Raw genomic sequence first — 56,931 nt, 5'->3', positions numbered from 1 at the left:
GGCAACGGCACGATGTCCGGTGGGCGAGCGGCCGCGGTCAGGCGGGCGGTTGCTCCGGGCGCATCGGGCGGGCCCGGGCGATGAGAAGGGCGACGTCGTCCTCGCCGCCCGGCGGCCGCAGCGTTTCCAGAACGCGGTCGCTGGTGTCTTCCAGTGTCAGGTCGCGTGTCTTGCCGAGGGCGTCCAGCAGCCTCTCCAGACAGACGTCGATCGGTTCGTTCCGGGTCTCGACCAGCCCGTCGGTGTAGAGGACGAGCTGGTCACCGGGCCGGAATCCGATCGACGTGGTGGTGAACGGGACGCCGCCGACGCCCAGCGGCGCGCCGGTGGGCAGGTCGAGCAACTGCGGTGCCCGGCCCGGCTGCAGCAGCGCGGGGGGCAGATGGCCGGCGAGAGCGATACGGCACTCGTGCCGGTGGGGGTCGTAGACGCAGTAGATGCAGGTGGCGATGGTCTGCTCGACACCTTCGGTCAGGTGGTCGAGGTGGCGCAGCACCTCGGCGGGTGCCAGGTCCAGCTCCGCGAAGGCGCGGGTGGCGGTGCGTAGCTGGCCCATGGTGGCGGCGGCGTTGATGCCGCTGCCCATGACGTCCCCGACGACCAGGGCCGTCTGGTCCCCGCACAGGGGTATGGCGTCGAACCAGTCGCCGCCGATCTCGCTCGTGGCGTCGGCGGGCTGGTAGCGACAGCTGGCCTCCAGACCGGGTAGCCGGGACGCGGGCTCGGGCAGCAGGCTGCGCTGGAGAGTGAGTGCCGTGTGGCGCTGCGCCTGGAACCAGCGGGCGTTGTCGATGGACACAGCGGCACGGGCGGCCAGCTCCACGGCGAGGATGACATCGTCGTCGTCGAACGCCGCCGGGTTGCCGGTGCGCTTGAGATCGAGGGCGCCGAGGACCTCACCACGCGCCACGAGCGGCACGGCGAGGTAGGAGTGCACCCCGGCCGCCTCGAGGAGCCCGGCGGCCTCGTCGTCGCGAGCGATGCGCCCCAGGTCCTGCCGGGTGGTGTGCGCCACCAGCACCGGCCGGCGGGTGCGCACGCACTGGGTGACCAGCCGGTCGTCGTCGTACGTGGCGAGCTCCCCCGGCGGATCGGCGGCGCGAACCGCCTCGTCGCTGTCGGCGGCGGTGACGGCGAGGGCGCGGAACCGGGTCGGGCCCGACGGCGTCGTCGTACGGCCCTGGATGGCGCTGTCGAGCACGTCCACGGCGGCGATGTCGGCCAGGTCCGGGACGACGGCGTCCGCGAGCTCCTGCGCGGTCTGCTCCAGATCGAGAGTGGTTCCCACGGAGGCGGAGGCCTTGGCGATCAGCGCCAGACGCTGCCGCGCCCGTGCGGCCTCGGTGGCGGCGCGGTGGCGCTGGGTGATGTCGATGACGGAATGGGCCATGCCGAGCACCCGTCCACTGGAGTCCTCCAGCCGGAAGTACGACACGGACCAGGCATGTTCGTGGTCCGGGTCGCCCGGAGGCCGACCGACGACATACCGGTCCACGACGGGTTCGCCGCTCTCGAGGACGCGGCGCATCCGGGTCTCGATGGCTTCGGAGTCCAGGAAGCTCAGAACGTCGCGGACCGAGCGGCCCAGGTGTGCGGCGGCGGGCATGCCGTGGATGCGCTCCAGGGCGGGGTTCACGGTCAGATAGTGCAGGTCGGCGTCCAGGATGGCCAGGCCGACCGGGGCCTGGGCCACCAGACGCGTGGACAGCGCGACGTCCCGTTCGAGCCTCTCCACGGCCGTGCGGTCGGCAGCGAGCCCGAGGGCGAAGACACCGCCCAGACCGTCCTGCAGCCGCATGTTGCGGAACTCCACCATGCGGGTGCTGCCGTCCTTGTGCCGGATCGGGAAGGCCCCCGCCCAACTGGTACCGGACTCCATGACCAGGGCGAACTGCTTGATCACCCAGTCCCAGTCGTCCTCGTGCACCATCAGCTGCGCCGCGAACTGCCCCAGCGCCTCCTTGGGGGAGTAGCCGAAGAGCTCCTCGGCCTGCGGGCTCCAGAACACCACCCGCCCCTCGGCGTCCAGCACCACCGCGGCCACGCTCAGCAGGTCGACCAGGCCGCTGGGCGGCATGGCATGACCGGCGCCCGGCGTGCCGGGCCCCGCTCGGAAGGGTTCCGCGGCGCCCATCCGGCGATGTCCTTTCCCGTCCGCACACGGCTGGTGCCGTGTCATCGGGCTTCCACCCTCTTCTATGGTCGCCCCAGACCGGGGCGGCACATCCTGAAGGAGTCCCGGCATCAGGACCTAGGGGCCGTCGCCCGTCCCTGGAAGACCGGTGTCACGGACGGTGGACGCCGGTCACGGAAGGTCGGTGAACCGCCGGGGGGCAGCGGGCGGAGCGCTCGCCACTCACGAAGTGCTCAGCGTGTCATCCACGACACGGACGGTCACGCCCGGAGATACGGAGCGGGCGTGCCCTGCGCTCGGCGCCACGGAACGTGCACCGCCGCGTTCGCCCCAGGATCGGACCGGAGGGCCGGGTCAGGTCTGGGGGTCGGAGCCGCGCAGGCCGCTGGTGATGCGCTTCCACACGGAACGGGTGGCACCGAAACCGCTCTCGTGCACCCAGACGTGGGTGCACCCCGGGCACTGGAGGTGGAGCAGGCTGCCGGTATTGGAGAGCAGGTATCGCCAGTGGTCGGAGCAGTTCCGCTCCTCCTCGCACGGCGTGCATCCGCGGCTGTCGTTGCAGTTCGGGCAGGCCACCCAGGCGCGGCGCCCGATGTCGGCCTGCGGATCAAGAGGCAGCATGGCCGCCTCCGCGCCTGGGCAGCACTCCTGCCGCGACCAGGTCGTCGTACATCCGCTGCTGCTCCTCGTCGAGACCGGAGTACAGCAGGTCGTACGCCGCCTCCTCGCCGCGCAGTACCTCGATCGGGTCCCAGTCGGGGCCGAGAACGGCCATCACCTGGGCCCGTCGGCTCACCTCCAGAGAGGTGAGGTCGACCTCGAAGTCGACCAGCGCGCGGGCGTCCGGTCCTCCGGCGCCCGGCGACTGCCGGCCGGCGCCTTCGTCCGGACCAGTGGGAGGTGTGGGGGGAAGCGGAGCCATGTGTTCGAACGTAGGTAAGCCTCTCTTTCCGGGGCAAGGGAGGGTGTGGGAAGTCACAGCAGGCCGGCGGCCATCCCGGTGGGTCCGGCACCGTCCGGACGGGCGTGCCGACGCCGGGCGGTGCGGGGCGCCGCACACGACACGGTCGGGAGGGGAACCCGTTGGGGGAGGGGGTGAGGAGTGGTCCTGCGGGGGTGGGCCCATGGCCGTGCCGGGCGGGCGCCCGGTGCGGTAATCGTTCGACATCGGCCGGGAGTTCCGGAATCGTGCGCAGCGACCACTGTGTACGCAGCCCAGGGAGTCATGCGTTGAACCCCAGCATTCGCCACGTCACCATCGACTGCACCGGCGATCCCTACGAACTCGCTCTGTTCTGGAGCGGGTTGCTCGGACGCCCGATGTCCGACGACGACCAGCCGGGTGACCCGGAGGCGCTGCTCAGGGACCCGGACGGTGGTCCCGGCCTGCTGTTCGTGCAGGTGGACGAGGGCAAGAAGGCCAAGAACCGTGTCCACTTCGATCTTCAGCCCACGGGCCGCACCCGGGCCGAGGAGGTCGAGCGGGCCCTGGGGCTGGGCGCCCGGCAGCTGGCCGACCACACCCGGCCGGACGGCAAGGGCTGGGTCGTCATGGCGGACCCCGAGGGCAACGAGTTCTGTGTCGAGCGGGGGGAACTGGGCTGACGTCGGGCGTCCTGCGCCCGACAGCATGCCCGTGCCGCCGACGTGGCACGGGCATGCGCGGTCCGGAGTCCGGAACGCCTTTCTTCGCTGCTGCCGCTCAGCTCCCCGTAGCGTCGGTTCGGAGCCGTGCCCGGTCCCAGGGGGCACTGGCGCGGAAGTACGTGTCGTAGACCTCCTGGACGTCCAGCAGGGACTCCGGGGGCAGCTTGCCGTAGGCGATGCGTTCGAGGTGGCGGAAGTACTCGAAGCGCTCCACGCCGGGCGTGATCACGATGAGGATGTCGGCGTTGTGGCCCGGGGCGGCGGCGAAGGCGTGGGCCAGCCCCGGCGGAACCACGACGAGGTCACCGCGTTCCGCGGTGACGACCTGGTCGCCGGAGAGGAGCTGGGCGGTGCCGTCGATCAGGTAGAAGAGTTCGGCGGAGTTGGCGTGGTGGTGCGGTTTGGCGCCGTCGGCGCCGTCCCTGAGGGTGACGCGCTGGGTGGACAGGGCGCCGCCGGTGGCACTGCTGTCCGCCAACAGCCGGATGGTGGTGGGTGCTTGGCCGACGATCTCGGCGTCGGCGGATCGGACGATCACGGATTCGCTGAAGTCGGGCGGCACGAGTGACATCGTCGTTCCTCCTCCTGGTTCCGGTCGGTCAGTGACCTGCCTCGCGCGGTGCGGCGACGGGCGGTTGCGCAGTGGCCGAATTGTCTCCGGTCCTGGATGCGGCTGGGATGCATTTGCCGAGGGTGATGAAGAGGAGGACCAGGCCCACGGTCAGGAGAACATGACCGAGCCCGGCGATGCCGGAGATGGCCTCACTGCTGGAGCGGCCGAGCACCGTCAGGGTCCCGTGCAGGGTCATCATCCCGACCGTGACTGCCAGGCCGGCGTTGTAGGTCCAGAAGAACCACCCGAAGAGCCGCTGGGAGGTCAGCGTGAACAGCTTCTCCAGCGCCAGGACGATGAGGAAGAAGAGCATGCCGAGAGCGAGTACATGGGTGTGCACGACGGCGAGTTGGGTGTCGCCCGTGAAGCCCTTCGTCTTGGTGAGTTCGCGATAGTAGAGGCCGCTGACCAGCCCGACGATCATGTAGATGTGGGCCGTGTTGAGGATCTTCCTCATCCGCGCTCGTCTCCCCCGGTGCGGTCGGTTGTACCCCCAACCTTGCGTAGGGCCCGTTCGAACATCAACGATGAACCTGATAACGACTCATAACCTGTGGCTTATACCTCCGAAGGACCGCACGTGGAGCTTCGCGACATCGAGATCTTTCTGACCCTCGCCCAGGAACTGCACTTCAGCCGTACCGCGGATCGCCTGCACATCACCCAGGCCCGGGTCAGTCAGTCGATCAAGAAGCAGGAGCGGCAGATCGGGGGCCTCCTGTTCGAGCGCACCAGCCGCGCGGTGCGGATGACACCGCTGGGCGAGCAACTGCACCGCGAACTCGGCGCCGGATACCGTCAGATCATGGACGGCATCGCCGCCGCGACCGCCATCGCCCGCGGGACCCACACCCTGACCGTCGGCACGATGGGTCCCCACTCCTGGATGCTCGCCGACGCCGTACGGCAGTTACGGGGGCGGCATCCGACGGTCCAGGTGCAGTTCCGTGAGATCCAGCCGCCCGCCCCGCTCGATCTGCTCCGCACGGGCGATGTGGACATCGCGGTGCTGTGGCTGCCGGTCGACGAACCCGACCTCACCGTCGGGCCGGTGGTGTACGTCTCGCGGACCATGCTCATGACCAGCACCACGCACCCCTACGCCCAGCGCGACGCGATCGTGCTGGAGGACCTCGCCGACTGCGCGTTCGTGGTCGGCCGGTCGCAGCCCGCCTTCATGGAAAAGGCCCTCAACCCGTTCCGCACCCCTTCCGGACGTCCCATCGCCCGTGGACCCGAGGTCTCCACCTGGCAGGAGACGCTCGCCACGGTCGCGGCCGGTCAGGCCGTCGCGGCGGTCTCCGCCGAGGCGGCGGACTTCTACGCGTGGCCCAGTCTCGCCTTCGTCCCGATCGTCGACGCCCCGCCCTGCCGGTGGGCGCTGGTATGGCGTACCGCCGCGGAGTCGCCGCTCGTGCGGGCCTTCGCGCAGATCCTCTCGGATGCGCCTCCGGCCGTCGGTGAGCACTGCTGGTGTTCGGTTCCGGCCACGGCTCCCGATGCCCGGGCGCCCAGGCGGACCATTCCGGCCCCGGCCCGTGCCGCGGATCCTCTTCCGGCCGGACGAGGGGGCCCGCCGAAGCAGGAACGCGCCCCGTCCGACCGTCCGCACGAGGTCACTTCGGGGCGGGGGAGCGGGAGCACCCCGGGCCGTTGATGCCGTGCCCTCAGGTTTCGTCGGTCGCGGCCAGGCGCCAGTGGCCGACCTCCCGGTACTCCGAGTCGTGGACGGCCGACCCGTCGCCCGGCTTCATCGGGTAGTGGTGGAGGTTCCCGCCCCAGTACCGGAGGATGCGCCCCAGTTCACCGGCGGCGTCCTCCGCCAATCGCCCCTCGTCCATGGTGACTTCCAGAAGGAACTTCACGATCGTCGTCTCCCCTCACGGATCCGGCCGGCCCGGCCCACCCGGGGCCGGCCTGAGGGTTAAATTGTTTCATTGACGCACCCTGTGAGACTTCGGAGGCCATCAGCACTGGTGTCCCGCTTCGGGTGCCGCAGAAGTTTCAACCGGGGGGTGAGATGCCGTGGCCGGGTGCGGGCATGCGTTCCACTTCGGGGCGAGCTCCGCACGGGCCGACGGCGGCCGATCGCCGCCGGGCACTCCGGGTGATGTGGGTGATCACCGGGTCGGTGCCCCGTGCCGGATACGGACAGGGCGTGGCGGCGGGCGGCGCTTGGTGGTCGAACGTCGATCGGGGTCGCCGAACTGCGGATCGTGTCGCGTCGGCTGACGGCGGTCGGACGGGGCGGGTGTGTGCCTGCGGAGAGCGGCTACAACGTGCTGGGGATGTACTTGTATCCGACGCCGATCACCGTGGCCAGAGCCTGCCGGTGGGGGTGGCCCAGGCGGCGGCGCAAGCGGGAGATGTGGACGTCCACGGTGCGGTCGCCGGCTTCGCTGGCGGGCCACACCGCATCCATGAGCTGCTGCCGGGAGTGCACCCGCAAGGGGCGGTGGTGGAGATAGGCCAGCAGGTCGAATTCCAGCCTGGGCAACTCCAGGCGCCTTCCGTCCACCTCGACGAGACGGCTGTCCGGGTCGACGTGAATCGGGTCCTCGGGCGTGTGGGCCGAGGTGGGGCCCGGCAGGGGTGGGGCCTTGGAGTCGCCCATGGGGGTGGGCGCGAGCACGATGTGTATCTGCGAGGAGTACTGGCTCACGGACACGGGCGCGAGGCCCTGTGCCGACAGGACCCATTTGCCGTGGTCCATCGGCTCTAAGACGACGCCTGACGCGCCGTACCGGTCGGGGACGCGACGCCCGAGGGACGCGGCCGCTCTCGAACCTTCCTGAACAATCATCAACTGGTAGCTCATTCCCTGGAATCAAGGGCGTGACCTGGCGGAATGGTGGGCGTGCGAGCAGCGCTGCGCCGCTGCGCGGCAGGCGGAACCGGCGGCACTCGCACACCTGAGCGCTCAGCGGCACACACTACATGTGACGATCCGACTTCGGAAGGTAGTGCTTGCTTCTGCATACGGCCGCAACGGACGGGCCCGTTGGATCGAGCCTCCGACATGCTGCTCCACGCCCGGGATTCCGTACGCGACGGGAGCGAGGACGCTTGCGGGCGGGATCCGGCCAACGCCGGGCCGCGCCGGCCGTCCCCGTCGGCGCAGTGGCGCCTCGGCCCGCCCGAGGGAACCGCGGCGACCGCGACGATCTCCGCCACGCCGCGACGCCGCGGGGGAGGGCCTACCTCACCGCGCCTGCGGCCGCAGCACCGGCCGCAGGGTCTCCAGCACCTCCGGGTCCTCGATCGTGGAGGGCACCGGCTCCTCCCGGCCGTCTGCGATGCCCCGCATCGTCCTGCGCAGGATCTTGCCCGAACGGGTCTTGGGAAGTGCCTCCACCACGGCCACGTCCCGGAACGCCGCGACCGGCCCGATATCCCTGCGCACCGCGGCCACCAGTTCGTCCTGCAACTGCTCCGCACCGATCGTGGCGCCGGCCTTGAGCACCACCAGTCCGCGCGGCAACTGCCCCTTCAACTGGTCGTGCACACCGATGACCGCGCACTCGGCGACGGCCGGATGTGCCGCGAGGACGGCCTCCATCGAGCCCGTCGAGAGCCGGTGCCCGGCCACGTTGATCACGTCATCCGTGCGGCCCATGACGAACAGGTAGCCGTCGGAGTCCCGGTAGCCGGAGTCCCCGGTCAGATAGTGGCCCTCGTACTCGGAGAGGTACGAGTCCACATACCGCCGGTCGTCCCCCCACAGGGTGGGCAGCGCACCCGGCGGCAGCGGCAGCCGGATCGCGATCGCGCCCTCCTGTCCCGCGGCCATCGCCTCGCCGCCCGCCCCCAGGATGCGCACGTCCCAGCCGGGCATCGGCACCGTCGCCGAGCCCGGTTTCGGCGGCAGGGGCTCCAGGCCGCGCGGGTTGGCGGCGATCGGCCAGCCGGTCTCGGTCTGCCACCAGTGGTCGACCACGGGAACGTCGAGCCGGTCGTGGGCCCAGTGGTAGGTCTCCGGATCCAGTCGCTCTCCCGCCAGGAAGAGCGTACGGAACGACGACAGGTCGTAGCGGGCCATCTCCGCACCCTCGGGGTCGGTCTTCTTGATGGCCCGCAGCGCCGTCGGCGCCGTGAACAGCGCCCGTACCCCGTGTTGCGAGATCACCCGCCAGAACGCGCCCGCGTCGGGGGTGCCCACCGGCTTGCCCTCGTAGAGCACCGTGGTGGCGCCGACCAGCAACGGCGCGTAGACGATGTAGGAGTGGCCCACGACCCAGCCGACGTCGGAGGCCGTCCACCACACGTCCTCCGGGCCGATGCCGTAGATCGCGCCCATCGTCCAGGCGAGCGCCACCGCGTGGCCGCCCGTGTCGCGGACGACGCCCTTGGGTCGGCCGGTGGTGCCGGAGGTGTAGAGCACGTACAGCGGATCCGTCGCCGCCACCGGCACCGGATCCGCGGGGGAGGCGTCGGCCACGAGCTCCGCCCAGTCGACGTGGTGCGCGCCCAACTTGGCCGGGGCCACGTCACGTTGCAGCACGACGACCTTGTCGGGCCGGTGCTCGGAAAGTTCGAGCGCCGCGTCGACGATCGGCAGGTACTCCACGATCCGGGTCGGCTCGATCCCGCAGGACGCGGCCACGATCACCTTCGGTGCGGCGTCGTCGATCCGCGCGGCCAACTCGCGTGGGGCGAATCCGCCGAAGACCACCGAGTGCACGGCGCCGATGCGCGCGCAGGCCAGCATGGCGACGACGGCCTCCGGCACCATCGGCATGTAGACCACGACCCGGTCGCCCCGGCCCACGCCCAGTGAACGCAGCGCACCCGCGAACCGGGCGACGTCGTCGCGGAGTTCCTCATAACTGAAGCGGCGCACCGTGCCGCCGGTCATGGGGGAGTCGTAGATCAGCGCGGTACGCCCGCCGTGGCCGCGCTCGACATGGCGGTCCAGGGCGTTGTAAGCGGTGTTGAGCTCCCCGTCCGGGAACCAGCGGTACAGCGGTGCACCGGAGGTGTCCAGTGCCCGGGTGGGCGGCCGGGTCCAGTCGATCGCGGCCGCGGCCTCCAGCCAGAACCCCTCCGGGTCCTCCAGACTTCGGCGGTAGCTGTCCTCGTACGCACCCATCAGCTCTCCTTTTCCCGGCCGTTGACCGGCGGCGGTCCGGAGGTGGACGTTACGGGCTGACCACCGACCGGACCAAGATCGCGGCCAGGCCGCCGTGCCGTAGGGGACCCCGCCACTACGCAGCACGGGCCCCGCAGCGACATCGCACGGGCACCGCCACGGCCGGCCGGCGCCCGCCGTGGACACGCTTCGTGCAGGTGACCGCGTCGGCCTCACCCGCGTCCGCGCGGGCGTGCCCCATGCCCTCCAGCTTGGCGCGTTCCCGGACGTGGCGCATCCGCCCGGCGCGCGGCATTCGCCACCCTGGCGTACAGTCCCCCTCCCGTCCCGACCGCCGTCCCAGGCGCCTGTGCCTTCTGCCGGTCGGCGACCGGCCTGCCGGCCACCTGCGGCCCTCCGCGTCCCGGCTCGCGTTGCGTCCCACGCACCGCGCATCCGGCCGCGCCGCGAGCCCTGTGCGGGGCACCGACACGGCCCGCGGAAGCCCCCAGCCCGTACCCTCGCTCCGTCTCTTCGGGTCGCCGGCGGGAGTGGCGACGCTCCGTCAGGTCAGCAGCTCGACAACCGGCGATATGGGCTCCCACCCCGGGTCACGCCCCGTCAGCCGGCCGGCCACCCGCGCCCACCCCTCCTCGTCGGTGCCGAGGCGGGTACGGACGAGCCCGGCGAGTTCCGACAGCGCGGTGCCCGCCTCGGCCGGGGCATCGGTGCGGCGTGCGGCAGCGCCGAGGTAGGCGAGCATCAGGGCGGCCGGGGCCGCGAGGTGCAGCAGGTCCGCTCCGGTCAGATTGCCCGAGGTGAGCAGGCCGTCGAGCTGTGTGGTGAGCGGGCAGTGGTACAGCCCGCCCAGGCCGTGGCGGGCCCGTGCGCGGGTGAGCTCCACGCCGTCGGCCAGGCCGTGCGGCCCCGGCTCCCGCACCCTCACCGCGTAGCGCATGCGCAGGTGCGCCGGGGCGTCCGGGTGGTTGACCAGCCGCTCCCAGTGAGGCAGAGGCTCTTGCTCGTGCGCGGCTTCCAGCGCGCCCCAGTCCACGCCGTCGGGGACGGCCGGCATCGCGCTCGTCACCTGCCAGGGGTGCCGCGCCCTCCGCAGCCGTGCCACGAGCTTCGCCGGGGCCAGCTCACGGTCGAGCCGGGCGCGGATCACCGCGACGGGATCGCCGGACGCCAGCGCCTTCACACACAGCTTGGTGGCGGCCTGGCCGAGCAGCTCGCGTGCCGCGAGGGCGGCGAGCCGCTGCGTTCCGCCGTGTTCGACCAAGTGCAGGCAGCCGTTGACCTGTTCGGCGAAGTTCGCTTCGCCCTTCATTCGGAGGAAGACCTCCTCGATCAGGTCCGGTTCGGCCGAGCCGAGCCAGTGCAGGCCCCCGACCGGCCGGGCCGACGGATCGGCCCGCAGCTCCGCCAGCACCAGCGCTCCGACCCCGCCGGTGTCGGCACCGGCGCGGGGGCGCGACCGGGCCACGATGCGGCGGGCGAGCGGGGTCGGGCATCCACTGCGCAGCAGGGCCAGGTCGACGTCGGGTTCCTCGAGGTCGACCAACCGGTCCACCAGGCCGGCGTCGAGCCGCCGGGACTGGCGGGCCAGGATGTGCAGCGCTCGTGGATCGCGGCCTGTGAGCAGCCGCTCGAACACGGTGCGCGGAGTGCGGTCGTGCCGCAGCAGATACGCGGCGAGGAGCCAGGGTCCGTCGGGGCCGAGCCGGGGCAGGGCCGCATCGACGACGTCGCCGTCGGCCAGGCACAGCAGAGTGCCCACCGGCCAGGCCCACAGATGGTTGCCGCGCTCGAGCAGGCCGATCGCCTCGTCGGGGGTGCGCGGGCGGGGCGTGGACACGGCTGATGCCGCCGCTTGCGGTGACCGGTGCCCGTCGGTGCCGCCCTCCGCGTGCGTCCGCTCCCCGGGGGGCGGTCCGGCATGGTTTCCGGACCGAGCCAGGGACAGCAACTCCACCCAGCTGGGCCCGTCCGAGTCGACGTCGTCGACGGGCTCGGCCGCGGCCGACGCCGTCTCGGCCAGCCGGAGCCAGGCCGCGGCGTCGCCGCCGAGCTCGGCACGGAACAGACGGGCGACTGCGCCCCGCCACGCCTCGGCGAACGCGAGCCGACGCCAGTCGTGCGGGAGGCGGATCATGCGGCGCGCCGGCAGCAGGGCCGGCAACTCGTCGGCCGGAAGGATGCCCTGGGTGTAGGCGCGTTCGGTGAGTCGCGCACTGGAACCCCAGGTCTGCGGGCGCTCGGCCCGCACCTCGGCGAGGGTGGGCGCGGTGTGCCGGCGGCCGGAGGGCAAGGGCTCCGTGCCGTGGGCCGCGCACGCCTGGACGAGCCACTCCGGGGTGGCCAGGCCGGGGGCGTCGTCCCCGTCGTGGCCGGCGAGGAATCGCAGCACATCGGGGTCGGTGGGCAGCGGGGCGTCGGCGGGCGCGACGGAGCGGAGGAGGTCGAGTGCCGCGAGAGCCGCGCGACCGTGACGACCGCGCGGCAGCGGGTGCGGTTCGCCGCCCTGCTCCGGGTGCGCCGCGACGCGGTCGTCGGCACCCGGGTCGGCGGATGCCTCCCCGCCCGTGTCCTCGTCGTCAGGGGCGGTCCGGCCGGCCTCGGCGATCAGCTCACGCAGGGTTCCCCGGTGGGCGGGCAGCAGGGCATCGAGAGCGGCCCAGGTCGCGGGGCGCTCGCCGAGGTGGTCGTCGGCCAGCGATCGCAGTTCGGCCACGGCGGTCTCGGAGAGCAGCTTCCGCTCGGCGAGCCCGGCGAGTGCGGTCACCGCATGGGCGGCCGGACGCGCGATGCGGATCAGCTCCACCGGGTCGAGCAGCCCGGCCGTGACCATGCCATCCGCCCAGCGGGCGGCTTGCGTGTCGAGCGGCTCCTCGGCCAGGCGCTCGGTGGGCGGGGTGTTGTTCCCGGCACGCCGGCCGCCGGCCCGCCAGGGCTCGTTCAGAACGCTGAGCCGGAAGGCCAGCCGCTGAGCGTCGCTCGCCGCCTCGTGGCGGGCGAGTTCCTCGCACGCCTTGGGCATGAACGGGGTTTTCCCATGGGCCTCGCTCAGGGCGTCCAGATCGTGCACGTACGGCTCGGACATCAGGTCGCGCAGGCTGCTGGTTCCCCGGGTCGTGGCCAGGAGTTCCGGCAGGCGCGCGGGGTCCGCGTAGGGCTCGCACCGCTCACGCAGTCCGAGCAGCGCGCGGCCCGACCCGTCGTCCTCGGCCAGGGCGTCGGTGACGGCCGAGACGACGGGCCGGCCCAGATGACGGACGACGGTCCGGTCGTCCAGCAGGGTGCGCACGGCCCCGGGCCCGGTGCGTTCCCAGACCCGGACCAGCGCGTACTGCTGGGCGACGCCGCGGGGGCCGACGGTCAACGCCCTGGCCACGAGCTGTGGATCCCCGGAGCCGAGCAGCGGAGCGAGCCAGGTGCGCGGCGGGTCCCCGCTCGGGTCGGTCAGTTCGGCGCGCAGGGTCTCGTCCATCGGCACCGAGTCGAGGCGGTGCGCGAGGGCGCGACGCAATGACTGAGTGGCGCGCGGACTGCGGTAGACGGCGGCCCCGACCCGGGGGTCCCCGGTGGCGAGCAGCCGGGACAGCACCCGGGTGTCGAGTCGCGGGTGGCGGGCCAGGGAAACGCGGCTGCGGGAGTCGCCGTGCTCGATGACCGCGGTGACGAGGCCCGGTCCCGGCATCGTTCCGCCGGCGAGCAGCGCCTCCAGTGTGCGGTCGGGCAGCGCGGCCAGGGCGTTGGCCGCGTGCTCGGGACGGGCGTGCTCCAGCAGCAGGGCCAGCGTGGTGTGCACACTGCGGGGCGCGGGTGGGCGGAGCTCGCCCGGCGCGGGCGACGGCGCCGGGGGCGGAACGTTGGCGAGCAGCGCGGGCAGGGTGCCACGATGGCCGGCGAGGGCGTCGTGCGCACCGAGCCACCTCTCCGGTGAGCCCGCGAGGTGCCGCTCCACCAACTCCCGCAGCCGGCCCGCCGCATGGTCGTCGATCCCGCCCACGGAGGTGACCGCGGTGGCGACCGTGCGCGCCGGGCGTGTCTCCTCGACCGCCCTCAGCGCCGCGTCCGCCGCGCCCAGGAGCGTATCCGCACCGTCGGCAGGGCGGGACTGCGCCAGGATGGCGCGTACGACGTCGGCGGCGGAACCGTCTTGCGTGCTTCTCATGAACACCATGCTAGGAACGGGGTCTGACAGTCGGTCGTTTGTGCCGCACCCGGCGGGGCGGCCCGGGCGGAGGACGCCAACAGACCTGGGCCTCAGGCGCATTGCGCACTCCTCCTCGCCCTCATCGGGGGGCCGGTCGCCCGGCAGAATGCGAGGGCCGCCCGCCCCGGAGCCGCCGGCAGCCCGTCCCCGTCCACGCCCCCGACGGCCGTGGACCACCGAGGCCTGGCGAGCCTGCCGGACCGGTGCGCTCGCCCGGCCGCGAGAAGCGGCTGCACCCCGTTCGGGACCGCTGCCCGCTCCGTGCGCCGCTGTGTGCACCTGGCCACGGGCCGATTCCGCCCCGGTCACATGCCCCGCGCGTCGCCCTGCCGATGTCCGTCCGGGCCCGTCGCCCCTGCCGATATCCGCCCGCCCCGGGCCTGGCATGAAGCTCTGAATGATGGTTCACTTCTTGCATGGTCTACCGCAAGACTCCTGCCGTGCACGACCGACTGGCCGCCGCCAAGGACCGTCTCGTGGACCGGGCCACCTGCGTGGTCGCCGAGGTGGGCTGGACCGCCGCCTCGGTCACCGCCGTCGCGGCCGCGGCCGGCATGTCCGCCGGGTCGGTGTACCAGCACTTCCCGTCCAAGGCCGCACTCGCGGTCGAGGTGTTCCGCCGCGCCTCGGGGCGGGAGCTCGAGGTGCTGGGCGACGTGCTGCGCCAGGGCAGCGGCAACCCGGTCGAGCGGCTGGCCGTGGGCGTGGGCGTGTTCGCCCGGCGCGCCCTGGAGGCGCGAGGTCTGGCCTACGCCCTGCTCGCCGCCCCGGCCGAGCCCGCGGTCGGGCAGGAGCGGCTGGAGTTCCGGCGCCGCTACCGCGACCTGTTCGCCGAGGTGATCCACGAGGGTGTCGATGCCGGGCTGCTGCCCGAGCAGGACCCGCAGATCACCGCCGCGGCCCTGACCGGTGCGATCGGCGAGGTTCTGGTCGACCCGCTGGCCACGCCCGCCGAGGACGCCACCGACCACCTGATCGCCGAACTGACCGCCATGTCCCTGCGCTGCGCGGGCGCCCGCCCCGCCCCCGCACACCGTTGATCCCGGGAGCCGCACCGATGACCACGACCGCCGCCAACCCCCCGCTGCACAGCAGGCTCAGCGCGCGTACGCACGAGGTGTTCAACCAGGCCCCGCCGCTCGTCGGCCACGACGTCGCCGACGACCCGGCCCTTCTCGAGGGGGTACGACGGGAAGGGGCCGAGTGGTATCTGGACGACCTGCACCGGATCGGCCTTCTCGCAGGCAGTGAGGACGCCCAGCGCTGGGCCGTCGACTCCAACACCCACGAGCCGGTGCTGCGCACCCACGACCGCTACGGCAACCGGGTCGACGAGGTCGACTTCCACCCCTCGTACCACGCACTGATGGACGTGGCCATCCGGGAGGGTCTCGGCGGCGCGCCCTGGGCCGAGGACAGGCCGGGCGTCCATGTCGCGCGTGCCGCCGGCTTCATGGTGTGGAGCAGCGTCGAGCAGGGCCACGGCTGCCCCGTCTCGATGACCTACGCCGTCGTCCCGGCCCTGCGCTCCACGACTGAACTGGCCGAGATCTACGAGCCGTTGCTGACCAGTCGTGTCTACGACCCCGGTCTGCGGGCACCGGCCGCGAAGCGCGGCCTCCTGGCCGGGATGGGCATGACCGAGAAGCAGGGCGGCACCGACGTCCGGGCGAACACCACCACCGCCACCGAGCAGCCCGACGGCACCTGGCGGCTGCGCGGCCACAAGTGGTTCACCAGCGCACCGATGAACGACCTGTTCCTCGTGCTGGCCCAGGCCCCCGGTGGGCTGTCCTGCTTCCTCGTTCCGCGGGTGCTCCCGGACGGCAGCCGCAACACCTTCCGCATCCAGCGGCTGAAGGACAAGCTCGGCAACCGCAGCAACGCCAGCAGTGAGCCGGAGTTCGACGACACCGTCGCCTGGCTCGTCGGCCAGGAGGGCCGCGGCGTGCGCACCATCATCGACATGGTCACCATGACCCGCCTCGACTGCATCCTCGGCTCGGCCACCGGCACCCGTGCCGCGCTGGTGCAGGCGGCCCACCACATCCGCCACCGCTCGGTGTTCGGCGCCAAGCTCATCGACCAGCCGCTGATGCGCAACGTCATCGCCGACCTGGCCCTCGAGTCGGAGGCCGCCACCACCCTCGCGCTGCGGATCGCCGGCGCGGCCGACCGCGCCCAGCGCGGCGACGGCGCGGAGCAGGCCTTTCTGCGTCTGGCCACCGCCGTCGGCAAGTACTGGGTCTGCAAGCGCCAGCCCGCGGCGGTGGCGGAGGCGCTGGAGTGCCTCGGCGGAAACGGATACGACGAGGCGTCCGGCTTGCCGAGGCTCTATCGAGAGGCCCCGCTCAACGGCATCTGGGAGGGATCCGGCAACGTCAACGCCCTCGACGTACTGCGCGCCCTGACCCGCGAACCCGGAACGCTGGACGCATACCGGGCGGAGGTCGAGGCGGCCGCAGGGGCCGACACCCGGCTCGACCACGCCTGGCGCGAACTGCGCGCGCAGCTCGTGCCGAGCGAGGACGCCGAAATCGGCGCCCGTCGGCTCGTCGAGCGCATGGCACTGGTCCTCCAGGGTTCGCTCCTCGTCCGGTACGCGCCCGCGGCGGTCGCCGACGCCTTCTGCGCCTCCCGTCTCACCGGAGACCGCGGTCTCGCCTTCGGCACCCTGCCGACCGGCCTCGACCTCGCCGCCGTCATCGACCGCATCCCGGGCGCCACCGGCTGAATGAGGGGCGCCCGGGCCGGCCGGAAGCCGTGTCGTCCCGGGCGCCCCGTGTCGTCCCTGGCGCCGGTCCGCGTACGAACGCACGCCGTGGGCGGCGGCCGACCGCCTCGCACGACGGCACGCGGTGTGGGGTCAGGGCGAAGGCCCGAACCACGAATCCGTCGTCCCGCTCAGGGGGCACCTTTCGGGATCGCTGGTCATGACCTTGTCGACGGTGGGGTCGTGACGGTCGGCGCGACGGGGGCGGCCGCAGACGGTCTCGCGCGGACGACGGCCTGGTCGCCCCGTGGCCCGAACAGATGCAGGATCTCCACGGCGCTCGTGCCCGCCGGACCGAACCAGTGCGGTTCGGAGGTGTCGAACTCGGCCACTTCGCCGGGGGCGAGTGTGACGTCGTGCTCTCCGAGCAGGAGGCGCAGCTCGCCCGCGAGGACGTAGAGCCACTCGTAGCCGCCATGGGTCACCAGTTTCGGCTCCCGCGGTGCCAGAACCTGCTTGAACACCTGCACCCGGCCCGGGTACTGCGTGAGCGGCACGAGGACGCTGCCGTGCCCCTTGTGCAAGGGCTTGAGATGCACCCGCGGATCACCGCTGGCCGGCGCGGCCACCAGCTGGTCGAGTGCGACGCGGTGGGCACGCGCGAGCGGGATCAGCAGGTCCAGGGTCGGGCGCCGCTTGCCCGACTCGAGACGGGACAGCGTGCTCACCGAGATCCCGGTGGTGGCCGCGAGGGCCTCCAGCGTGAGCCCCCGGTCCCTGCGCAGCGTCCGCAGCCGAGGCCCGATGCCGTCGAGGATCTGCTCCAGTTCCGCATCCATGGGGCCATTTTTGCAGCCTCAGCAAAAACCGTGGGCGGCGGTGGCCGTCCGGCCCGAGCCTTGCCGGGCAGGTGCTCCCGGATGTGAGAGGTTGACCGTGACCGTGACGTTTCCCCCTGTTCAGCCCGTGCTCAGTGCGCGCAGACGCTGGACGGTGCTGGCCGTCTGCTGCTTGAGCATGTTCCTGGTGGGTCTGGACACCACCATCGTCAATGTGGCTCTGCCCGCCATCGGACGCGGCCTGGACGCCGGGACCCGCGGTCTCGAATGGACCGTCGACGCGTACACCCTCGTCCTGGCCGGCCTCCTGATCTCCTCCGGTGCGCTGGCGGACCGCTTCGGACGCCGACGGGTGTTCCGGACTGGGCTGGCCGTGTTCGGCGTGGCCTCGCTGGTCTGCGCGCTGGCCCCCTCGGTCGGCACACTCGTCGCGGCCCGTGCCGTCCAGGGAATCGGCGCCTCGATGCTCAGCCCCGTGGCGCTCGCGATCGTGGTGAGCGCGATGCCCGATCCGAAGGAGCGCGCGCAGGCGATCGGCGTCTGGGCATCGGTCTTCGGGCTCAGCATGGCCGCTGGTCCGCCGGCGGGCGGCGCCCTCATCGCGGCGTTCGGCTGGCGGTCGGTGTTCTGGGTCAATGCGCCGGTCATCCTGGCCGCGCTCGTGCTCAGCGCCGTGTACGTGCCGGAGTCCCGGGCGGCGCGTGCGCAGCGGCTCGATCTGCCGGGCCAGGCCCTGCTGACCGCGGTCATCGGGACATCGGTCGGTGTCCTGATCGAAGGGCCGCACCTCGGCTGGACGTCGCTCGCGGCACTGGCCGCGTATGCGTTCGCTGCCGTGGCGACGGCCGGATTCGTGTGGGTCGAGATCCGTCGGCGCGAACCGCTGATGGACCTGCGGCTCTTCCGGCGACCGGCCTTCAGCAGTGCGGTCCTTGGAGCCGGGGCGGTCTTCGTCGCCCTGGCCGTGACGCTGCTGCTCAACACCCTCTATCTTCAGCACACCCGGGGATGGACGCCGCTGGCGGTCGGCGTGTCGACCCTGCCCATGGCGCTCGGAGCGACCGTCTGCGCACCCTTGTCCGGGCTGCTGGTCGGTCGCGTCGGGCCGCGGCTGCCGCTCGTCCTGGCCGGAGGCTTCATCGCGGTCGGCGGACTCTGCCTGGTCCGGCTCGACCCGCACACGAGCCTGCTGCTGCTTCTGTCGGCCTACCTGTTCATCGGCATCGGGTTCGGCTTCGCCAACGCCCCGATCACCAACGCCGCAGTGAGCGGACTGCCTCCCGCCCGTGCCGGTGTGGCCGGCGCGATCACGTCCACCGCGCGCCAGTTCGGCTCCGCGGTCGGCATCGCCATCGCGGGCGGACTGGTCGCGGGTACCGGCCCGACGGGGCTGGCGCACGCCTCCCGCCCCGGCTGGATGCTGGTCGCCGCCTGCGGAGCCTTTCTGCTCCTCGTGGCCCGCGCATCGCGGCCCGCGAAGGACACGAAGCCCACCGCGCCCGAGGACGTACGGCGATCCGCATGACCCGTCGCGCCACACCGGCGTCGGTCGACGGGCGGCACCGCCGGGTCGCCGGGTGGCGTGCGAGGCGCTTGCGGGCCAACGGAACGGGGATCCCCGTCAGCTGCACTGCCAGGTGAACATCGCACGGTCGAAGCGGCGTTCGGCCAGGTCCTCGGGGCGTATCAGCCAGTACAGACTGCCGCAGTCGCCCCACATCATGCCGGCGTCGTCGTCGGAGCCGAACTGGGCGAGCAGCACCCAGCGGAGGGCCTCCTCCTCGATACGGGGGTCGTTCCACGGTGGGCTGCCGAGAACGCCGTGGGCGACCTCGGACTCCACCTCGTCCTGCTCCGGGTCGGCATGGCCACCGAGTTGGTGCACACTCGAGCCGATGTCCCACAGGGCCTCCCTGAAGTCGTCGTCCCACAGGGGGTGGTCGTCGGACATCGGAGCGAACTCCCGGTAGACCACCGGATGCCAGAGGTACGGCGCCGTCGTCTGCACGCGCGCTGTCAACGCCACCTGGGGGTACGGCCGAATGCCCTCCGGCGCCGCTCGCTCTGCGACGGCGACGCCCGCCGGTATGTACAGCACTCGCGCTCCGGCCCAGCTGCCGGGGTCACGGGGCGCGACCCTCGCCCGGCCGTCGTCCAACTGCCCGTCGAAGTGGAAGAAGGCCAGCGTGCCGTCCACGGGCAGGGCGATGTCCAGGGCGGCGGAGGGGAGCGCGGCGCAGTCGACCGAAGCGATGAAGGAGAGCGGTCCGTAGCCCTCCCACACAGGCCACTCCCCGTCCTCCGGAAGCTCCGGCAGGCCGCCCAGCCGGCCGACGAGCGGCTCCGCACCGCCACCAGCGGGCGAGGCGTTCTCCAGGCTCAGCGCCGGACGGAACAGACCGGTCCAGCGCTCGGCGATCTCGGCGGGCAGGTACTCGCGGGCGAGCGCGTGCAGTGCGTCGGTGGTGCTCTGTGTCATGGGAACGATGATGCACGGGCCCACTGACAACGGACCGCCCTGGAACGTGATGGGCGGCCGGCCGGCGCAACTCGGTTCGTCGTCAGGTGTCCTGGGTGTCAGTGGCGCGCAGTACGTTCCGGCCATGGGTATCTATCTGGTCAGTGTCGGCGCGGAGGAATGGTTCGGTGAGGAGGAGGGCGGGTGGGGTGAAGTCGCCTCGGCGCTGAACGAAGAGCTGAGGCGGCGGGGTCTGGCGCCCTACGAGTCGGTGCCCGGGAAAGGGGAATGCGTCCGTGGTTCGGGCCAGGCTTTCGAGGAGAAGCTGATCCCGTCCATGGACGGGTTCGCAGCGCTGTGCCAGGCACACCTCTCGCGCACGGAGGTGGAGGCCGTCTGCGGCTGGACGGTGCTGGTGCCGGTGTCACTGGACGAGGAGATCCGGTTGCCCTTCGAGAGCAGCTACACGGATTCGACCGTGATCGTCGGTGCTCCTCAGGTACTGGCCCACGTCGAGCGACTGGCGGCAGCCATCGAACTTCCGGCCGAGGCGCCGACGACGTGCGACAACCTCGACCTGACCATGTGGTTCATGGACGGAGCGGCGAAGGAACTTGCCGCGTCCCGACCGGGACCATGGGGCGACGATCTGGATACGGCCTTCTACGTCGCGCTGTACCTGCGCGCCGCCCAGCACTCACTGCGGCGCGGCTGCCCGATGGTCTACTGCTGATCTCGCGAGTGGCGGGGTTCTCCTCGGACCGGAAGCCCGGGACCCTCGCCGCACGGTTCTCCAGTACGGACCCGGCCAGGCCCCTGCCCAGGAGACACTCCTGGGCGGGTGTGCTGCCTCGCGCAGGTGCCGCGGGCGTGGACTCTGCGTCACTGCGCGGGTGCCCGGGCGGCGGCCCAGCAGGCCGTGCCGAGGAGGTCGTGGCCCGCGGGGGAGGCGAGCCAGTCGTCCAGGGCGGCCCTGTCCACCGCCGTGTACCGTCCCGCGGCGGCCAATGCGGGGGCGAGCTGGTCGAGGTTCGAGAGGAAGAACCTCGTCGCGTTCCGGTCGTGGCCGAGCACCAACGGGTGGTAGTCCGTCGCGATGGCGGTCAGCCCGGCATCGGCCAGCATGGTGGGCGTCCGCCGGTGGACCGTCGCGTCGCTGCCCATCTGGTCGCTCAGAAGGCCGGTGACGGCGCGCACGGCGGTACGGACCGGAAGGTGGGGGGAGTGCTCGCCCGCGGTGAGGTCGATACCCTCCAGGGCAAGCCATCCGCCGGGCCTGAGCCATCGCGCTGCCCGTCCGACCACCCGACCGGGTTCGGGGAGATGGGCCAGAAGCCCTCGGGCGTGGACGAGGTCGAAGGACCGGGGCGGGAAGTCCTCGTGGCGGACGTCGTGCCGCAGGACACGAAGGTTGGCCGGGCCTTCGTTCAGGAACCTGGTGTCGATGTCGGTGGCGACGGTCTCGCCGTCGGGGGCGCTTTCGGCGAGCCAGCAGGCGAGCGAGCCCGCTCCGGCTCCCAGCTCTGCGCAACGCCACCAGGGCTGCGGGTCCAGACGCCGCAGGCAGGCCCGGGAGAACGGGTCCCACATGTCCTGGAGGTTCCTCAACCTCCGTAGTTCCGAGGGTTCTTCATGGCTGATGCTGCTGGCGGCGTAGTCGGCCCACTGCCGTTCGGTCATGGTGCCTCGGCCTCCTCGAGCTGCGCGGTCGGCACGTCGGTCCGGCGACGCGTGATCCGCTCCTGCTGCCTGCGGGACATGCTGCCGCCCCGAGCCTCCACGGTTCGGCGAAGGCTCCGCCGTGCGGAGCGTACTGACGTGGGCGCAGGACCGCAGCACACCTCCTGCGCCATCTCTCGTGCCCGGGCCTGTGGTCCCGGACCGTACGTCAGTTGCACTGCGGGCACACCGGACAGCCCGGCCGCCGCACCGGTGCGGGGTGCGGCGACCGAGGTCTCTCAGGAGTAGGTCCAGCGCCACGCGTTCGCGCTGTAGGAGCACCTGATCCGCGCACCGCTCGCGGTCGTCGTGCGCGCCCCGTGGTCGCTGTTCCGGCAGAACTGCCCCGCCTGGTAACAGTTTCCCGCGTTGGACACGATGGAGCACGCGCCGGCGTTGCTGTTCCCTCCGCCCCCGCTGTAACTCGTGCCGGAGCCCGAGGCCCGGGCGGCGGCTTCGGTGACCGTGACGGTCGGGCCGGGCGTCTTGACGATCTTGGTCCGGGTGACCGTGGGCGCGGGCCGAGGATCGGCCGTCTCGGTGGCCGTGGCCGTGGCCGTGGCCGTGACGGTCACGGTGGGTACGGGCTTCGCGGCGAGCGCCTGAGCGGCGGTCACCTCGTCGTGCGCGGACTGGGTGTCGCCGATCGCCCCGAAGGCGAACAGGGCGACGCTTGCGACCCAGACGCGCTTGCGCTTGTACAGCGGTCTGGTGTCGGCCGGGCGCTGCGGGGTGTTGTACGGATTCACGGTCCCCCCTGGGGATGCTCGTGGTCCTGTGACCGGTCGCCGGATGCTCCGGGCGGCCACGGTGGGTCGGCGGGACGCAGCGACCTCCGGGGCGTCGCCGGGGAGGGGCGTCGGAGGGCCGGAGGCCGCGGCCGCGCCCGGGCCGGGCGCGGCGGATGCCTGCTCGAAGGGGGCAGCCAAGGCCGCAGTTGCCGCGGCTGGCGGCACTGTCGGTGTTCAGCCGCACGCATGCCGCGGGCGACGCGGCGACGGCGAGGCCGCCGCGGCGATGCCCCCCCCCCGAGCCTCAGGCAGTGGGCGGGCTCAGCCGTGGTAGGTGATGTAGCCGTTGCCGTCGGAGTCGGACCCGCTCCTGGTGTACGCGTGGACGTCGGCGCGGCTGCCGGAAGGCTTGTAGAGGTAGATGGTGTCCCGGTCGTTGTTCCACATGAAGTTGCAGTTCTGGCGGTAGACGACGTTCTTCGCGTCGGAGTCCGTCCCGTGACCGCCGCGCAGCTTCACGTAGTCGCCCGGCTGGAGGTAGTGGTTCGCCGGGAAGGCGAAGCGGTTTCCGGTGGCGTCCTTGACGACGTAGCCCTTGAGGTTGACCGTCGCGCTGCGCGAGTAGTTCTTGATCGTGAGGTACTCGTCCTTGCTGTTGCCGGTGCTGCAGCTGTTGGAGTCCCGGCCGGGTGCGTCGTACTGGATGCCCTTGATCTTCAGGGCCGACGAGTACTCGGTGGCCTGTGCCGGGGCGGCGACGACGACGGCGAGCGTCGCGGCGGTGGCAACGGAAGCGGCAGCCAGGGTGTAGCGCATGCGCATGAGGAATCCCCCCTCAGTTGTGCGGATGGAGCGCGAGGAGCTTACACAACGTATGAACATCAAGTGACCGCATTGTGCGGAAGACGTGAAGGTGGCTGGGTCGACCGGGCGGTGGCGGGCGTTCGAACCGGTTCGCCGAGCTCTGTTCCGCAGTGTCAAAGTGCCGCAGGGATCCCCTGATTGAATGCTCCGTCCATCCGTCACGTCCTTGCGTCGGCCCCTGAGCCGAGAGGCGTCCGACCGCTCACGTGACAGTCGCCCGGTCGGACCGTTGTCCTGGGCGCGGGGCGGGTTGGTCGCGCATCCGGGCCCGCGCCAGGCACCAGGTGGTCACGCCCACCACCAGTGCGGCACCGGCGGCGTACGCGGGGAGCCAGAGCGTCGTCGTGGCGGCCAGGCAGTCGGCCACCGCCTGATGGCCGCGGAACTGCTGTGTGTAGGTCGACACGGGGCTGTCGTGGCCCATGAGGTTCGACAGTGCGGCCTGCTCCTGGACCACCTCGAACCTGCCCAGTTCGGGGCAGCCGCTTCGGGAACCGGGCATCGGGAACAGCCATTTCGTGCGCTGCAGCACGGGCGCCACGGTGATCGCCACGCACAGGCCGACGACGAGCGAAAAGGCGATCAGATTCAGCGCGTGCGCAGGACGGAAACCGCCTGTCCAGGTCGGCAGTCGGTAGAAGGAGAAGATCACCGCCAGAAGCGTCACCCCGATGTACGTGGCGAACCACTGCCACGAACCCTGCGCGAGTGCGAACGTGAGCACGGCGGCGAGTCCGATGCCGATGATGCCCGCCTGGCCGCTGGTGTCCCGGGCCATGCCGCCCGGGGATGCCGGTGAGCGGGTTCCTTGAGGGGTGGGGGCGGTCATGTGTCCCTCCTCCAGGTCGGGGGCACCAGCATCCGGCACACGGGCAGCTGCCTGTCCGTGCCATGCCGGACCGGTCATCGGCCCTGCCCGGTTGGCCGGATGGTCGTACCGATGGGCGGCGGCTCCGGTCCCGGCCCCCGGCGGCGCGGGGCCACGCGGCCGTACGCCGCTGCGTGATCCCTTCGTGCGGCCGGGGCGGTGACGTGCGGCGTGGGGCACACTGCCTCTATTTATAAGTGTTGGCTTATATAAGTGGCCCGTGGCATAGTCGACTCCATGCATGCATTCGACGTCCTGGGGGATCCGGTCAGGCGCCGGATATTGGAGCTGCTCGCGGCAGGCGAGCGGGCTTCTGGCGAGGTCAGTGCGGTGGTCCGGGAGGAATTCGGGATCTCCCAGCCGGCCGTGTCGCAGCATCTGCGGGTGTTGCGGGAGAGCGGGTTCGCATCCGTGCGCGCAGAGGGCACCCGGCGGCTGTACGCCGTCGAGGCAGAGCCCCTGCGGGAGGTGGACGCCTGGCTGGAGAGGTTCCGCGGGTTCTGGGAGCAGCGGCTCGACGCGCTCGGGACGGAACTGGCCCGCGGCAGGCGCGAGCGCAGGCTGAGAGAGGAAGTGAGCGGGGATGAGTGAGATCGTCGAGGAGATCAACCGTCTGCACCGGGAGGTCGGAACCCGGCAGGTCGCGGCGGGTGAGGCGCGCACCGTGCTGTTGAGGCGTACGTACGACGCCGATGTCGCCGACGTGTGGGACGCCGTGACATCACCCGACCGGATCGCGCGGTGGTTCCTGCCGGTCACCGGTGAGTTCGAGGTCGGTGGCCGCTACCAGCTGGAGGGGAACGCCGGAGGCGACATCCTCGACTGCGTGGCGCCGGAGCGGCTGCGGGTGAGCTGGCTGTTCGGGCCCGAGCCCGGCTTCAGTGAGGTCGAGGTGCGGCTGACTCCCGAGGGCGAGGGGCGCACGGTCCTCGAACTGGAGCATGTGGCCGTGGTGCCGGATGAGTTCTGGGGGCAGTTCGGGCCCGGAGCGGTGGGAGTCGGGTGGGACATGGTGTTCCTCGGGCTCGGGATGCACCTCGCGGGCGGCGGGATCAGCAGGGAGGAAGCCGCGGCCTGGCAGACGTCGCCCGAGGCGAAGGAGTACATGACCCGCTCGGGCGAGGAGTGGGGCGCCGCGTACGCGGCCTCGGGTGCGGATGGGGAGGTCGTGAAGGCCACGACCGCGGCGACGATCGCCTTCTACACCGGAGCGTAGGCACGGCGAACCCGGGTGTGCGGCCCGCGGAGGGGAGCGGGGCCTCGCATCTGCTCGGGCGTGAGCAGGTGCGGGGCGGGAATGGGGCGATGTCGGTGCGGGGCCGCGTCGTACGGGATGCCCGTCGGCTTCGCGACGAGGGTGTGGTTCAGCCGTCCTGTCCGCCGAACGCCCTGAGGATGCGCTCGGCGGCGAGCGTGGCCGTCAACTTCCCTTCCCTGACGTGCTGTTCCAGCTCGGGTGCGAGGGACCGTACGACCGGATCGGCGTGCAGACGGCCGAGCAGCTCGTCACGGACCATGTTCCAGGTCCAGTCGACCTGCTGGTCGCGCCGCTTGGCGGCGAGCCGGCCGGTCGAGTCGAGCAGGGCGCGGTGCTGTTCGATGCGCTCCCAGAGCGTGTCGAGACCCGCCGATTCCCGTGCGCTGCAGCTCAGCACCGGCGGAGTCCAGGCCGCGTCCTTGCCGTGCATGAGCCGCAGGGCACCCGCCAGTTCCCGGGCCGCCGCCCGGGCGTCGCGCTCATGCGGGCCGTCCGCCTTGTTGACGGCGATCACGTCGGCCAGCTCCAGGACACCCTTCTTGATGCCCTGCAACTGGTCCCCCGTGCGGGCCAGCGTCAGCAGCAGAAAGGTGTCGACCATGTTCGCCACGGCGGTCTCGGACTGGCCGACGCCCACCGTCTCCACGAGGACCACGTCGTAGCCCGCGGCCTCCATCACCACGATCGACTCGCGCGTGGCCTTCGCGACACCGCCGAGGGTGCCGGCGGTGGGGGAGGGGCGCACGAAGGCCGCCGGATCGACGGCCAGCCGCTCCATCCGTGTCTTGTCGCCCAGGATCGAGCCGCCGGTGCGGCTGGACGACGGGTCGACGGCGAGCACCGCGACCCGGTGCCCGAGCGAGGTGAGCATGGTGCCGAACGCGTCGATGAACGTGGACTTGCCCACGCCCGGCACACCGCTGATGCCGATGCGCCGGGCACGGCCGCTGTGCGGAAGCAGCTCGGTCAGCAACTCCTGCGCCAGTGCCCGGTGCTGGGGCCGGGTGGACTCGACGAGGGTGATGGCGCGCGCGATGACGCCACGCTTCCCCTCCAGGACACCCTTCACATACGTGTCGAGGTCGATTGCCATGGGCTCAGACGTCGTGCCCCAGGTCGGCGGACAGCCGCGTCACCAGGTCGTACGCCGCGTCCGGGATCACTGTCCCGGGCGGGAACACGGCCGCGGCGCCCATCTCCAGCAGGGTCGGCACGTCCTGCGGCGGGATCACCCCGCCGACCACGATCATGATGTCCTCGCGGCCCTCCTCGGCGAGGTGCTCGCGCAGCGCCGGCACGAGGGTGAGATGCCCGGCGGCCAGTGAGTTCACCCCGACGATGTGCACGTCCGCCTCGACGGCCTGACGGGCCACCTCGGCCGGGGTCTGGAACAGCGGGCCGACATCGACGTCGAAGCCGAGGTCGGCGAAGGCCGTGGCGATCACCTTCTGGCCGCGGTCGTGGCCGTCCTGGCCCATCTTGGCGACCAGGATGCGCGGGCGACGGCCCTCGGCCTCCGCGAAGTCGTCCACCAGGGTGCGGGTGCGGTCGACGGACGGGGACTCGCCTGCTTCGTTGCGGTACACGCCGGAGATCGTACGGATCTGGCTCGCATGCCGCCCGTACACCTTCTCCAGGGCGTCCGAGATCTCACCGACGGTGGCCTTGGCGCGGGCCGCGTGCACCGCCAGCTCCAGCAGGTTGCCCTCGCCCCCGGCGGCCCGCGTCAGCGCGTCGAGCGCGTCCTGGCACACCTGCTCGTCGCGCTCCGCGCGCAGCCGCCGCAGCTTCTCGATCTGCTGGGCGCGTACGGAGGAGTTGTCGACCTTGAGCACCTCGATCTGCTCGTCGTTCTCCACGCGGTACTTGTTGACGCCGATGACCGGCTGCCGCCCGGAGTCGATCCGCGCCTGGGTCCGGGCCGCGGCCTCCTCCACCCGCAGCTTCGGAATGCCGGCGTCGATGGCCTGCGCCATGCCGCCGGCCTCCTCGACCTCCTGGATGTGCTGCCAGGCCCGGCGGGCGAGGTCGTACGTCAGCTTCTCGACGTATGCGCTGCCGCCCCACGGGTCGATCACCCGGGTGGTACCGGACTCCTGCTGGATGAGCAGCTGCGTGTTGCGGGCGATGCGCGCCGAGAAGTCGGTGGGCAGCGCGAGCGCCTCGTCGAGGGCGTTGGTGTGCAGCGACTGGGTGTGGCCCTGGGTCGCGGCCATGGCCTCCACGCACGTACGCGTCACGTTGTTGAACACGTCCTGCGCCGTCAGGGACCAGCCTGAGGTCTGCGAGTGGGTGCGCAGGGACATGGACTTGGAGTTCTTCGGGTCGAACTGCTTCACCAGCTTCGCCCACAGCAGGCGCGCCGCCCGCAGCTTGGCGACCTCCATGAAGAAGTTCATGCCGATGGCCCAGAAGAAGGACAGCCGGGGCGCGAAGGCGTCCACGTCCAGGCCCGCCTCCCGCCCGGCCCGGATGTACTCCACGCCGTCCGCGAGCGTGTACGCGAGCTCCAGGTCGGCCGTCGCGCCCGCCTCCTGGATGTGGTACCCGGAGATGGAGATGGAGTTGTACCGCGGCATCCGCTGCGAGGTGTAGGCGAAGATGTCGGAGATGATCCGCATCGACGGCTTCGGCGGATAGATGTAGGTGTTGCGGACCATGAACTCCTTGAGGATGTCGTTCTGGATGGTCCCCGCCAGCTTCTCCGGCGGCACTCCCTGTTCCTCCGCAGCCACGATGTACAGGGCCAGCACCGGCAGCACGGCACCGTTCATCGTCATCGACACGGTCATCTTGTCCAGCGGGATGCCGTCGAACAGCTGCCGCATGTCGTAGATGGAGTCGATGGCCACGCCCGCCATGCCGACGTCACCGGTCACCCGCGGGTGGTCGCTGTCGTAGCCGCGGTGGGTGGGCAGGTCGAAGGCGACCGACAGACCCTTCTGGCCCGCCGCCAGATTGCGCCGGTAGAAGGCGTTGGACTCCTCGGCGGTGGAGAAGCCCGCGTACTGGCGGATCGTCCAGGGCTGGTTGACGTACATCGTCGGGTACGGGCCTCGCAGATACGGCGCGATGCCCGGATACGTGCCCAGGAAGTCCAGGCCCTCCAGGTCACGGCCGGTGTAGAGCGGCTTGACCGTGATGCCTTCCGGCGTCTCCCACAGCAGGTCGTCCCCGCCGGCGGCCCGCTTGACGGCCGTACGCCATTCGTCGGCACCGCCGTCGGCGGACGGGGTGCCCAGCTCGATCCCGGAGAAGTCGGGGATTCCCATCAGGACACTCCCATGCGGTCGAAGGCGGCGGACAGGACGGCGACGGCGTCGCAGCCCGCGAAGATGTACGAGTCGACTCCCGGGTGCTGCCCGGGGCGTCCGGCGAGGAACACGTGCGAGGCGCCCGCCGACCTGAGTTGGTCGGCCACCGCTGCCGCCTGCTCCTCGTACAGGGCGTCACTGGAGCACAGGCAGACCTCCGTTGCGCCGCTCTCCTCGAACGTGCCTTCCGTGACCGGCTCGATGCCGCCCGCCTGGAAGAGGTTCGAGGCGAAGGTCGTGCGTGCGGTGTGCGCGGCGGCGGGACCGATCGAGGCCAGGAAGACCCGCGGCCGGGACCCCGTCGCGGCGAGGTGGGCGTCGGAGCGCGCACGCAGAGCCTCGTACGCCTCGTCGCGCCGCACGCGCGGAAGTCCCCCGGACAGCGGCACGGGGGCCGGCTCGCGCTCCACGGTGCGTTCGGCCAGGTGCGGGAACTCACTGACGCCGGTGATGGGTTCGCGCCGCTTGGCCAGCTTGGCGGTGCGCGCCTCCCACGTCCTCGCCAGGTCCTCGCGGACACGGCCGGAGCGCAGTGCGGCCGCGAGACCGCCGTCCTTCTCGATCGAGCGGAAGAACTCCCAGCCCGCGCGGGCGAGTTCGTCGGTGAGCTGCTCCACGTACCACGAGCCGCCCGCCGGGTCGATCACCCGGGACAGATGCGACTCCTCGACCAGGATCGTCGACGTGTTGCGCGCGATGCGCCGCGCGAAGGCGTCCGGCAGGCCGAGGGCGTGGTCGAAGGGCAGTACGGTGACCGCGTCGGCGCCACCGACCCCGGCGGCCAGCGTGGCGATCGTCGCCCGCAGCATGTTCACCCACGGATCGCGGCGCGACATCATCACCGGAGAGGTCACCGCGTGCTGCACCTGCGCACCCGCGCCCGGCGCCCCGCACACCTCGCCGACCCGCGCCCACAGGCGGCGCGCCGCCCGCAGCTTGGCGATGGTGAGGAACTGGTCGGCCGTGGCCGCGTACCGGAACTCCAGCTGGGCGCAGGCCTGTTCGACGGACAGTCCCGCCTCGGTCAGCTCCCGCAGATAGGCGACACCGGTGGCCAGGGAGCTGCCCAGCTCCTGCGCGGCCGAGCCGCCGGCCTCGTGGTACGGCAGCGCGTCCACGGTCAGCGCACGCAGGCCCGGGTAGTCCTCGGCGCACTCCCGCGCCAGCGCGGCCACCGGAGCGAAGTCGAGCGCCTCACCCGTACGGGCCTCGTGGCCCAGCGGGTCGGCGCCGAGGCTGCCGCGCGCCGCTTCCTTGGCGACGCCCCGTTCGGTGTACAGCCGCAGCAACTCCCGTGCGGCGGATTCGGCGTCGCGGCCCGCGTCGAGCACGACCGGTGCGAGGTCGAGGTAGACGCCGTCGAGAGCCCGGCCGAGCGACGACACCGGGATGCCGCTGTCGCCGACGGTCAGCCAGAGCGAGGTGACGCCGTTCTCCAGGTCGGTCAGGACGGCGGAGTTGTCCGTCCTCGTGTGCTGCTGGCGCACATCCCAGCCGCCGACGGTGTTCCCCTCGGCGCGGCCGCCCCGTACGAACGGTGCAAATCCCGGGAAACCGGGGTCGGGTGCGGCGCCGTCCGCGCTGTAGAGGGGCCGGGTGCGCAGGCCGTCCTCCAGCGCGGTGGACAGGGCGTCCTCCGCTGCCGAGCCCGACACCTCCTTGCCCGACTTGCGCAGAACGCCCTCCACCAGGCGTTGCCACTGTTCATGCGTCGCGTCAGGAAATTCGGCGGCGAGCGCGAGCCCGTCGTCAGGCAGGACTGTCATGCTCGGATGCTAGGTCAGGTCGACAGAGGAGCAGCAGAGGACAGGGCTGTGACCTTGCCCTCTCCCGTCATGTGACCCGGCTCTCCCGGCACGCTCTTGATCACGGGAGGGGAATGTTCTACGGAGTCACCCGGGCGCCGGGTGCGGCGGGGCGGGCAGCACCAGGGCGTCGCGAACCCGGACCACACGGGCTCGCACCGCGGGCAGTTCGCGGCAGTCCGGCGGGGCCGTCAGCAGGTCCTGCCCCCAGGGGGCGTTCGGGGCCGAAGCCGCACGGCAGCCGGCTGCGATCCGCTGCACGCGGCGCCCGGCGAGCCGCACGGCGCCGGGTCGCGACTTTGCGGACACCCCCTAAGGCGACGCGCCGGGCAGCGACTGCTCGGTCCAGACGGTTTTGCCCTCACGTGTGTAGCGGGTGCCCCAGCGGTCGGTGAGCTGGGCCACCAGGAGCAGGCCGCGCCCTCCTTCGTCGGTGCTGCCCGCGCGGCGCAGGTGGGGGGTGGTGCTGCTCGGGTCGGAGACCTCGCAGATGAGGCAGCGGTCGAGCACGAGCCGCAAGGTAACCGGCCCGCCCGCGTATCGGTAAGTGTTGGTGACCAGTTCGCTGACGATGAGTTCGGTGGTGAAGACCATGCTCTCGAGCCCCCAGGCTGCGAGCTGATCCGCGGCCAGTTTCCGGGCCTGGGAAGGGGCGATCGGCTCCGCGGTCAGCGTCCATGTGCCCACCCGGTCCGGCGCCAGCATGGAGGTCCTGGCGATGAGCAGCGCGACGTCGTCGGCGGGGCGGTCGGGCTGCAGCGCGTCCACGACCGCCCGGGACGTCTCTTCCAGCGACCGGCCGGGGCGGATCAGCTCGTCGAACATCAGGGACAGGCCCGCGTCGATGTCGTGGCCCGGAGTGTCGATGAGCCCATCGGTGTAGAGCACCAGCAGACTGTCCTCGGCCAGATCCAGGTCGGCGGTCTCGAAGGGCAGTCCACCCAGCCCGAGCGGCGGGCCGGCGGGCACGTCCGACAGGCTCACCTTGCCGTCCGGTGTGACGACCGCCGGCGGTGGGTGACCGGCGCGTGCAAGGGTGCAGCGCCGGGTGATCGGGTCGTACACCGCGTACAGACAGGTCGCCCCGACCACCTGGTTGACCGGCGGGCGGTTGCCGTTCATCTCCTGCTCGGCGGCGAGGCGTTGAACGAGGTCGTCGAGGTGGGAGAGGATCTCGTCGGGTTCGAAGTCGAGGTCGGCCAAGGCGTGCACGGCGGTGCGCAGCCGGCCCATCGTGGCGGCGGCGTGGAAACCGCGGCCGACCACGTCGCCGACGACCAGCGCGACCCGGGCCCCGGAGAGCGGGATGACGTCGAACCAGTCGCCGCCGACACCTGTGGTGGCTCCCGCGGGCAGATAGCAGTGGGCGACCTCGATGGCCGACTGGCTGGGCAGCTCATGGGGGAGCAGGCTCTGCTGCAGTGCGAGCGCGGCCTGGTGCTGCTGGGTGTAGCGGCGGGCGTTGTCGATGCACACGGCGGCGCGGGTGGCGAATTCCTCGGCAAGGGTGAGATCGTCCTGCTCGAACGGCTCGGGGCGCCGCGAGCGCCAGAGGCTGACCATGCCCAGCACGAGTCCCCGGGCGGTCAGCGGCACCACCATCAGCGAATGGACGTCCGGCGCCCCGGCCGGCCCGGTTGGCGGCCGATCCGGGGCGTCCGGGCTCGCGGGATCCTCCAGATGGGACTTGAGGACCGGAAGCTGTGAGGTCAGGCATCGGGCCTGCGGCGAGTCCGGGGGGTAGTGGATCACCTTGCCGACCAGCCGCATCAGCTGCTCGGCCTCGGGCGTCAGGGCCTTGGCGGCCATCCTGCACACCGGTCCGAAGGGGTCCCGGGAAGGCTCCTGACCACGGCTCACCGGTTCGAGCAGATCAACCGATATGCAGTCGGCGAGGTCCGGGACCGCCACGTCGGCGAGTTCCCTGGCGGTCTGCGCGACGTCAAGTGTCGTACCGATGCGGGCGCCGGCCTTGTTGAGCAGTGCGAGACGGCGCCGGGCCCGGTAACCATCCGTGACGTCCTCGACCAGCTCGGTGACTCCGAGGGTGCGCCCCGCGGCGTCCTCCATCCGGAAGGCCGACACGGACACGAAAAGCTCCTGTCCCGGATTGTGGCGCAGCCGGCAGGGCTGCTCCGTGAAGATCATCGGCTGCCCGGTCTCCAGGACGTGCTGAAGGCCGCGCTCCACCATCTCCGCGTCCGGGCCGATCAGGAAGTCCCCGATCCTGCGTCCCCGGTACGCGCTCACCGGGAGCCCGCCGAACCGGGCGATCGCCCGGTTGACCCGCAGGACGCTCAGGTCCGGTGCGTGCAGGGCCATGCCGATCGGGCAGCGCGAGAACAGCCCCTCCAGGACCGAGCGGTCGGTCTCCCATTGGACGACCTCCTCGGCGGGAGCGCCGACCAGGAACCACTCACCCTTCGGTCCGCTGCGGGTGACACAGCGGACCCGGAAGCCGATCGGGCGCCGGTGGCCGTCGCGGTGCCGCACGGGCAGGATGCCGAACCATCCGTCCTCCTCCACGCAGGCCGCCGCAGCAGCCGCCGCCAGGTCGCGGTCGCGGGGGTCGATGAGGAGGTCGGCCGCGGGGTGTCCGATCACCTCCTCGGACGGGTAGCCGCTGAGTGCGTACGCGCGCTGGCTCCAGCCGACGACCGTGCCGCGGTGATCCAGCACTGCCGTGGCCGCGCGGTGCAGTGCGAAGGGATCCTCCGGGCTTTCCGTGAACGTCGTCCGCGGTCCGTTCATCACCACCACCTCGTACCTGACACGCGAGGTCGAGAACCTGTAAAGGGCGGCTCCACGTTCCACAGTGACGCATCCCCCGCTCCCGCGCTCTGCACCGTCCCTGCGCCGAGCTCTGGGCGATACGCACGGACTTTCCCCACGGAAGCGCGGGCGCGTGCGTCCGCCGGGGGCCCACGACGCGCGCGCCCGCCACGCGGGAGACCGTGGCAGGCAGTGTGCTCAGCCCCGCCGTTCCGCGGGTGCGGGCCGTGAGGCCGTTCGGCAGGTGCCGCAGGGCCGGGACACGGCGCCGCCCTCCGCCCGGCCGGGTGGAGGGCGGTCTGCTGCTGGAGCTGGGTCATGCGATACGGCGGTCCGGGAGCGCCGTCACCATGCTTCGCCCTTGTGCGGCGCCTCCCAGCGCGGGTACCGCTTCGATCACCAGCACGGCGAGGTCGTCGTCGAGCGGCTCGGGGCTGAAGTCGTGCGCTGCACGTCGCACCCGTTCCGCCACGGCCTTCGCGCCGAGCCCGACGCAGCCGCGCAGCAGTTCCGCCAGACCGTTGTCGTCGTCCAACTGGCGGTTGCCCCTGCGGCGTTCGGTCACGCCGTCCGTCACGCACAGCAGCGTCTCGCCCGGTGCGAGGGTGAAGGTGTTGGCGCGGAACTCCACGTGCTCGTTGATGCCGAGCAGCAGCTGCGGGTCCGCGGCCGTCGTCACCGAACCGTCCGCCGACAGCCGCAGCGGAGGGGGGTGACCGGCGCTGGCGATGGTGCAGCGTGCGCCGCCCGCGGCCGGATCGGGTTCCAACTCCCCGTAGAGCAGGCTCAGGAAGCGGGCGCCCTCCTTCTCGCCGCGGAACGCCATGGCCTCCGCGCTCTCCTCCGCCATGGCGAGGTTCAGCCGATTGAGCAGGGACTCGACACCGTGGCCCTCGCGTGCCAGCAGCCGCACCAGATGGCGGGCCAGACCGGTCACGGACATCGCCTCCAGATCATGGCCGCACACGTCCCCGAGCAGGAAGCACCAGCGGCGGTCGCCCATGGGGAACAGGTCGTAGAAGTCCCCGCCGACGGTCTGGCCCTCACCGCAGGGCTCGTAGACGATCGCCGTGTCGACGCCCGGTATGGCGGCGAGGGACATGGGCAGCTGCCTGCGCTGCAACGTACGGCTGATGGTCGCCTGCCGGGTGTAGTGGCGGGCCGTGACCACTGCCTGCGCCACTCGCCTGGCCACATCCTCGGCAAGGCGTACGACGGCGTCGGTCATGTGCGGCAGGCCCGCCTGCCCGATCACGAGGGTGCCGCGGCACCGGCCGCCCGCGACGAGCGGGAACGCCAGGGCCGAGCCGGTGGCGTCCTCGGAGCCCTCGCCTTCCGGCCAGGGCCAGGGCACACCGGTCGTGCTCAGCCTGGCGCGCGGACGGTCCTTCTCCAGCGCCGTCCGCAGGGAGCGGATCCGCGTCTCGTCCAGGTGCCAGACCTGGGAGAGCCGCATCTCGGCGGTCTCCGTGGTCAGCCATACGCCGCACCAGTCGGCGAGCCTGGGGACCAGGAGCTGTCCGGCGAGCGCCGCCACCATGTCCTCGTCCAGCTGTCCGGCGAGGAGCTCGCCGGCCTCGGCGAGGAACGACTGCCCTTCGCGCTCGGCCCAGTCGGCGCTGCGTCCCGGGCGGTCGGGCGGCTGGGCGGTCCGGACGAGCTCGGGGGCCGGTGGTTCCCCGTCGCCCCCAGCTGCGGTGGGGGAACCCGCAGGGTCCCGCCGTGCCCGGAGCGAGGCCTGTACCGCGCCCTCCAACCGGAACCAGAGGGCGTCGTCGCCGTGCCGGTGCGTCATGCCCCAGGACTCGGCGAGAGCGCCCACCAGCTGCCGACGGTAGCCGTGAAGGTCGCCCGGGGCATCTTTCCCGCCGTGGGTGCGGTCCGAGGAGCCGCGGTCCACCACTTCGACGACCACGGCCACATGGCCGGTCCCGCTCCAGCCGGAATCGGCCGGAACGCCCTCTGGGGAATCGAGGCGGCAGGCCACCTCGATCTCGAATCCGTGATGCGCCGCGGCACCGGCGGCCAGCTCGCTGACGAGGAGCGCGGCGTCGTCGAGGAACTGGGGACTGATCTCCGGGCTCCCGGGGAACAGCACGGCGGCCCGCTCGGCCAGCGCGGCACGCAGGAACTTCCGCGCCGCCGAGGCCGCGAGCTCATTGGCGGGCACACGCATCCGCGACACGGTTTCACGCGGGCCGATGGACATTCCCACGGGCACCCCCGGTCGACTCGCTGTCGACTCATACGACCACGAATGTAGTCTAAACGGGAGGTAACCAAAATCTTTCCCGGAATGGGTTGCCATGGAACGTGCCGCCCCACCCGACGCCGCTACGCGTGAGCCACCGTTGCGGGCAGAGGAACCAGCCGTGACCAGGGCCGCCGCCGCAGGCATCACGGGCCCCGTCGAGGACGGGGAGTGGATACGCGTGGCCGAGCTGCGTCCGCTGCTCGCCGCGATGAACTCCTTGCGCGACGGCGACTTCACCGCCCGGGCAGGGGGACTGCCCGAAGGTGTGATCGCCGAGATGGCAGAGGTGTTCAACCAAATCGTCGCCCGGAACGCGCATCTCGCCTCGGAGCTGGAGCGGGTGCGCCGTGAGGTGGTGCGTCAGGGCAGGCTGGACGAGCGACTTGCGGCGAGCCCCGGGCACGGGGCGTGGACCACGAGCGTGGACGCGGCCAACACACTGCTCGAAGCACTCGCCGTCCCGGTCGTCAACTGCACACGCGTGCTGAACGCCGTCGCGGGCGGTGACCTCACGGAGCGCGTGGAGCTGCACGACGGGAAGCGTCAGCTCCACGGGGACCTACGGCGCCTGGGACGCGGGGTGAACCGCATGGTCGAGCAGCTGTCGCTGTTCACCGGCGAGCTCACCCGCGTGGCCCGCGAGGTCGGCACCGAGGGGCGCCTCGGCGGCCGGGCGACGGTGCAGGGGCTCTCCGGCGACTGGCGCTACGTGACCGAGGCCGTCAACACGATGGCCTCGCGGCTGACCGCGCAGGTGCGTGACATCGCGGTGGTCACGACGGCGGTCGCACGCGGCGACCTGACCCGGCAGGTCACCGTCGAGGCGACCGGCGAACTGCTGGAGCTGAAGCTCACCGTGAACACCATGGTCGACCAGCTGCGCGCGTTCGCCGACGAGGTGACGCGCGTTTCCCGCGAGGTCGGCACCGAAGGACAGCTCGGCGGCAGGGCGCAGGTGCCGGGCGTTTCCGGTGTGTGGAAGGACCTCACCGACAACGTGAACTTCATGGCGTCGAACCTGACCTCCCAGGTCCGCAACATCGCCCAGGTGACGACGGCGGTCGCCAACGGCGACCTGAGCCAGAAGATCACGGTCGACGCCCGCGGCGAGATCCTCCAGCTCAAGAGCACCGTGAACACCATGGTCGACCAGCTGTCGGCGTTCGCGGACGAGGTGACGCGAGTCGCCCGTGAGGTGGGTACGGAGGGGCGGCTGGGGGGCCGGGCGCAGGTCCGCGGCGTTTCGGGTGTGTGGAAGGACCTCACGGACAACGTCAACTTCATGGCGGACAACCTGACCTCGCAGGTGCGCAACATCGCGCTGGTCGCGACCGCCGTCGCCCAGGGGGACCTCGGCAAGACGATCACTGTCGAGGCGAAGGGCGAGATCCTGGAGCTGAAGTCGACGATCAACACGATGGTCGACCAGCTGTCGGCGTTCGCGGACGAGGTGACCAGGGTGGCCCGCGAGGTCGGCACCGCGGGCAATCTGGGCGGCCAGGCGCAGGTCCGCGGCGTTTCGGGTGTCTGGGAGGAGCTGACCGACAACGTGAACTTCATGGCGTCGAACCTGACCTCCCAGGTCCGCAACATCGCCCAGGTGACCACGTCGGTCGCCAACGGTGACCTGTCGAAGAAGATCACGGTCGACGCCCGCGGCGAGATCCTCCAGCTGAAGGACACCGTGAACACGATGGTCGAGCAGCTGCGGGCGTTCGCGGACGAGGTGACGCGAGTCGCCCGTGAGGTGGGTACGGAGGGGCGGCTGGGGGGCCGGGCGCAGGTCCGCGGGGTCTCGGGTGTGTGGAAGGACCTCACGGACAACGTCAACTTCATGGCGGACAACCTGACCTCGCAGGTGCGCAACATCGCGCAGGTCGCCACCGCCGTCGCCCAGGGCGATCTGTCGAAGAAGATCGATGTGGACGCGCGCGGCGAGATCCTGGAGCTGAAGACCACGATCAACACGATGGTCGACACGCTGTCGTCGTTCTCCTCCGAGGTCACCCGCGTCGCCCGGGAGGTCGGCAGCGAGGGGCAACTGGGCGGTCAGGCCCGTGTCGAGGGCGTCTACGGAACGTGGAAGCGGCTCACCACCAACGTCAACGAGCTGGCCCTGAACCTCACCACTCAGGTCCGCGCCATCGCGGAGGTGGCCAGCGCGGTCACCCAGGGTGATATGTCCCGATCCATCTCGGTCGAGGCCCAGGGCGAGGTCGCCGAGCTGAAGAACAACATCAACCTCATGGTCTCCAACCTCCGCGAGACCACCCGGGCCAAGGACTGGCTGGAGTCCAACCTCACCCGCATGGCCGCCCTCATGCAGGGCCACCGGGACCTGGTCGAGGTCGCCGACCTGATCCTGCGCGAGCTGACACCGCTGGTGAACGCGCAGTTCGGTGCGTTCTTCCTGGCCGAGGCGGGTGCACCGCGCGGCGAGGGACTCCAGTTCATCGCCGGGTACGGCACCGACCAGCCCAGCGGGACGAGCCCGCTCCCCGGCACCGGCACCCCAGGCCGCGGCCTCATCGCACAGGCCGCCCAGGAGAAGCAGCGCATCCTCATCACGGACGCCCCGCCGGACTACATCACCATCAACACCGGGCTCGTCTCGGCGATACCCGCCAGTGTGGTCATCCTGCCCATCCTCTTCGAGGACGAGGTGCTCGGAGTGATCGAGCTGGCCTCGCTGAGCAGGTTCAGCGAGGTGCACCTGGCCTTCATCGACCAGTTCGCCAACACGATCGGCGTCTCGATCAACACGATCATCGCCAACTCCCGTACGGAGTCCCTGCTCTCGGAGTCCCAGCGGCTCACCTCCGAACTGCGTGAGCGCTCCGACGAACTCCAGCGCTCCAACGCCGAACTGGAGGAGAAGGCCGCTCTGCTGGCGACGGCCTCTCAGTACAAGTCGGAGTTCCTGGCGAACATGTCGCACGAGCTGCGTACGCCGCTCAACTCCCTGCTGATCCTGGCCCGGTTGCTCGCCGACAACCCCGACGGACACCTGTCCGACCAGGAGGTGCAGTTCGCGAGCACCATCCACCGGTCGGGCTCCGACCTGCTCCAGCTGATCAGCGACATCCTCGACCTGTCGAAGATCGAGGCCGGCCGTATGGACGTGCACCCGAACACGCTGCCGCTGATCAAGCTGCTGAACTACGTGCACGCGACGTTCCGGCCGCTCACCCTCGACCGTGGTCTGGGCTTCGAGATCGCCGTCGGTGAGAACGTGCCGTCCGAGCTGTACTCCGACGAACAGCGTCTCCAGCAGGTCCTGCGCAACCTGTTGTCCAATGCGGTGAAGTTCACCCACTCCGGAAGCGTGGAACTGCGCGTCGACCGTGTGCCGGGAGAGCAGTTCGACGAGGTGACGCTCAAGAACGCGGATGCGGTGATCGCCTTCTCGGTCAGGGACACCGGGATCGGCATCTCACCCGAGAAGCTTCCGATCATCTTCGAGGCGTTCCAGCAGTCCGAGGGCACCACCAACCGCAAGTACGGCGGCACCGGGCTCGGCCTCTCCATCAGCCGCGAGATCGCCGGGATGCTCGGCGGGCGCATCGTCGCCGAGAGCGAGCCGGGCGTGGGATCCCGGTTCACTCTGTACATCCCGGCGCACCACCCCGGCGTCCCCGCTCCACAGAGCCTGGGTGACCTGCGCCCCGCGGATGTTCCGCCCGCCGTTCCCGAGCAGAGCCCGGCACTGCCGGCCGGGGGCGGGCCGGCGCGCGACACGCTCGACGGAGTGGAGGTTCCCAGCGCCGACGTCCTGGTGCCGGAGGGCGTGGACCTGGACGAGCCGAGCAAGGACCTGGACGCAGCGCTGGCCAGGGAAGCGGCCGGCACGGCCGACGGCCGCGAGGACATGTGGCCGGAGACGACGCGGCTCAAGGAATGGCTCAGCGGCCGGCCCGGCCGTGTGCTGGCAGGCCGGCGCATCCTCATCGTCGACGACGACATCCGCAACGTCTTCGCCCTCACCCATGTGCTGGGCCGCGTCGGCATCACGGTGAAGTACGCGGAGAACGGCAGGGAGGGCCTGGAGGTCCTGCAGCGGTCCCCGGACGTGTCCCTCGTCCTGATGGACATCATGATGCCGGAGATGGACGGATACGAAACCATCCGCGCCATCCGCGGCACACCTCGGCTCACCCACCTGCCGATCATCGCGCTCACCGCCAAGGCCATGCCGGGCGACCGCGACAAGGCGATCGACAGCGGAGCGTCCGAGTACGTCCCCAAACCCGTGGACGTCGACCGTCTGCTGTCGGTCATCTGCGACCTGCTCGATCCGGAGAAGGGGTGCCCGGCACTGACGCCGGAAGCGGCCACCGGAGCGGAACCGCCTGACGCGGACGCCGGCACGGCACCGTCGGAGGCGGACGAGGACACCGTCCCGGAACCGCCGGACGCCGGCACGGGCGCAGCACCCCCGGCCGCCGACGACGGTACGAACGCGCCGGCCGCCGACAGCACCGGTACGAACGCCGCCGTCGACGCCACCGGCGATCCGCCGAGGAACCCGCCATGAGCACCCACCCGCCCGATCAGTGCTCCATCCTGATCGTCGACGACATGGAGGAGAACCTCGTCGCGTTCGAGGCCGTACTCGGTCCCCTCCACCAGCATCTGGTGTGCGCCCGCTCGGGCGAGGAGGCGCTGAAGGCGATGCTGCGCCAGGAGTTCGCCGTGGTCCTCCTGGACGTACGGATGCCGGGCATGAACGGGTTCGAGACCGCCGCCAACATCAAGCGTCTCGACCAGACCAAGGACGTACCCATCATTCTGGTGACCGGGACGGAGGCGGGCGAGGACTACGCCTACCGGGGATACGCGATCGGCGCCGCCGACTTCATCACCAAACCCATCGACCCGTGGGTGCTGCGCACCAAGGTCAGCATCTTCCTCGAACTGCACCGGAAGAACCGCCAGTTGGCCTCGCGCACCGCCGCGGGGGACGAAGACCGCCTGGAGGAGGTCGGCGAACGGCTCGCCCAGATCGAGCTGTTGCTGCGCAACGGGCAGGGAGCCGAGTCCGCGCAGCTCGCCGACCGCATAGCCGACATGGAGCGCGTCGTCGGAAGCCTGCTGCCCGGCCACACCAGTTAGACAGGACGTCCGCCGGACGCGCTGCCCCTGGAGCGGGCGCGCCGCGCTGTGCCCCGCCTGCGCGGACGACCGGGGAGGGGGTCGGCTTGTCCGTCCGCCGGCCGGCTCCACGGTGACGCCGATCCAGGACGCCCCACCGACGGCGCCCCGCATCAGCACACCTGCCGCACGGTCGAGACGCGATGCAGGACCCGTTCCCTGAGCGCGGGGCCCTGCTGGGGCTGCCGGCCTTACGTGTGCGGTGGGACCCGGCGACCGGGCTCCCACCCGGTTCAGGAGCGGCCGCGGGGCGGCAGGGGGAAGAACCCGCTGGTACGGGCCACGTACGCGGCGTAGCCGGGCCGGTCGGCCATGTGCCGCTCCAGCAGCGCCTTCCCGCTTCCCCTGATCAGCAGGAAGCTCATGACCAGGGGGGACACCACGGCCACGGCAGCGGCCGCCGCTCCCGCGTCGCAGGCGATCAGGAACAGGCCCCACCAGACGCAGAAGTCCCCGAAGTAGTTCGGATGGCGGGTCCAGCTCCAGAGCCCGCGGTCCATGACCCGGCCCTTGTTGGCCGCGTCCGCCTTGAACCGGGCAAGCTGCGCGTCGCCCACCGCCTCGAAGAACAGGCCCACCGCCCACAGCGCGGTGCCCGCCCAGGCGAAGCCGGTCACCGGCCCCGGTGCGTACTGGGCGATCTGCACGGGCAGCGACACGAGCCACACCAGCAGGCCCTGGAGCAGGTACACCATGCGCAGGGCGTACAGGTCACGATGGCCCGGGGCCTTGGCCAGCATGGCCTCGTAGCGCGGGTCCTCGCCGTGCCCGCGGCTCCGGCGGGCGATGTGCAGCGCGAGCCGGAGTCCCCAGACGGCAGTGAGCGCGGTCACCAGGAACCGCCGTCCCGGCAGGCCGTCGCCCGCCGAGGCCACGCAGGTCACCACCGCGACGGCGGTGAAGCCGACGCCCCAGGCGATGTCCACGATCCGGTGCACCCCCAGACGCACCGCGAAGGCGAAGGTGGCCAGCATGACGGCCAGGGCCGTCACCGCCGCCCATCCCAGGTTGACGGCGAAGCCGCTCCACACGAATCCGCTCACCGGCCGTCCAGCCCCCGGTACCAGTCGCCCGGCTCCGACGCCGTCATGCCGCCGTCCCCTCCGGGCGCCGGCCGGACCGCGAGGATCTGGTCGACGCCCATGCGCCGCTCGGCGAAGGCGAGTCCCCCGCCGACGAGATACAGCCGCCAGACACGCGCCGTCTCCTCACCGACGAGCGCGACGACGTCGCTCCAGCGCTCCTCCAGGGTGCGGTGCCACGCGGCGATCGTACGCACGTAGTGCTCGCGCATCGACTCCACGGACCGCACCTCCAGACCGGCTCGCTCCAACCGGCCGACCGTCTCGCCGACCGGCCGCATGTGCATGTCGGGCGCGATGTACGACTCGATGAAGGCACCGCCGCCGGGAGCGTCGGCGCCGCGCGACATCTGCTGCACCAGGACGCGCCCCATGGGCCGGACCAGTCGGTGCAGCGCCGCCGCGAACGCCGGGTACTCGGCGTCCCCGACGTGCTCGCCCATCTCGACCGTGGCCACGGCGTCGTAGGCGGCGCCCGCGATGTCCCGGTAGTCCTGGCACACCACTTCGACGCGGTGCTCCAGCCCGCGTTCCTCGACCTGCGCCCGCACGTGGTCGGCCTGCTCCCGCGCCAGGGTCACGGCGGTGACCTGCGCCTTGTGGCGTTCGGCTGCGTACAGCGTGAGCGAGCCCCAGCCGCAGCCGACGTCCAGCAGCCGCGCGCCGGGCACGAGGCCGAGCTTGCGGCAGATCAGCTCCAGCTTGGCGCGCTGAGCGTCGGCGGGCGCGGCGTCGGGTTCGTCGCTCACCCAGTAGCCGCAGGAATAGGCCATGGTCTCGTCGAGGAGCAGCCGGTAGAAGTCGTTGGACAGGTCGTAGTGGTGGCTGATGGCCGCCCGGTCACGCATCCTGCTGTGCAGCGTGCCGCGGAGCCGGGCCTGCGACGCGGGCGGAGCGGGGCGGGGGCCGACGACGCCGAGCCTGAGGGCGGTGCCGGCCGCGCGGACCCGGTCGCCCGGAGTGAGCCGGGGGGCGTGCAGGCCCCGTTCGCGCGCGGCGGCCCACATGGCGCGCAGCCCCTGTGCCAGGTCTCCCTCGACGTCGATTTCGCCGGTGACGTACGCCTGCGCGAGGCCCAGCTCGCCGGGCTCCCAGAGCAGCCGGCGCAGGGCGCGCCGGGACCGTACGACGACCACGGGGCCGCCGGGTGCCCCGGCCTCGCTGCCGTCCCAGGTGCGCAGCCGCACGGGCAGCGGGCCGCCGAGTGCGTCCTCGGCGAGCGCGGCGAGCCGGTGGGCGGCGCCGGACCTGGCGGTGCGGGCCCCGCCGGGGGTGCGGGCTGTCGTCATCGGGCGGAGTCCTCCTTGGTGAGCAGATACTGCTGTACGTCGAGGTAGCCGGAGCGGAACCCGGCCTCGGAGTACGCCAGATAGAAGGTCCACAGCCGCCGGAACGTGTCGTCGAAACCGAGCGCGGCGACGTCGTCCGCGCGTTCGGCGAAGCGTTCCCGCCACAGGCGCAACGTCTCGGCGTAGTGCGCACCGAAGCCGTCCCTGCGGGCGATGCGCAGCCCGGTGTGGTCGCGCACCGTCTGCTCCACCGCCTCGACGGAGGGAATCAGGCCTCCGGGGAAGACGTACTTCTGGATCCAGGTGTAGGTGTGCCGGGAGGCCAGCATCCGGTCGTGGGGCATCGTGATGGCCTGGAGGGCGACGCGGCCGCCCGGCGCCAGCCGCTCGTCGAGCGTGCGGAAGTAGACCGGCCAGAACTCCTCGCCCACGGCCTCGATCATCTCGACGCTCACCACCGCGTCGTAGGTCCCTGTCGCCTCGCGGTAGTCGCACAGCTCGACGGCCACCCGGTCGCGGAGACCGGCGTCGCGCACCCGTGCGCGCGCCAGGTCGCGCTGTTCCCGGGAGAGGGTCAGCGAGGTGACACGGGCGCCACGGGCGGCGGCCCTGATCGCGAGCTCGCCCCAGCCCGTGCCGATCTCCAGCATGCGCGTGCCGTCGCCCACCCCGGCGAGGTCGAGCAGCCGGTCGATCTTGCGCTGCTGCGCGGAGACCAGCAGGGACCAGTCGGCCGGGAAACTGCGGAACACGGCGGAGGAATAGGTGAGGGTGTCGTCGAGGAAGAGAGCGAACAGGTCGTTGGACAGGTCGTAGTGGCGGCTGATGTTGTCGCGGGAGCCGTCGGGGGTGTTGCGCTGGCTGCCCGGCTGCCGCGGGGCCCACAGCCCGCGCAGCCGCTGGAGCGGAGCGGGGACCAGGTCGGCTGCGTGTGCGGCCAGTACGGTGAGGGCCGCCACGGGATCGGGCGCGTCCCACTCGCCAGCCATGTACGACTCGCCGAAGCCGATGAGTCCGTCCCTGCCGATCCGCTCGTGGAACGCCTTCGGGTCGCGTACGTCCACCAGAGGTCCGCCGAGGCCCGCTTCGCCGTCGCCGGCGAAGCGGACACGCAGCGGCAGCCGGTTCAGGGCCCGGCGCACGACGGCCCCGGTGACGGCCCTCCGCGGCCAGGACGTCCGCGGCACCGCGGCCACGTCCGGCCAGCGGGCCGGGTCGACGGCTCCCGTCGGGTCGCTCCCGGGTCGTCGCTCGGTGGCGGGGCGGGTCTGGGCTGTCGTCATGTCACACTCTCCGGGTGCGGTGGCTCGGGCGCGGCTGGACGGGCAGGCCCCGCAGATACAGCCGGATGCCGTGCCTGCGGATGGCCGCCGCCACCGCGACGGTGGACCAGGGGTGGCGCAGCGCGAGACGCAGCAACGCCCTTGTCGTCACTTCGCGTCGGGCGCCGTGAACGGATGCCGTGAAGGGGCGCCCGCCGGGCGGTTCGAGGCGTACGGCCAGGCCGAGGCGGTCCCCCGGCAGCGGGAGCCGCATGCGGTAGCGGCCCGCGACGGGGAAGAACGGTGAGACGTAGAACTCCTTGTCGACGTGTGCGATGCCGGCCTCGTCCGGACGCAGCAGATAGGCGTGCCGTTCGCCGTAGGTGTTGTGGACCTCCGCGACCACGCAGCGCAACGCGCCGTCGGGGCCGTGACACCAGTAGAGCGTCAGCGGGTTGAACACGTATCCCAGGACCCGGGCATGCGTGAGCATCACGACGGGGCCCGACTCGAGGTCGACTCCGTGCTCGGCCAGGTAACCGTCCACCGCCGCCCGCAGGCTGGGGGCGCTGCCGTCGAAGTGGTCGCGCGCGTCGAACCGGGCGAGCGGCCTCACGAAGCGCGGCAGCCGCGGCGGCCGGTCGGCGTCGATCAGCCACATGTAGGTCCGGTGGCGCAGTGCGTAACGCGTCGGCGCGGTGCGTACGTGGGAGACGGTGCACGGGTACAGGGCGGGCAGCCGCGGCAGGCCGCCGGGCGGCGGACCGGGCGGCCGGGTCACCAGGCCACCCCCAGCGCGGCGGCGGCCCGGACCCCGGAGTGGCAGCCGTCCTCGTGGAATCCCCAGCCGTGGTAGGCACCCGCGTACGCGGTGACGGCCGTGTTCAGTTCGGGCAGTCGCCGCTGCGCCGCGACCGACTCGGGCGTGTATACGGGGTGTTCGTACGTCATACGGGCCCGCACGCGTGCCGGGTCGACACGGTCGTCGCCACCGAGCGTGACGACGAACCTGTCCTGGGCGTCGAGGCGTTGCAGCCGGTTCATGTCGTAGCTCACGCGGACGTGGTCGGCGCCGGCCGTGCACGAGGGCATCAGATAGTTCCACGAGGCGCGCGCCCCGCGAGCACGGGGCAGCAGCGAGGCGTCGCTGTGCAGGACCGTGGCGTTGCGCGCGTAGCGGAACGCGCCGAGCACCTCCTTCTCCTCGGGGCTCGCGTCCACCAGCATCCGCAGCGCCTGGTCGGGGTGCACGGCGATGACGACACGGTCGTACGAGGCGGCGGTCCCGTCGTCCGCCGTGATCTCCACACCGTCGGCGTGCCGGCGCACCGACCGGACCGGGGTACCGGTGCGCACCGCGTCGAGCCGGGCCGCGATCCTTTCGACGTAGGTGCGGGAGCCGCCCGTGACCGTGCGCCACACCGGTGAGCCGCCCACCGAGAGCATTCCGTGGTGGGCCAGGAACCGGAACAGATAGGCGGCCGGGTAGTGCTGGGCCGTCGAGGCATCGCAGGACCACACGGCCGACACGAGCGGCGTCGCGAAGTGCGCCCGGAAGTAGGGCGAGAACCCCTCCCGGTCGAGGAATGCACCGAGGGTGAGGGTGTCGTCGGTGCCGGCCGCGAGGAGCCGGCGGGCGGCCCGGTGGAAGGCCGGCACCTCCGCGAGCATCCGCAGGTAGGAGCCGCGCAGGGCGTTGCGCGGCTGGGCGAACAGCCCGACGGGGCCCCGGGCGCCCGCGTATTCGAGTCCGCAGCCCTCGCACCGCACGGACATGCTCATCTCCGACTCCTGCGTGGCGATGCCGAGTTCGCCGAAGAGCCGCAGCAGATGAGGGTAGGTGCGGCGGTTGTGCACGATGAAACCGGAGTCGACACGGTGGACCCGGCCGTCGTCGGTGGCCAGGTCGTGGGTGTGGGCGTGCCCGCCGAGCCGGTCGTCCGCCTCGTACAGCGTCACGTGGTGCGCACGGCGCAGCACGTACGCGGCGGTCAGCCCCGCCACCCCGCTGCCCACGACGGCGGTGCGCCGCCCGGTTTCCCCACTGCCGGCCGGCGCCCCCTCGAGCCCCGCCGTGTCCCCTGACGCTCCTGGCACTGCTTCTCCTCCCACCCGCTGCCGCATCCCTGTCGTGGGTATTCCGGGGCCGGGCCGCGAGCGGATTCGCCACCGGGCGGACATCCGCCGGCCCGGGGCACGGCCCGGCGGACATCGGTACGCCCGGCCGCCCCGGCGGGGGACCGGGGCGGCCGGGCGTGTGTCCTGCGACGGCCGGGCGAGGAGCCGTGCGTCCCGTCACGCGCGGGCCCTTCCCGGGCCCCCGCACGGGAGCTCGGTCCGGTGCCGGGCGGCGCCGCTCCGTCCGGCGTCAGCTCTTCGGCATCAGCACCTCGTCCACGATGTCGACGTCGGCATCGGCGGTCTCGACGTTGCCGCACACCACCCTCGCCGAGTCGTTGACCTCGGAGAAGACGCCGGAAAGGAAGCGGAAAGGAGTCTGCGACGCGAGACGAAGAAGAGGGGGGATGGGAGAGAAGGGGAGGGCCGAGCGGGGCCGTGGCTGTACGGCTCACCCCCTGGCGGCGATGGTGGGTACGAACCTGGACGCGTCGATGGTGCCCAGTCCGGAGGCGAGGTCGTAGCCCTTCGTGGCCCGGAAGCCGTCCGGGCCGTTGTTCCCCTCGGTGATGTCGACGACCCCGCCGTCCGGCCGTTTGGCCAGGTCGTAGAGCGCGCTGTGGAGGTCGCCGAGGCGTTTCCCCGCCTGCTCGTCGGCCGGCGCGACGACCGCGGCGAACAGCGGGGCGGCCTCGCTGGTGCCGCCTGCGCTGACCCACCCCGCCCCGGAGGGGAAGAAGCTCTCGTAGAACAGCGTGCCCCCGGACAACGAACCGTCCAGGGACAGGTCGGGCGTCCCGCGCCGCTGACCCACCGCACCGCGCACAACGTCCTGATAGGCGGGGCGCCGGAACGTCTGCGACGGACCGCCGCCGGACGTCCCCTTGCCGGTGTCCGAGTCGTTCCAGACCGTGTCCGGGGCGGTGCGCCGGCCGTCGGCGTCCAGATGCAGGCGGGAGCCGTCCACGGAAATGAAACCGGGGTCGGAAGCGGGCCGGCTCACGGACCTGACCCGCGCGCCGCCCTTGCCGATGGCCGGTGACCCGCCCCAGTCACCGCACTGGCCACCAGCGTGGTCCCGCTGTCCGCCAAACGCCGCGACCGGCTGGTCGGTGTTCCCTGCAGCTTGCTGGTCATGCCACCAGCCTGTTGCGGGAGGCGCCGCCATGCCGGGACCTGCTGGATCAATGGAGTGATCCACAGGGGCGCCCGGGGGATGCCTGTGACACGTCTGTGACAGGTGGCGGACGGGGTGGTGAAGTCGCCCGGTCAAGCTCATTGAAAGAGGGCAAAACGCATCATTCAGGCATTTGCCCCACTGCTTCCGAGGGTGTGAGCAGCAGTGACGACCGGGCCGACCCGCCGGAGGACCGCCATGAACCTCACACCCGCCACGCCGAGCACCGAAACCGCCACCGAATCCTCCGCGGCAACCTCCGCCGACGCTTCCGCTCCCGCGCTGGCCCCGCGTGAACGCGAGACCCTGCGCCATATCGCGGCCGGCCGCACCTACCTGCAGACCGCCCGCCACATGGGCCTCTCCAAGCACACCGTCGACGCCTACCTCCGTCGTATCCGCGCCAAGCTCAACATCAACAGCACGGCCGAGCTCACCCGCCTGGCCATCTCCCTCGGCCTGTGACCACGGGGCACCGCCTCGGTGACACCGGCCGGGAACAGGGCAACGCCCGGAGGGAAACGGCCGGGACCGGGGCGCGGTCCCCGGGACGGCCGCCCTCATGGCGGCCCCGTACGGGCGAGGCACCGAGGACCCGGTGCGCATGGCAGTATCGGGGGAATGGTGGAACGGATCATCGCCGCGTGTGACGGGGCGTCGAAAGGTAATCCCGGGCCCGCGGCCTGGGCCTGGGTCATCGCAGACGCCGATGGTGCAGTGGCGTCCTGGGAAGCGGGCCCCTTGGGCAGGGCGACGAACAACGTGGCCGAACTGACCGCACTGCGCGAGCTGCTCCAGGCCACCGATCCCGCCCTCCCGCTGGAGGTCCGGATGGATTCGCAGTACGCGATGAAGGCCGTAACGACCTGGCTGCCAGGCTGGCGCCGCAGGGGATGGAAGACCGCGTCCGGCACGCCCGTGGCCAACCGGGACCTGGTCGTGACGATCGACGAGCTGCTGACCGGCCGGGACGTGGAATTCGTCTACACCCCGGCCCACCAGGTCGACGGGGACCCGTTGAACGCTGCCGCCGACGCCGCGGCCAGTGACACGGCCCGCACCCAGCAGTCGGCCGGTTCCGTGGCAGGTTCCGCCCTGCCGCCGCCCGAGAACCAGGAACGGCCCAAGGCCGCGGCGCGCCCGCGGCGCACCACGACGGGGCGGCGTTCGACGGCGGGAGGTGCGTCGCGGGCTTCGGTCACGGCGAAGTTCCCCGGACGGTGCCGCTGCGGGCGCAGCTACGCCAAGGGCGAGACGATCGCGAAGAACGACGACGGCTGGGGACACCCCGCCTGTGCCGCGGCGTCCCCGTCCGCTTCCTAGACCTGTACTTCGCAGGTCGTTGAATCGGATGATCTGGTCGTCGGAGCGGTGTCCAAAGCCGGTCCGGTCGCGTTGAGTTGGGTGATCACCTGACGCATGGGCAGGTGATCGAGGCGCTGGTCGCGAACCGGCTGACCTCGCCGATGCCACTGTTCCGGGTCGGGGACCGGGCCCGGGTCTGGGCGGTGGAGGAGCGGGATCGAACCGGCCCTGCTCAACGACGACCGGCTGGCGCGGGCCCTGTGCCGGAGGACGTCCACACCCTGGCGGGCCCGCGCAAGAGCGACCCGCAGCTCGGCTTGCGACGGATCCTGGTCCACTCCACCGCGAACGCCGCCGGCTGCAGGCAGCCCTGGCCAAGCGCCTGGCCAAGGCGGCCGAGGACATGGACAAGCTCGCCCGCGCCGCGGGCGGGCGGCACTACAAGACCGCCGAGAAGATCGCCGCCCGGGCACGGGTGATCGCCGCCAAGCGCCGCGTGACCGCCTGCCTGCGCCGGCACATCCACCAGGACGACGCCGGCCTGCCATCGCTGGAATGGGGCTTCGACCAGGACGTCCTTGACGCCGAAGCCAACGCCGACGGCCGGTCGCGCTGATCACCCCGCTCACCGTCCTTCGAGGAGGGCCCGCCACCGAAGGCCGTCTGGCACCAGCGGCTTGACGACCTCACCGCCCAAGGTCTGCCCTTTCTGGTCGCCGAACTGTCCGGTGAAGTCGTGGGCCACGCCTACGCGGCCCCCTTGGCGTCCCAAGCCCGCCTACCGGCACACCGTCGAAAACTCGATTCGCCAAGCGCCGCCGGCTGCGCGACGGGCAGACTCCTGCGGCTGGCAACACGGCGGCCTACCCGGAGAGTTCCGCCAATACGCACTGATGTGACGGAGCATCAGATCCGGCTTGGTGCAAGATCGTCTCAGAACTAGGGTGAAGCAGTGAAACACATGGATGCTGTCAGGCTCAGGCCCCCGCGCAATCGTGTCGAAGCCCGGGCAGTGGGCTGGTGGACGCTTCAGTCTGCGATGTTCGCCCTGCCCCTGCCGATCGTCTTCGGCGTGCTGTATCTCTTCATCCCGCCCGCCAGGCTGTTCTTCGGCTGGGCCTTCGTGATCTCGCTCGTACCGGGCCTCGCCTACATGGCCGTCATGCCCGTCTGGCGCTACCGGGTGCACCGTTGGGAGACCACCGACGAAGCCGTCTACGCGGCGTCCGGCTGGCTCTGGCAGCAGTGGCGGGTCGTGCCGCTGTCTCGCATCCAGACCGTGGACACCCTGCGCGGGCCTCTCCAGCAGCTCTTCGGTCTCTCCGGCATCACCGTCACCACCGCCTCCTACTCCGGCGCCGTGAAGATCAAGGGAATCGACCACCGGACCGCGCGGGAAGTGGTCGAACACCTCACCAAGTCGACCCAGGCCACGCCGGGAGACGCGACATGAGCCACGACACCGAACAGCGGGCGGCCACCGGGACCTCCAACGGCGCCGCCGAAGGCCCCGAGTGGAGCAGGCTCAGCCCCAGACTGCTGTTGGTCAACCTGAGCATGCTCGCCGGACCGCTCGCCCTGTTCGCCGTCACGGTCGCCCTGACCGGCGCCAACCTCCAGGCCCTCATCTCGCTCGGCTCACTGGTGATCACCTTCCTGGTCATCACCGGGATCAGCACGATGCGGCTGCTGACCACCCGCTTCCGCGTCACCGGCGACCGCGTCGAACTGCGCTCCGGCCTGCTCTTCCGCAGCCGCCGCTCGGTCCCCGTCGACCGGATCCGCAGCGTCGACCTCGAAGCCAAGCCGATGCACCGCCTCTTCGGCCTCACCTCGCTGCGCATCGGCACCGGCGAACAGAGCTCGTCCTCCAGCCGCAAGCTCTCCCTCGACGGCATCACCCGGCATCAGGCGCGCGAACTGCGCAGGCTCCTCATCGACCGCCGTGGCAGCGGCCGCGCCACCGGCCAGGACGAAGACGTCACCATCGCCGAGATGGACTGGGCCTGGCTGCGGTACGCGCCGCTCACCGTCTGGGGCGTCGGCAGTGTCTTCGCCGGCGTCGGCACCGCCTACCGCATCCTGCACGAGATGAAGGTCGACCCGCTCGAACTGGGCATCGTCAAGGACATCGAGGACCGCTTCGGTTCCGTACCCCTGTGGTTCGGCGTCCTCGTCGCTGTCGTGATCACCGCCGTCGCGGGTGCCGCGATCTCCACCGCCACCTTTGTGGACGCCTGGACCAACTACCGCCTGGAGCGCGAGCAGGACGGTAGCTTCCGAATCCGCCGTGGACTGCTCATCTCCCGCTCCGTCACCATCGAGGAGCGTCGGCTGCGCGGCGTCGAGGTCGCCGAGCCGATGCTGCTTCGCTGGGCGGGCGGCGCCAGCCTGAGCGCCATAGCCAGCGGCCTCAGCAACAGCGACGAGAACCGAAGCCGCTGTTCCCTCACCCCGCCTGTGCCCCGGGACGAGGCCCTGAGGGTCGCCGCCGACGTCCTCGCCGAGGAACAGTCCCCGACGGAGCTGACCGAGCTCGTCCCGCACTCCCGCGCCGCCCTGCGCCGTCGCATCAACCGCGGCCTGTTGGTCCTCGCGCCTGTCGTCGCGATCCCGCTGGGCCTGGGGCTGTGGCTCACCCCCGTCCTGGTGCACACCGCCTGGATCACGGCACTCGTCGGCCTGCCGGTCGTCATCGCCCTCGCCAACGACGCCTACCGTGCCCTCGGCCACGGAATCCGCGACCGCTACCTCGTCGTCCGTGCCGGTACCTTCGCCCGCCGCACCGTCGCCCTCCAGCGGGACGGCGTCATCGGCTGGAACATCACCCGCTCCTACTTCCAGCGACGCAACGGACTGCTCACCATCGGCGCCACCACCGCGGGTGTCGGCTGCTACAAGGTGCGGGACGTATCCGTCGGCGTCGGCCTCACCTACGCCGAAGAGGCCGTACCGAAGCTGCTCGCCCCGTTCATCGAACGCTCCCCGCGCGGCTGACCCTCGGGCCAACTGGCGATCCCCCGACAGGTGGAGGGGCGGCACCCCGCGTGCCGTCCCCCCACCACGCACCAATCGCCCCGCACACGGTAGGGGCCGTACCCGGAAACGACTTCCGGATACGGCCCCTACCGCTTGTCCTTCGCACGCTCAGCCCGCCGGCTCCTCCAGCCTCGGCACCAGCGACACGGGAGAGGGCATCGTCCCGATCTCCTCCCGCACCTCGCGCGCGATCGCAGTCACGAGCAGCGGTCCGCTCGCGCGGCGCGTTGATCGGCCGCACTGCCGCCTTGCCGCCTTGCCGTCCTGGTCCTCCGCCGTTCTGGTCCTCCACCGTCCCGTCGACCGCACCCGGCGAAGGGGCGCTCCGGCCCTCCCGGCCTCGGCCCGGCTCCGTCCCCTCCCAGGTCGCGAGTCCCGGGGACGGCCTTGGTGCCGTCCGTCGGGATCGGTATGAAAGGTCGCGGCGCGAGCGGGTAGGCGCTTGATAGATCACCGCAGCCAGCGGTTGTGATCGCTCGCCCGCGTTCCGGCGGGCGGGTTCGACTCATCGCGCTTTCACCTTGCGGCACGATCAGGATGGAGGAGGTCACATGACCTGGCTCGACCAGGCTGCTTGTCTCGACGAGGACCCGGAGCTGTTCTTCCCGGTCGGCAACACCGGCCCTGCGCTGCTCCAGATCAGGGAGGCGAAGTCCGTCTGTGAACGCTGCCCCGTAGTCGATCAGTGCTTGCAGTACGCATTGGACCTCGGCCAGAACTCGGGTGTCTGGGGCGGCCGCAGCGAGGACGAGCGTCGTGCCCTGCGGCGCCGCGCGGCCCGTCGGCGCGCCGCGCAGGCGGCTGGAGGCCGACCCCATGACCAGCACTGACAGATGTGCTCCGCAGCCTGCGCTCTCCGTGGGTCACCGCCTCGTCGGCACGTGACTTCCGGGGCGCGCGGGCTACCGGCCAACCCCTGGTCGACGGCGGGCCGTTGAGTCGGTCTTCCCCTGAACCGGCTCCACCGTCATGCAAGCCGGCCAAGCGGTCCGGTCGACTCATGCGGGCGGGCAAGGCGGTTGGGACGACTCGGGGGAGTCGGCCCGCTGTGCCGGGGCCGCCGGACGCGTGTCGGTTCCCCCTTCACCGCGGTCTCAGGACGCCGAACGCTCCCTGGGCTTCGCCGGAACGCACAGCCGGGCGAGGCCCGCCGCGGTCAGATAGGCGAGCGCTCCGATGGCCATGCTGACGCGCAGCCCGGCGTTGTAGTCGGTGGCCGTGGCGAGCAGGGTCCCGCCGAGCGCCACACCGGTGGCGCTGCCGATCTGACGGGTGGTGTTGAACAGGGCGGAGGCGGTTCCCGAGAACGCCGGGGGAGCGGCACCCATCACAGTGGCGGTCGATCCGGTGAGGGCGAACGAGGTACCGAAGCCCGCGGCCATCATCGGAGCCACCAGGAGGGGATAGGCGGGCGCGGCCCCCGCGGCGGCCCATCCGGCAAGCCCCAGGGCGGCCAGCAGCATGCCGGAGACCACCAGTGGACGATCGCCGGTGCGACGGGTCAGCCGCCCGGACAGCACGGAGGCGAACATGGTCATCGCCACCGCCGGGAACAGCGCCACCCCGGTGCCGAGGGCGCTGAAGCCGCGTTGGTGCTGGAAGTCCAGGCTGGCGGTGAACACCATGCCGTAGAAGCCGAAGTTGAACAGCAGGCCGATGACGGCGCCGCCGCTCAACGCGCGTGAGCGCAGCATGCTCAGGGGGAGCACGGGAGACCGGGCCAGCCGCTCGCGCACCGCGAAGGCCGCGACGGCCAGCACCGCCAGGCCGAGTCCGGCGATGACGGCAGGATCGGACCAGCCGCGCCGCCCGGCCTCGTTCAGCGCGGCTGTCAGCGACGCCACCGCCGCCACGACCGCGCACTGCGCCGGCCAGTCCAGTGCCCGCGCGGGCGTCCGGGGCGACGGCGCCACGTACCGCAGCGTCAGCACCAGGCAGGCGACACCGACGGGCAGGTTGATGAGGAACACCCATCGCCAGCCCACGGTGGAGACCAGCAGCCCGCCCAGCAGCGGTCCGGCTGAAGCCGCGATGCCGGCCATCGACCCCCACAGCCCGAAGGCCCGCGACCGCGCCGCCGGTGCCGGATAGGCCTGCTGGAGCAGGGCCAGGGAACCGGGCACGATCAGTGCTGCGCCGAGCCCCTCCACCAGCCGGGCCACGACCAGGAAGGGGGCGTTCGGAGCGAGCGCACACGCGGCCGAGGACAAGGTGAACACCGCCACGCCCGCGCAGAAGACCCGGCGGTTGCCCAGCCGGTCGCCGAGCGCGCCACCGGTCAGCAGGAATCCGGCGAACACCAGTGTGTACCCGTCGGTGATCCACTGGATGCCGGTGAGCGAGGCCGACAGATCCCGACCCACCACCGGAACGGCGACGTTGATGATCGTCACGTCCAGGATCACCATGAAGTACCCGGCGCACACCGCCAGCAGCGGCGCCCAGGAGCGTTCCCCGGAGGCCGGAGCCCGCGTCGTCCGCCCGTCGTCGGCCCGCTCCGTACCCGCCACGCCCTGGCTCCCCTCGGCCCCCGATCACCTGAACAGGGCCCACCATAAGGTGCGGTATGTGCGGATTCTGAGGGAGTGTCGGACCCATGCCGCCGGGTTCGGCCAGGGGAAGTGAACGTCGGCCCGGCTTGCCGCCGACCCGGCGCCGCTCCGGCCGGCCGCCCCGTCGCTCCGCCGGACGAGTGACGCAACACGTGCGGTGGTGGCTGTGCGGCGGGCAGGGCAAGACGATGGTGCCCGACTGCTTCGTTCGATGGCGGAAGGAACTGCGGAAGATGCACGCCAGCAAGGGAGACCGGCTCGTGGTCCACGGCCGCGTCGTCGGCAAACAGGACCATGTCGTCGAGATCGTCGAGGTTCTCGGGCCGAACGGCACCCCGCCGTACAGGGTGAGGGCGGAGAACGGACACGAGACGATCATGAGTCCGGGTCCGGACAGCGTCGTCGACCGCCGGGGCGCGATGGACCGGGGCTGACAGAGGGCGGCGCCTCCGCCCTTTCACGCGATGCCCGGGCGCGGCGAGGTCGTCGCCCGGCTGTCGCCCGGTCGTCCGGCGCCGTCACCGGGGAGCCGGACACGACCGAGCGGACGGCGGCGGGGTGACCGCGACCGATGCGGGAGCCCGGTCCGCAGGTGGTACCCGGTCCCACGCTCCAGCTGCGGCCCGCCGTTCCGCGCGGGACGGCGGGCCGCACGAGCCGCGGCCGCCGCAGACTTCCGGGCCCGCCGACTTCGAGAGGAGCGGCGCCCGGCGACTGTGTCGACGGCGCTCGGCGGCGGGAGGGCCTTCTGTGACTCGGCGGTGCCGACCCGGAGGCAGCACAGGCGGAATCGCCGTGGCAAGACCCGTGACGCACGCGTTCAGGATGCGTTCAGGTTGCCGCTGCCAGGGTTGGGCCAAGATCGTTACCTGCACTGGGGAGCACTCTTGACGACGACGAAATCCGTGATGAAGAAGCTGCCCGAGGTCACGCTGGCGTTCTGGATCATGAAGATCGCCGCAACGACCCTCGGCGAGACGGCGGGCGACCTGTTCGCCCAGACGCTCAAGCTCGGCTACTTCCTCACCACGATCGCCCTGTTCCTGATCTTCGTGGTGACCCTGGTCGTCCAGCTGAGGTCCTCGCGCTACAACCCGTTCTTCTACTGGACCGTGATCCTCTCGACCAGCATGGCCGGCACCACGATGTCCGACTTCATGAACCGCGACGCCAGTGCCAAGTACCTCTCGGGTGGCGCCACTTCGCTCGGCTGGGGTCCGCAGGGCCTCGGCCTCGGCTATCCCGTCGGTGCGGCGATCCTCGTCTCGATCCTCCTGGTGATCTTCCTCGTGTGGAAGCAGAGTGGGATGACCTTCCAGATCCGCGACATCGTCACCTTCCGCGGCGAGGCCCTGTTCTGGTCGGCGATCCTCGTCTCCAACACCCTCGGCACCTCGATGGGCGACTTCCTGTCCGACAGCTCGGGCCTCGGCTACCTGGGCGGGGCGCTGCTGGTGAGCGGCGTGCTCGCGGTCCTCGTCGCGCTGATGAAGGTGCCCGTCGTGCCGAACGTGCTGCTGTTCTGGATCGCCTTCGTGCTCACCCGGCCGCTCGGCGCCACCGCCGGCGACTTCCTGACCAAGCCGGTCGCCAAGGGCGGACTCGACCTGGGTACGGTCGGCTCCTCCGCCGTACTGCTCGCGGTCCTGTTCGCGCTGATGGCCTACGCCCACGTCCAGGAGCGCCGGGCCGCCGCATCGCCCCTGGAAACCGAGGGGCCGGAAGCGGAAGCGGTCGGTCAGCACATCGGCCGATCGTGAAACACGGGGACGCCGTCCGCCGGCGGACGGCGTCCCACCGTGGGCACCGACCTGCGGCAATGCTGTGGGGTCGGTGGACGGGCGTGGAGCGAGCGTAGTGCGGTGCTCGGCGGCAGGGTCTGCCGAGCCTGGACCGCCCCTGCCTCGCATCAGGGCGGGGGCCCGCTCCAGGCCCGCCCGCTCTCCTCGGCGAGGGGGGCTCCTCAGCGAGTGGCGGCCTCGGCGCAGCCGACACACAGGGTCGTCGCCGGGCGCGCTTCGAGTCGCTCTCTCGGAATCGGCTCACCGCACCCCTGGCACTGTCCGTAGTCGCCTCGCTCCAGGCGCTCCGCCGCCTCGTCCAGATCGGTCAGATGCTCGCGCGCCTGTGCCAGCAGCGCGGCGACATGGGCCCGCTCGAAGGCCGTGCTCGACCCCTCGGGGTCGTGCTCGTCGTCGACCGCCACCAGCGCGTTCGCCTCGACGATCCCGTCGAACTCACGGCTCAGTGCGGCGATCTGCGCCAGGGTGTCCGTACGCTCGGCGGCCAGCCGCTTGCGTGTCGGCTCACGCTCGGCCGCCGAGAATCCGGCATACCCAGGCTCGTCTCCCATGCGGATTTGAACGCCGGCACCTCCGGTGCGCATTCCGTACGGTGCCCGCGGGCGGCGAGCAGACCGGGGGTTGCCCCTGCTCGGGCGGGGAGCCGACGGGGGTTGCCCCTGCTCGGCCCGAGCTTCGACGGACCACGCGGCCTTCCGTCCGCTGCCGGGCCTGTGACACGTCTGTGACAGGTGGCGGACGGGGTGGTGAAGTCGCCCGGTCAAGCTCATTGAAAGAGGGCAAAACGCATCATTCAGGCATTTGCCCCACTGCTTCCGAGGGTGTGAGCAGCAGTGACGACCGGGCCGACCCGCCGGAGGACCGCCATGAACCTC

The 56,931-nt window shown here is 71.6% G+C and carries 46 protein-coding genes and 1 pseudogene; 18 read left to right on the top strand and 29 right to left on the bottom strand.

Annotated features, from left to right (window positions below):
• Positions 1–37: 37 nt before the first annotated feature.
• From ACWCP6_RS27395 to ACWCP6_RS27385, 3 genes are all read right to left on the bottom strand, one after another.
• Positions 38–2,134 carry a SpoIIE family protein phosphatase gene (locus ACWCP6_RS27395; RefSeq protein WP_450935237.1) on the bottom strand — a complete coding sequence of 699 codons (2,097 nt, stop codon included), beginning with the start codon at positions 2,132–2,134 and terminating at the stop codon, positions 38–40.
• 354 nt (positions 2,135–2,488) lie between these two features.
• Positions 2,489–2,758, bottom strand: a complete 270-nt coding sequence (locus tag ACWCP6_RS27390; protein ID WP_450935236.1) for a hypothetical protein — start codon at positions 2,756–2,758, stop codon at positions 2,489–2,491.
• A complete protein-coding gene (locus tag ACWCP6_RS27385) occupies positions 2,745–3,059 on the bottom strand; it encodes a DUF6400 family protein (protein WP_450935235.1) in 315 nt (104 codons plus the stop codon). Before ACWCP6_RS27385 ends, ACWCP6_RS27390 begins: the two co-directional genes overlap by 14 nt.
• A 308-nt stretch (positions 3,060–3,367) precedes the next feature.
• Between ACWCP6_RS27385 and ACWCP6_RS27380 the strand changes: the two genes are divergently transcribed.
• Complete coding sequence (locus ACWCP6_RS27380) at positions 3,368–3,742, top strand: VOC family protein (RefSeq protein WP_450935234.1); 375 nt, start codon at positions 3,368–3,370, stop codon at positions 3,740–3,742.
• A 97-nt stretch (positions 3,743–3,839) separates the two neighbouring features.
• Here the strand turns inward: ACWCP6_RS27380 and ACWCP6_RS27375 are convergent, their stop codons facing one another.
• Complete coding sequence (locus tag ACWCP6_RS27375) at positions 3,840–4,355, bottom strand: cupin domain-containing protein (protein WP_450935233.1); 516 nt, start codon at positions 4,353–4,355, stop codon at positions 3,840–3,842.
• Between the two features lie 28 nt (positions 4,356–4,383).
• A complete protein-coding gene (locus ACWCP6_RS27370; RefSeq protein ID WP_450935232.1) occupies positions 4,384–4,854 on the bottom strand; it encodes a DUF2871 domain-containing protein in 471 nt (156 codons plus the stop codon).
• A gap of 123 nt (positions 4,855–4,977) precedes the next feature.
• Between ACWCP6_RS27370 and ACWCP6_RS27365 the strand changes: the two genes are divergently transcribed.
• Positions 4,978–6,054 (top strand): LysR family transcriptional regulator, encoded by a 1,077-nt coding sequence (locus ACWCP6_RS27365; protein WP_450935231.1) that lies wholly within the window; start codon positions 4,978–4,980, stop codon positions 6,052–6,054.
• A gap of 10 nt (positions 6,055–6,064) precedes the next feature.
• Here the strand turns inward: ACWCP6_RS27365 and ACWCP6_RS27360 are convergent, their stop codons facing one another.
• The 4 genes from ACWCP6_RS27360 to ACWCP6_RS27345 form a co-directional block, all read right to left on the bottom strand.
• Positions 6,065–6,262 (bottom strand): hypothetical protein, encoded by a 198-nt coding sequence (locus ACWCP6_RS27360; RefSeq protein ID WP_450935230.1) that lies wholly within the window; start codon positions 6,260–6,262, stop codon positions 6,065–6,067.
• 407 nt (positions 6,263–6,669) lie between these two features.
• On the bottom strand, positions 6,670–7,110 hold the full coding sequence (locus tag ACWCP6_RS27355; RefSeq protein ID WP_450935229.1) for a winged helix-turn-helix domain-containing protein: 441 nt from the start codon (positions 7,108–7,110) through the stop codon (positions 6,670–6,672).
• Between the two features lie 489 nt (positions 7,111–7,599).
• Complete coding sequence (locus ACWCP6_RS27350; RefSeq protein WP_450935228.1) at positions 7,600–9,486, bottom strand: propionyl-CoA synthetase; 1,887 nt, start codon at positions 9,484–9,486, stop codon at positions 7,600–7,602.
• 544 nt (positions 9,487–10,030) lie between these two features.
• Complete coding sequence (locus tag ACWCP6_RS27345) at positions 10,031–13,642, bottom strand: hypothetical protein (RefSeq protein WP_450935227.1); 3,612 nt, start codon at positions 13,640–13,642, stop codon at positions 10,031–10,033.
• Between the two features lie 458 nt (positions 13,643–14,100).
• Between ACWCP6_RS27345 and ACWCP6_RS27340 the strand changes: the two genes are divergently transcribed.
• Positions 14,101–14,724, top strand: a complete 624-nt coding sequence (locus ACWCP6_RS27340) for a TetR/AcrR family transcriptional regulator (protein WP_450935226.1) — start codon at positions 14,101–14,103, stop codon at positions 14,722–14,724.
• 17 nt (positions 14,725–14,741) lie between these two features.
• Positions 14,742–16,418, top strand: a complete 1,677-nt coding sequence (locus ACWCP6_RS27335) for an acyl-CoA dehydrogenase family protein (protein WP_450935225.1) — start codon at positions 14,742–14,744, stop codon at positions 16,416–16,418.
• Between the two features lie 197 nt (positions 16,419–16,615).
• Here the strand turns inward: ACWCP6_RS27335 and ACWCP6_RS27330 are convergent, their stop codons facing one another.
• On the bottom strand, positions 16,616–17,236 hold the full coding sequence (locus tag ACWCP6_RS27330; protein ID WP_450935224.1) for a helix-turn-helix domain-containing protein: 621 nt from the start codon (positions 17,234–17,236) through the stop codon (positions 16,616–16,618).
• Between the two features lie 103 nt (positions 17,237–17,339).
• On the opposite strand from ACWCP6_RS27330, the gene ACWCP6_RS27325 reads away from it, so the two are divergent.
• Entirely contained in the window at positions 17,340–18,761 is a 1,422-nt protein-coding gene (locus ACWCP6_RS27325; RefSeq protein ID WP_450935223.1) for an MFS transporter, read from the top strand.
• Positions 18,762–18,857: 96 nt separating this feature from the next.
• Here ACWCP6_RS27325 and ACWCP6_RS27320 read toward each other — a convergent pair whose 3' ends face one another.
• Positions 18,858–19,715: a YwqG family protein gene (locus ACWCP6_RS27320; RefSeq protein WP_450935222.1), complete on the bottom strand. Its 858-nt coding sequence runs from the start codon at positions 19,713–19,715 to the stop codon at positions 18,858–18,860.
• A gap of 124 nt (positions 19,716–19,839) precedes the next feature.
• Here ACWCP6_RS27320 and ACWCP6_RS27315 point away from each other — a divergent pair, with 124 nt between their 5' ends.
• On the top strand, positions 19,840–20,427 hold the full coding sequence (locus ACWCP6_RS27315; protein WP_450935221.1) for a hypothetical protein: 588 nt from the start codon (positions 19,840–19,842) through the stop codon (positions 20,425–20,427).
• Between the two features lie 149 nt (positions 20,428–20,576).
• Here ACWCP6_RS27315 and ACWCP6_RS27310 read toward each other — a convergent pair whose 3' ends face one another.
• From ACWCP6_RS27310 to ACWCP6_RS27295, 4 genes are all read right to left on the bottom strand, one after another.
• A complete protein-coding gene (locus tag ACWCP6_RS27310; protein WP_450935220.1) occupies positions 20,577–21,374 on the bottom strand; it encodes a methyltransferase domain-containing protein in 798 nt (265 codons plus the stop codon).
• Between the two features lie 278 nt (positions 21,375–21,652).
• Entirely contained in the window at positions 21,653–22,162 is a 510-nt protein-coding gene (locus tag ACWCP6_RS27305; RefSeq protein ID WP_450935219.1) for a hypothetical protein, read from the bottom strand.
• A gap of 303 nt (positions 22,163–22,465) precedes the next feature.
• Positions 22,466–22,966, bottom strand: a complete 501-nt coding sequence (locus ACWCP6_RS27300) for a lamin tail domain-containing protein (protein ID WP_450935218.1) — start codon at positions 22,964–22,966, stop codon at positions 22,466–22,468.
• A 244-nt stretch (positions 22,967–23,210) separates the two neighbouring features.
• Positions 23,211–23,837, bottom strand: coding sequence for a hypothetical protein (locus ACWCP6_RS27295; RefSeq protein WP_450935217.1), 627 nt, complete (start codon positions 23,835–23,837; stop codon positions 23,211–23,213).
• 276 nt (positions 23,838–24,113) lie between these two features.
• On the opposite strand from ACWCP6_RS27295, the gene ACWCP6_RS27290 reads away from it, so the two are divergent.
• Both ACWCP6_RS27290 and ACWCP6_RS27285 read left to right on the top strand, forming a co-directional pair.
• Positions 24,114–24,467: an ArsR/SmtB family transcription factor gene (locus ACWCP6_RS27290; protein WP_450935216.1), complete on the top strand. Its 354-nt coding sequence runs from the start codon at positions 24,114–24,116 to the stop codon at positions 24,465–24,467.
• Positions 24,460–25,092 (top strand): SRPBCC family protein, encoded by a 633-nt coding sequence (locus tag ACWCP6_RS27285; RefSeq protein WP_450935215.1) that lies wholly within the window; start codon positions 24,460–24,462, stop codon positions 25,090–25,092. The genes ACWCP6_RS27290 and ACWCP6_RS27285 overlap by 8 nt, the downstream gene beginning before the upstream one ends.
• Before the next feature lie 148 nt (positions 25,093–25,240).
• Here ACWCP6_RS27285 and meaB read toward each other — a convergent pair whose 3' ends face one another.
• The 5 genes from meaB to ACWCP6_RS27260 all read right to left on the bottom strand — a co-directional run bounded on the left by meaB (position 25,241) and on the right by ACWCP6_RS27260 (position 35,201).
• Positions 25,241–26,227: a methylmalonyl Co-A mutase-associated GTPase MeaB gene (gene meaB, locus ACWCP6_RS27280; protein WP_450935214.1), complete on the bottom strand. Its 987-nt coding sequence runs from the start codon at positions 26,225–26,227 to the stop codon at positions 25,241–25,243.
• A 4-nt stretch (positions 26,228–26,231) separates the two neighbouring features.
• A complete protein-coding gene (scpA, locus tag ACWCP6_RS27275; RefSeq protein ID WP_450935213.1) occupies positions 26,232–28,406 on the bottom strand; it encodes a methylmalonyl-CoA mutase in 2,175 nt (724 codons plus the stop codon).
• Positions 28,406–30,214, bottom strand: a complete 1,809-nt coding sequence (locus ACWCP6_RS27270; RefSeq protein WP_450935212.1) for a methylmalonyl-CoA mutase family protein — start codon at positions 30,212–30,214, stop codon at positions 28,406–28,408. Before ACWCP6_RS27270 ends, scpA begins: the two co-directional genes overlap by 1 nt.
• A 351-nt stretch (positions 30,215–30,565) precedes the next feature.
• On the bottom strand, positions 30,566–33,004 hold the full coding sequence (locus ACWCP6_RS27265; protein WP_450935211.1) for a SpoIIE family protein phosphatase: 2,439 nt from the start codon (positions 33,002–33,004) through the stop codon (positions 30,566–30,568).
• 337 nt (positions 33,005–33,341) lie between these two features.
• Positions 33,342–35,201 (bottom strand): PP2C family protein-serine/threonine phosphatase, encoded by a 1,860-nt coding sequence (locus ACWCP6_RS27260; RefSeq protein ID WP_450935210.1) that lies wholly within the window; start codon positions 35,199–35,201, stop codon positions 33,342–33,344.
• A 286-nt stretch (positions 35,202–35,487) separates the two neighbouring features.
• On the opposite strand from ACWCP6_RS27260, the gene ACWCP6_RS27255 reads away from it, so the two are divergent.
• Both ACWCP6_RS27255 and ACWCP6_RS27250 read left to right on the top strand, forming a co-directional pair.
• Positions 35,488–39,813, top strand: coding sequence for a HAMP domain-containing protein (locus ACWCP6_RS27255; protein ID WP_450935252.1), 4,326 nt, complete (start codon positions 35,488–35,490; stop codon positions 39,811–39,813).
• The gene (locus ACWCP6_RS27250) at positions 39,810–40,391 is read left to right on the top strand and encodes a response regulator (RefSeq protein WP_450935209.1); all 582 of its coding nucleotides are present in this window, start codon (positions 39,810–39,812) and stop codon (positions 40,389–40,391) included. Before ACWCP6_RS27255 ends, ACWCP6_RS27250 begins: the two co-directional genes overlap by 4 nt.
• Before the next feature lie 272 nt (positions 40,392–40,663).
• On the opposite strand, the gene ACWCP6_RS27245 is transcribed toward ACWCP6_RS27250, so the two are convergent.
• The 7 genes and pseudogenes from ACWCP6_RS27245 to ACWCP6_RS27215 form a co-directional block, all read right to left on the bottom strand.
• Complete coding sequence (locus tag ACWCP6_RS27245) at positions 40,664–41,473, bottom strand: DUF1295 domain-containing protein (RefSeq protein ID WP_450935208.1); 810 nt, start codon at positions 41,471–41,473, stop codon at positions 40,664–40,666.
• On the bottom strand, positions 41,470–42,801 hold the full coding sequence (locus ACWCP6_RS27240) for a class I SAM-dependent methyltransferase (protein WP_450935207.1): 1,332 nt from the start codon (positions 42,799–42,801) through the stop codon (positions 41,470–41,472). The genes ACWCP6_RS27245 and ACWCP6_RS27240 overlap by 4 nt, the downstream gene beginning before the upstream one ends.
• On the bottom strand, positions 42,798–44,084 hold the full coding sequence (locus tag ACWCP6_RS27235) for a class I SAM-dependent methyltransferase (RefSeq protein WP_450935206.1): 1,287 nt from the start codon (positions 44,082–44,084) through the stop codon (positions 42,798–42,800). Before ACWCP6_RS27235 ends, ACWCP6_RS27240 begins: the two co-directional genes overlap by 4 nt.
• Before the next feature lies 1 nt (position 44,085).
• The gene (locus ACWCP6_RS27230) at positions 44,086–44,847 is read right to left on the bottom strand and encodes a DUF1365 domain-containing protein (protein ID WP_450935251.1); all 762 of its coding nucleotides are present in this window, start codon (positions 44,845–44,847) and stop codon (positions 44,086–44,088) included.
• Positions 44,841–46,160 carry an NAD(P)/FAD-dependent oxidoreductase gene (locus ACWCP6_RS27225; RefSeq protein ID WP_450935205.1) on the bottom strand — a complete coding sequence of 440 codons (1,320 nt, stop codon included), beginning with the start codon at positions 46,158–46,160 and terminating at the stop codon, positions 44,841–44,843. Before ACWCP6_RS27225 ends, ACWCP6_RS27230 begins: the two co-directional genes overlap by 7 nt.
• 271 nt (positions 46,161–46,431) lie before the next feature.
• A pseudogene (locus ACWCP6_RS27220) lies at positions 46,432–46,542 on the bottom strand (fasciclin domain-containing protein); the annotation flags it as partial.
• A 90-nt stretch (positions 46,543–46,632) separates the two neighbouring features.
• On the bottom strand, positions 46,633–47,148 hold the full coding sequence (locus ACWCP6_RS27215) for a hypothetical protein (protein WP_450935204.1): 516 nt from the start codon (positions 47,146–47,148) through the stop codon (positions 46,633–46,635).
• A gap of 408 nt (positions 47,149–47,556) precedes the next feature.
• On the opposite strand from ACWCP6_RS27215, the gene ACWCP6_RS27210 reads away from it, so the two are divergent.
• From ACWCP6_RS27210 to ACWCP6_RS27185, 6 genes are all read left to right on the top strand, one after another.
• Positions 47,557–47,823 (top strand): response regulator transcription factor, encoded by a 267-nt coding sequence (locus ACWCP6_RS27210; protein ID WP_450935203.1) that lies wholly within the window; start codon positions 47,557–47,559, stop codon positions 47,821–47,823.
• Positions 47,824–47,979: 156 nt separating this feature from the next.
• Positions 47,980–48,681, top strand: a complete 702-nt coding sequence (locus ACWCP6_RS27205; RefSeq protein WP_450935202.1) for a ribonuclease H family protein — start codon at positions 47,980–47,982, stop codon at positions 48,679–48,681.
• Between the two features lie 385 nt (positions 48,682–49,066).
• Positions 49,067–49,279, top strand: coding sequence for a hypothetical protein (locus tag ACWCP6_RS27200; RefSeq protein WP_450935201.1), 213 nt, complete (start codon positions 49,067–49,069; stop codon positions 49,277–49,279).
• 345 nt (positions 49,280–49,624) lie between these two features.
• Positions 49,625–50,116, top strand: a complete 492-nt coding sequence (locus ACWCP6_RS27195) for a PH domain-containing protein (RefSeq protein ID WP_450935200.1) — start codon at positions 49,625–49,627, stop codon at positions 50,114–50,116.
• Complete coding sequence (locus ACWCP6_RS27190) at positions 50,113–51,660, top strand: PH domain-containing protein (protein ID WP_450935199.1); 1,548 nt, start codon at positions 50,113–50,115, stop codon at positions 51,658–51,660. The genes ACWCP6_RS27195 and ACWCP6_RS27190 overlap by 4 nt, the downstream gene beginning before the upstream one ends.
• 593 nt (positions 51,661–52,253) lie before the next feature.
• Entirely contained in the window at positions 52,254–52,532 is a 279-nt protein-coding gene (locus tag ACWCP6_RS27185; protein ID WP_450935198.1) for a WhiB family transcriptional regulator, read from the top strand.
• 264 nt (positions 52,533–52,796) lie between these two features.
• On the opposite strand, the gene ACWCP6_RS27180 is transcribed toward ACWCP6_RS27185, so the two are convergent.
• Positions 52,797–54,212, bottom strand: a complete 1,416-nt coding sequence (locus ACWCP6_RS27180) for an MFS transporter (protein WP_450935197.1) — start codon at positions 54,210–54,212, stop codon at positions 52,797–52,799.
• A gap of 275 nt (positions 54,213–54,487) precedes the next feature.
• On the opposite strand from ACWCP6_RS27180, the gene ACWCP6_RS27175 reads away from it, so the two are divergent.
• On the top strand, positions 54,488–54,688 hold the full coding sequence (locus ACWCP6_RS27175) for a DUF1918 domain-containing protein (protein WP_450935196.1): 201 nt from the start codon (positions 54,488–54,490) through the stop codon (positions 54,686–54,688).
• Positions 54,689–55,141: 453 nt separating this feature from the next.
• Positions 55,142–56,014: a COG4705 family protein gene (locus ACWCP6_RS27170; protein ID WP_450935195.1), complete on the top strand. Its 873-nt coding sequence runs from the start codon at positions 55,142–55,144 to the stop codon at positions 56,012–56,014.
• Between the two features lie 203 nt (positions 56,015–56,217).
• Here the strand turns inward: ACWCP6_RS27170 and ACWCP6_RS27165 are convergent, their stop codons facing one another.
• Entirely contained in the window at positions 56,218–56,607 is a 390-nt protein-coding gene (locus ACWCP6_RS27165) for a TraR/DksA family transcriptional regulator (RefSeq protein ID WP_450935194.1), read from the bottom strand.
• Positions 56,608–56,931: the final 324 nt, after the last annotated feature.

The sequence above is a fragment of the Streptomyces sp. NPDC002004 genome (genome assembly GCF_053593975.1).
The sequence above is the reverse complement of the archived record's forward strand: the minus strand, read 5'-3'. Positions and strand labels throughout refer to the sequence as shown.

What these genes read in the sequence shown, in the direction of transcription:
- ACWCP6_RS27285 (WP_450935215.1), top strand. Translation starts at nt 24,460, where the DNA reads ATGAGTGAGATCGTCGAGGAGATCAACCGTCTGCACCGGGAGGTCGGA.
- ACWCP6_RS27195 (WP_450935200.1), top strand. Translation starts at nt 49,625, where the DNA reads ATGGATGCTGTCAGGCTCAGGCCCCCGCGCAATCGTGTCGAAGCCCGG.
- ACWCP6_RS27315 (WP_450935221.1), top strand. Translation starts at nt 19,840, where the DNA reads ATGGGTATCTATCTGGTCAGTGTCGGCGCGGAGGAATGGTTCGGTGAG.
- ACWCP6_RS27330 (WP_450935224.1), bottom strand. Translation starts at nt 17,236, where the DNA reads ATGGATGCGGAACTGGAGCAGATCCTCGACGGCATCGGGCCTCGGCTG.
- ACWCP6_RS27355 (WP_450935229.1), bottom strand. Translation starts at nt 7,110, where the DNA reads ATGGACCACGGCAAATGGGTCCTGTCGGCACAGGGCCTCGCGCCCGTG.
- ACWCP6_RS27335 (WP_450935225.1), top strand. Translation starts at nt 14,742, where the DNA reads ATGACCACGACCGCCGCCAACCCCCCGCTGCACAGCAGGCTCAGCGCG.
- ACWCP6_RS27370 (WP_450935232.1), bottom strand. Translation starts at nt 4,854, where the DNA reads ATGAGGAAGATCCTCAACACGGCCCACATCTACATGATCGTCGGGCTG.
- ACWCP6_RS27385 (WP_450935235.1), bottom strand. Translation starts at nt 3,059, where the DNA reads ATGGCTCCGCTTCCCCCCACACCTCCCACTGGTCCGGACGAAGGCGCC.
- ACWCP6_RS27200 (WP_450935201.1), top strand. Translation starts at nt 49,067, where the DNA reads ATGGACAAGCTCGCCCGCGCCGCGGGCGGGCGGCACTACAAGACCGCC.
- ACWCP6_RS27165 (WP_450935194.1), bottom strand. Translation starts at nt 56,607, where the DNA reads ATGGGAGACGAGCCTGGGTATGCCGGATTCTCGGCGGCCGAGCGTGAG.
- ACWCP6_RS27205 (WP_450935202.1), top strand. Translation starts at nt 47,980, where the DNA reads ATGGTGGAACGGATCATCGCCGCGTGTGACGGGGCGTCGAAAGGTAAT.
- ACWCP6_RS27190 (WP_450935199.1), top strand. Translation starts at nt 50,113, where the DNA reads ATGAGCCACGACACCGAACAGCGGGCGGCCACCGGGACCTCCAACGGC.
- ACWCP6_RS27320 (WP_450935222.1), bottom strand. Translation starts at nt 19,715, where the DNA reads ATGACACAGAGCACCACCGACGCACTGCACGCGCTCGCCCGCGAGTAC.
- ACWCP6_RS27340 (WP_450935226.1), top strand. Translation starts at nt 14,101, where the DNA reads ATGGTCTACCGCAAGACTCCTGCCGTGCACGACCGACTGGCCGCCGCC.
- ACWCP6_RS27240 (WP_450935207.1), bottom strand. Translation starts at nt 42,801, where the DNA reads ATGACGACAGCCCGCACCCCCGGCGGGGCCCGCACCGCCAGGTCCGGC.
- ACWCP6_RS27235 (WP_450935206.1), bottom strand. Translation starts at nt 44,084, where the DNA reads ATGACGACAGCCCAGACCCGCCCCGCCACCGAGCGACGACCCGGGAGC.
- ACWCP6_RS27375 (WP_450935233.1), bottom strand. Translation starts at nt 4,355, where the DNA reads ATGTCACTCGTGCCGCCCGACTTCAGCGAATCCGTGATCGTCCGATCC.
- ACWCP6_RS27350 (WP_450935228.1), bottom strand. Translation starts at nt 9,486, where the DNA reads ATGGGTGCGTACGAGGACAGCTACCGCCGAAGTCTGGAGGACCCGGAG.
- ACWCP6_RS27345 (WP_450935227.1), bottom strand. Translation starts at nt 13,642, where the DNA reads ATGAGAAGCACGCAAGACGGTTCCGCCGCCGACGTCGTACGCGCCATC.
- ACWCP6_RS27260 (WP_450935210.1), bottom strand. Translation starts at nt 35,201, where the DNA reads ATGCGTGTGCCCGCCAATGAGCTCGCGGCCTCGGCGGCGCGGAAGTTC.
- scpA (WP_450935213.1), bottom strand. Translation starts at nt 28,406, where the DNA reads ATGGGAATCCCCGACTTCTCCGGGATCGAGCTGGGCACCCCGTCCGCC.
- ACWCP6_RS27395 (WP_450935237.1), bottom strand. Translation starts at nt 2,134, where the DNA reads ATGGGCGCCGCGGAACCCTTCCGAGCGGGGCCCGGCACGCCGGGCGCC.
- ACWCP6_RS27290 (WP_450935216.1), top strand. Translation starts at nt 24,114, where the DNA reads ATGCATGCATTCGACGTCCTGGGGGATCCGGTCAGGCGCCGGATATTG.
- ACWCP6_RS27310 (WP_450935220.1), bottom strand. Translation starts at nt 21,374, where the DNA reads ATGACCGAACGGCAGTGGGCCGACTACGCCGCCAGCAGCATCAGCCAT.
- ACWCP6_RS27295 (WP_450935217.1), bottom strand. Translation starts at nt 23,837, where the DNA reads ATGACCGCCCCCACCCCTCAAGGAACCCGCTCACCGGCATCCCCGGGC.
- ACWCP6_RS27175 (WP_450935196.1), top strand. Translation starts at nt 54,488, where the DNA reads ATGCACGCCAGCAAGGGAGACCGGCTCGTGGTCCACGGCCGCGTCGTC.
- ACWCP6_RS27265 (WP_450935211.1), bottom strand. Translation starts at nt 33,004, where the DNA reads ATGAACGGACCGCGGACGACGTTCACGGAAAGCCCGGAGGATCCCTTC.
- ACWCP6_RS27250 (WP_450935209.1), top strand. Translation starts at nt 39,810, where the DNA reads ATGAGCACCCACCCGCCCGATCAGTGCTCCATCCTGATCGTCGACGAC.
- ACWCP6_RS27255 (WP_450935252.1), top strand. Translation starts at nt 35,488, where the DNA reads ATGAACTCCTTGCGCGACGGCGACTTCACCGCCCGGGCAGGGGGACTG.
- meaB (WP_450935214.1), bottom strand. Translation starts at nt 26,227, where the DNA reads ATGGCAATCGACCTCGACACGTATGTGAAGGGTGTCCTGGAGGGGAAG.
- ACWCP6_RS27270 (WP_450935212.1), bottom strand. Translation starts at nt 30,214, where the DNA reads ATGACAGTCCTGCCTGACGACGGGCTCGCGCTCGCCGCCGAATTTCCT.
- ACWCP6_RS27390 (WP_450935236.1), bottom strand. Translation starts at nt 2,758, where the DNA reads ATGCTGCCTCTTGATCCGCAGGCCGACATCGGGCGCCGCGCCTGGGTG.
- ACWCP6_RS27185 (WP_450935198.1), top strand. Translation starts at nt 52,254, where the DNA reads ATGACCTGGCTCGACCAGGCTGCTTGTCTCGACGAGGACCCGGAGCTG.
- ACWCP6_RS27210 (WP_450935203.1), top strand. Translation starts at nt 47,557, where the DNA reads ATGAACCTCACACCCGCCACGCCGAGCACCGAAACCGCCACCGAATCC.
- ACWCP6_RS27300 (WP_450935218.1), bottom strand. Translation starts at nt 22,966, where the DNA reads ATGCGCATGCGCTACACCCTGGCTGCCGCTTCCGTTGCCACCGCCGCG.